The 56,943-nt window shown below is 48.6% G+C and carries 61 protein-coding genes, 3 pseudogenes and 1 riboswitch (1 of these 65 only partly in view); of the genes and pseudogenes, 50 read left to right on the top strand and 14 right to left on the bottom strand.

The window, feature by feature from the left end; all coding sequences use genetic code 11:
• The 6 genes and pseudogenes from DXC51_RS25450 to DXC51_RS30680 all read right to left on the bottom strand — a co-directional run.
• A protein-coding gene (locus DXC51_RS25450) for a Type 1 glutamine amidotransferase-like domain-containing protein (RefSeq protein ID WP_243003275.1) crosses the window boundary here: on the bottom strand, positions 1–264 show its 5' end (the start). Its footprint begins 363 nt before the window's first position; only the first 264 of its 627 coding nucleotides appear in the window; the start codon lies at positions 262–264; its stop codon lies off the left edge, out of view.
• Positions 265–508: 244 nt separating this feature from the next.
• On the bottom strand, positions 509–1,393 hold the full coding sequence (locus DXC51_RS25445; RefSeq protein ID WP_117545676.1) for a hypothetical protein: 885 nt from the start codon (positions 1,391–1,393) through the stop codon (positions 509–511).
• A 62-nt stretch (positions 1,394–1,455) separates the two neighbouring features.
• On the bottom strand, positions 1,456–1,980 hold the full coding sequence (locus DXC51_RS25440) for a hypothetical protein (RefSeq protein WP_117545675.1): 525 nt from the start codon (positions 1,978–1,980) through the stop codon (positions 1,456–1,458).
• 838 nt (positions 1,981–2,818) lie between these two features.
• Positions 2,819–3,838: a S66 family peptidase gene (locus tag DXC51_RS25435; protein WP_117545674.1), complete on the bottom strand. Its 1,020-nt coding sequence runs from the start codon at positions 3,836–3,838 to the stop codon at positions 2,819–2,821.
• Positions 3,839–3,980: 142 nt separating this feature from the next.
• Positions 3,981–4,286 carry a hypothetical protein gene (locus DXC51_RS25430; RefSeq protein WP_117545673.1) on the bottom strand — a complete coding sequence of 102 codons (306 nt, stop codon included), beginning with the start codon at positions 4,284–4,286 and terminating at the stop codon, positions 3,981–3,983.
• Between the two features lie 28 nt (positions 4,287–4,314).
• A pseudogene (locus DXC51_RS30680) lies at positions 4,315–4,516 on the bottom strand (plasmid recombination protein); the annotation flags it as partial.
• Between the two features lie 83 nt (positions 4,517–4,599).
• On the opposite strand from DXC51_RS30680, the gene DXC51_RS25420 reads away from it, so the two are divergent.
• The 22 genes and pseudogenes from DXC51_RS25420 to mobQ all read left to right on the top strand — a co-directional run bounded on the left by DXC51_RS25420 (position 4,600) and on the right by mobQ (position 24,808).
• The gene (locus DXC51_RS25420) at positions 4,600–4,782 is read left to right on the top strand and encodes a hypothetical protein (RefSeq protein ID WP_330413876.1); all 183 of its coding nucleotides are present in this window, start codon (positions 4,600–4,602) and stop codon (positions 4,780–4,782) included.
• Positions 4,783–5,667: 885 nt separating this feature from the next.
• Positions 5,668–6,558, top strand: coding sequence for a DUF6017 domain-containing protein (locus DXC51_RS25415; protein ID WP_330388490.1), 891 nt, complete (start codon positions 5,668–5,670; stop codon positions 6,556–6,558).
• A 15-nt stretch (positions 6,559–6,573) separates the two neighbouring features.
• Entirely contained in the window at positions 6,574–6,786 is a 213-nt protein-coding gene (locus DXC51_RS25410) for a DUF5348 domain-containing protein (RefSeq protein ID WP_003819042.1), read from the top strand.
• A gap of 42 nt (positions 6,787–6,828) precedes the next feature.
• Positions 6,829–7,305, top strand: a complete 477-nt coding sequence (locus DXC51_RS25405) for a PcfB family protein (protein ID WP_117545672.1) — start codon at positions 6,829–6,831, stop codon at positions 7,303–7,305.
• A complete protein-coding gene (locus DXC51_RS25400) occupies positions 7,302–9,107 on the top strand; it encodes a VirD4-like conjugal transfer protein, CD1115 family (RefSeq protein WP_117545671.1) in 1,806 nt (601 codons plus the stop codon). The genes DXC51_RS25405 and DXC51_RS25400 overlap by 4 nt, the downstream gene beginning before the upstream one ends.
• A gap of 28 nt (positions 9,108–9,135) precedes the next feature.
• On the top strand, positions 9,136–9,363 hold the full coding sequence (locus tag DXC51_RS25395) for an antitoxin (protein ID WP_069423972.1): 228 nt from the start codon (positions 9,136–9,138) through the stop codon (positions 9,361–9,363).
• 96 nt (positions 9,364–9,459) lie between these two features.
• Positions 9,460–9,675, top strand: a complete 216-nt coding sequence (locus tag DXC51_RS25390; RefSeq protein WP_002566673.1) for a Maff2 family mobile element protein — start codon at positions 9,460–9,462, stop codon at positions 9,673–9,675.
• Between the two features lie 71 nt (positions 9,676–9,746).
• Complete coding sequence (locus DXC51_RS25385; protein ID WP_005946756.1) at positions 9,747–10,610, top strand: VirB6/TrbL-like conjugal transfer protein, CD1112 family; 864 nt, start codon at positions 9,747–9,749, stop codon at positions 10,608–10,610.
• A gap of 21 nt (positions 10,611–10,631) precedes the next feature.
• Positions 10,632–11,198 carry an MT-A70 family methyltransferase gene (locus DXC51_RS25380; protein ID WP_081337283.1) on the top strand — a complete coding sequence of 189 codons (567 nt, stop codon included), beginning with the start codon at positions 10,632–10,634 and terminating at the stop codon, positions 11,196–11,198.
• 6 nt (positions 11,199–11,204) lie between these two features.
• Complete coding sequence (locus tag DXC51_RS25375) at positions 11,205–11,654, top strand: PrgI family protein (protein ID WP_081337284.1); 450 nt, start codon at positions 11,205–11,207, stop codon at positions 11,652–11,654.
• Positions 11,557–13,962, top strand: coding sequence for a VirB4-like conjugal transfer ATPase, CD1110 family (locus tag DXC51_RS25370; RefSeq protein WP_117545669.1), 2,406 nt, complete (start codon positions 11,557–11,559; stop codon positions 13,960–13,962). Before DXC51_RS25375 ends, DXC51_RS25370 begins: the two co-directional genes overlap by 98 nt.
• A 19-nt stretch (positions 13,963–13,981) precedes the next feature.
• Positions 13,982–15,937, top strand: a complete 1,956-nt coding sequence (locus DXC51_RS25365; RefSeq protein WP_117545668.1) for a C40 family peptidase — start codon at positions 13,982–13,984, stop codon at positions 15,935–15,937.
• A 23-nt stretch (positions 15,938–15,960) separates the two neighbouring features.
• On the top strand, positions 15,961–16,218 hold the full coding sequence (locus DXC51_RS25360; RefSeq protein ID WP_003509287.1) for a DUF4315 family protein: 258 nt from the start codon (positions 15,961–15,963) through the stop codon (positions 16,216–16,218).
• Positions 16,205–16,966: a DUF4366 domain-containing protein gene (locus tag DXC51_RS25355; RefSeq protein ID WP_117545667.1), complete on the top strand. Its 762-nt coding sequence runs from the start codon at positions 16,205–16,207 to the stop codon at positions 16,964–16,966. The genes DXC51_RS25360 and DXC51_RS25355 overlap by 14 nt, the downstream gene beginning before the upstream one ends.
• A pseudogene (locus tag DXC51_RS25350) lies at positions 16,963–18,390 on the top strand (DNA topoisomerase); the annotation flags it as partial. The gene DXC51_RS25355 and the pseudogene DXC51_RS25350, both read left to right, overlap by 4 nt.
• 54 nt (positions 18,391–18,444) lie before the next feature.
• Positions 18,445–20,319, top strand: a complete 1,875-nt coding sequence (locus DXC51_RS25345; protein WP_117545666.1) for a recombinase family protein — start codon at positions 18,445–18,447, stop codon at positions 20,317–20,319.
• Complete coding sequence (locus tag DXC51_RS25340; protein WP_055185910.1) at positions 20,316–20,642, top strand: TnpV protein; 327 nt, start codon at positions 20,316–20,318, stop codon at positions 20,640–20,642. The genes DXC51_RS25345 and DXC51_RS25340 overlap by 4 nt, the downstream gene beginning before the upstream one ends.
• Positions 20,643–20,812: 170 nt before the next feature.
• A complete protein-coding gene (locus tag DXC51_RS25335; RefSeq protein ID WP_055061395.1) occupies positions 20,813–21,127 on the top strand; it encodes a hypothetical protein in 315 nt (104 codons plus the stop codon).
• 84 nt (positions 21,128–21,211) lie between these two features.
• Positions 21,212–21,772: an RNA polymerase sigma factor gene (locus DXC51_RS25330; RefSeq protein WP_117545665.1), complete on the top strand. Its 561-nt coding sequence runs from the start codon at positions 21,212–21,214 to the stop codon at positions 21,770–21,772.
• Positions 21,769–22,617: a hypothetical protein gene (locus tag DXC51_RS25325; RefSeq protein ID WP_117545664.1), complete on the top strand. Its 849-nt coding sequence runs from the start codon at positions 21,769–21,771 to the stop codon at positions 22,615–22,617. Before DXC51_RS25330 ends, DXC51_RS25325 begins: the two co-directional genes overlap by 4 nt.
• Before the next feature lie 152 nt (positions 22,618–22,769).
• Positions 22,770–23,066: a DUF3847 domain-containing protein gene (locus tag DXC51_RS25320; RefSeq protein ID WP_117545663.1), complete on the top strand. Its 297-nt coding sequence runs from the start codon at positions 22,770–22,772 to the stop codon at positions 23,064–23,066.
• Between the two features lie 230 nt (positions 23,067–23,296).
• A complete protein-coding gene (gene mobQ, locus DXC51_RS25315; protein WP_117545678.1) occupies positions 23,297–24,808 on the top strand; it encodes a MobQ family relaxase in 1,512 nt (503 codons plus the stop codon).
• Between the two features lie 77 nt (positions 24,809–24,885).
• Here the strand turns inward: mobQ and DXC51_RS25310 are convergent, their stop codons facing one another.
• Entirely contained in the window at positions 24,886–25,305 is a 420-nt protein-coding gene (locus DXC51_RS25310; protein ID WP_117545677.1) for a nuclear transport factor 2 family protein, read from the bottom strand.
• Positions 25,306–25,394: 89 nt separating this feature from the next.
• On the opposite strand from DXC51_RS25310, the gene DXC51_RS25305 reads away from it, so the two are divergent.
• The 6 genes and pseudogenes from DXC51_RS25305 (at position 25,395) to DXC51_RS25280 (ending at position 33,936) form a co-directional block, all read left to right on the top strand.
• A complete protein-coding gene (locus tag DXC51_RS25305) occupies positions 25,395–27,272 on the top strand; it encodes an AAA family ATPase (protein WP_117545662.1) in 1,878 nt (625 codons plus the stop codon).
• Positions 27,273–27,393: 121 nt separating this feature from the next.
• Entirely contained in the window at positions 27,394–27,615 is a 222-nt protein-coding gene (locus DXC51_RS25300) for a transposon-encoded TnpW family protein (protein ID WP_097777333.1), read from the top strand.
• Positions 27,616–27,625: 10 nt separating this feature from the next.
• A pseudogene (locus DXC51_RS25295) lies at positions 27,626–28,303 on the top strand (DNA topoisomerase); the annotation flags it as partial.
• A 194-nt stretch (positions 28,304–28,497) separates the two neighbouring features.
• A complete protein-coding gene (locus tag DXC51_RS25290) occupies positions 28,498–28,956 on the top strand; it encodes a 2-thiouracil desulfurase family protein (protein WP_069423980.1) in 459 nt (152 codons plus the stop codon).
• 114 nt (positions 28,957–29,070) lie between these two features.
• Positions 29,071–33,732: an LPD25 domain-containing protein gene (locus DXC51_RS25285; protein WP_117545661.1), complete on the top strand. Its 4,662-nt coding sequence runs from the start codon at positions 29,071–29,073 to the stop codon at positions 33,730–33,732.
• Between the two features lie 3 nt (positions 33,733–33,735).
• Positions 33,736–33,936, top strand: coding sequence for a transposon-transfer assisting family protein (locus DXC51_RS25280; RefSeq protein WP_003509281.1), 201 nt, complete (start codon positions 33,736–33,738; stop codon positions 33,934–33,936).
• A 53-nt stretch (positions 33,937–33,989) separates the two neighbouring features.
• Here the strand turns inward: DXC51_RS25280 and DXC51_RS25275 are convergent, their stop codons facing one another.
• Positions 33,990–34,496, bottom strand: a complete 507-nt coding sequence (locus DXC51_RS25275; RefSeq protein WP_069423982.1) for a GNAT family N-acetyltransferase — start codon at positions 34,494–34,496, stop codon at positions 33,990–33,992.
• A 292-nt stretch (positions 34,497–34,788) separates the two neighbouring features.
• Positions 34,789–34,904, top strand: a riboswitch (FMN riboswitch).
• A 117-nt stretch (positions 34,905–35,021) separates the two neighbouring features.
• Between DXC51_RS25275 and DXC51_RS25265 the strand changes: the two genes are divergently transcribed.
• Both DXC51_RS25265 and DXC51_RS25260 read left to right on the top strand, forming a co-directional pair.
• Complete coding sequence (locus DXC51_RS25265) at positions 35,022–35,666, top strand: ECF transporter S component (RefSeq protein ID WP_069423984.1); 645 nt, start codon at positions 35,022–35,024, stop codon at positions 35,664–35,666.
• An 8-nt stretch (positions 35,667–35,674) separates the two neighbouring features.
• Positions 35,675–36,367, top strand: coding sequence for a riboflavin kinase (locus tag DXC51_RS25260; protein ID WP_069423985.1), 693 nt, complete (start codon positions 35,675–35,677; stop codon positions 36,365–36,367).
• Positions 36,368–36,371: 4 nt separating this feature from the next.
• Here the strand turns inward: DXC51_RS25260 and DXC51_RS25255 are convergent, their stop codons facing one another.
• Positions 36,372–36,650: a hypothetical protein gene (locus DXC51_RS25255; protein WP_069423986.1), complete on the bottom strand. Its 279-nt coding sequence runs from the start codon at positions 36,648–36,650 to the stop codon at positions 36,372–36,374.
• A 62-nt stretch (positions 36,651–36,712) separates the two neighbouring features.
• On the opposite strand from DXC51_RS25255, the gene DXC51_RS25250 reads away from it, so the two are divergent.
• From DXC51_RS25250 to DXC51_RS25210, 9 genes are all read left to right on the top strand, one after another.
• Complete coding sequence (locus DXC51_RS25250) at positions 36,713–36,901, top strand: helix-turn-helix domain-containing protein (RefSeq protein ID WP_069423987.1); 189 nt, start codon at positions 36,713–36,715, stop codon at positions 36,899–36,901.
• Complete coding sequence (locus DXC51_RS25245; protein ID WP_069423988.1) at positions 36,894–37,586, top strand: response regulator transcription factor; 693 nt, start codon at positions 36,894–36,896, stop codon at positions 37,584–37,586. The genes DXC51_RS25250 and DXC51_RS25245 overlap by 8 nt, the downstream gene beginning before the upstream one ends.
• A gap of 5 nt (positions 37,587–37,591) precedes the next feature.
• The gene (locus DXC51_RS25240) at positions 37,592–38,509 is read left to right on the top strand and encodes a sensor histidine kinase (protein WP_069423989.1); all 918 of its coding nucleotides are present in this window, start codon (positions 37,592–37,594) and stop codon (positions 38,507–38,509) included.
• 134 nt (positions 38,510–38,643) lie between these two features.
• A complete protein-coding gene (locus DXC51_RS25235; protein WP_069423990.1) occupies positions 38,644–39,570 on the top strand; it encodes an ABC transporter ATP-binding protein in 927 nt (308 codons plus the stop codon).
• Positions 39,563–40,357, top strand: coding sequence for an ABC transporter permease (locus tag DXC51_RS25230; RefSeq protein WP_069423991.1), 795 nt, complete (start codon positions 39,563–39,565; stop codon positions 40,355–40,357). Before DXC51_RS25235 ends, DXC51_RS25230 begins: the two co-directional genes overlap by 8 nt.
• 12 nt (positions 40,358–40,369) lie before the next feature.
• The gene (locus DXC51_RS25225; RefSeq protein ID WP_069423992.1) at positions 40,370–41,185 is read left to right on the top strand and encodes an ABC transporter permease; all 816 of its coding nucleotides are present in this window, start codon (positions 40,370–40,372) and stop codon (positions 41,183–41,185) included.
• Positions 41,186–41,190: 5 nt separating this feature from the next.
• Positions 41,191–41,652: a flagellar hook-associated protein FlgL gene (locus DXC51_RS25220; RefSeq protein ID WP_069424012.1), complete on the top strand. Its 462-nt coding sequence runs from the start codon at positions 41,191–41,193 to the stop codon at positions 41,650–41,652.
• Positions 41,653–42,072: 420 nt separating this feature from the next.
• On the top strand, positions 42,073–42,507 hold the full coding sequence (locus tag DXC51_RS25215; protein WP_069423993.1) for an RNA polymerase sigma factor: 435 nt from the start codon (positions 42,073–42,075) through the stop codon (positions 42,505–42,507).
• A complete protein-coding gene (locus tag DXC51_RS25210; RefSeq protein ID WP_069423994.1) occupies positions 42,504–42,743 on the top strand; it encodes a helix-turn-helix domain-containing protein in 240 nt (79 codons plus the stop codon). Before DXC51_RS25215 ends, DXC51_RS25210 begins: the two co-directional genes overlap by 4 nt.
• Positions 42,744–42,897: 154 nt before the next feature.
• Here the strand turns inward: DXC51_RS25210 and DXC51_RS25200 are convergent, their stop codons facing one another.
• From DXC51_RS25200 to DXC51_RS25185, 4 genes are all read right to left on the bottom strand, one after another.
• Positions 42,898–43,269, bottom strand: a complete 372-nt coding sequence (locus tag DXC51_RS25200) for a cysteine-rich VLP domain-containing protein (protein ID WP_069423995.1) — start codon at positions 43,267–43,269, stop codon at positions 42,898–42,900.
• Positions 43,266–44,600: a relaxase/mobilization nuclease domain-containing protein gene (locus DXC51_RS25195; RefSeq protein WP_069423996.1), complete on the bottom strand. Its 1,335-nt coding sequence runs from the start codon at positions 44,598–44,600 to the stop codon at positions 43,266–43,268. Before DXC51_RS25195 ends, DXC51_RS25200 begins: the two co-directional genes overlap by 4 nt.
• Complete coding sequence (locus DXC51_RS25190; RefSeq protein WP_002566656.1) at positions 44,561–44,890, bottom strand: plasmid mobilization protein; 330 nt, start codon at positions 44,888–44,890, stop codon at positions 44,561–44,563. The genes DXC51_RS25195 and DXC51_RS25190 overlap by 40 nt, the downstream gene beginning before the upstream one ends.
• A 228-nt stretch (positions 44,891–45,118) precedes the next feature.
• Complete coding sequence (locus tag DXC51_RS25185; RefSeq protein WP_004070797.1) at positions 45,119–45,487, bottom strand: helix-turn-helix domain-containing protein; 369 nt, start codon at positions 45,485–45,487, stop codon at positions 45,119–45,121.
• 207 nt (positions 45,488–45,694) lie between these two features.
• On the opposite strand from DXC51_RS25185, the gene DXC51_RS25175 reads away from it, so the two are divergent.
• From DXC51_RS25175 to DXC51_RS25120, 11 genes are all read left to right on the top strand, one after another.
• Positions 45,695–46,366, top strand: a complete 672-nt coding sequence (locus DXC51_RS25175) for a response regulator transcription factor (protein WP_171902324.1) — start codon at positions 45,695–45,697, stop codon at positions 46,364–46,366.
• A 5-nt stretch (positions 46,367–46,371) separates the two neighbouring features.
• Positions 46,372–47,454 (top strand): HAMP domain-containing sensor histidine kinase, encoded by a 1,083-nt coding sequence (locus tag DXC51_RS25170; RefSeq protein WP_069424013.1) that lies wholly within the window; start codon positions 46,372–46,374, stop codon positions 47,452–47,454.
• Between the two features lie 69 nt (positions 47,455–47,523).
• Positions 47,524–48,198, top strand: coding sequence for an ABC transporter ATP-binding protein (locus tag DXC51_RS25165; RefSeq protein ID WP_069423998.1), 675 nt, complete (start codon positions 47,524–47,526; stop codon positions 48,196–48,198).
• Entirely contained in the window at positions 48,195–50,687 is a 2,493-nt protein-coding gene (locus tag DXC51_RS25160; RefSeq protein ID WP_069423999.1) for an ABC transporter permease, read from the top strand. Before DXC51_RS25165 ends, DXC51_RS25160 begins: the two co-directional genes overlap by 4 nt.
• A gap of 93 nt (positions 50,688–50,780) precedes the next feature.
• Complete coding sequence (locus tag DXC51_RS25155) at positions 50,781–51,041, top strand: hypothetical protein (RefSeq protein WP_069424000.1); 261 nt, start codon at positions 50,781–50,783, stop codon at positions 51,039–51,041.
• A gap of 46 nt (positions 51,042–51,087) precedes the next feature.
• Complete coding sequence (locus DXC51_RS25150) at positions 51,088–51,345, top strand: DUF3592 domain-containing protein (RefSeq protein WP_069424001.1); 258 nt, start codon at positions 51,088–51,090, stop codon at positions 51,343–51,345.
• A 101-nt stretch (positions 51,346–51,446) separates the two neighbouring features.
• Positions 51,447–51,638 (top strand): hypothetical protein, encoded by a 192-nt coding sequence (locus DXC51_RS25145; protein ID WP_069424002.1) that lies wholly within the window; start codon positions 51,447–51,449, stop codon positions 51,636–51,638.
• Between the two features lie 536 nt (positions 51,639–52,174).
• On the top strand, positions 52,175–52,606 hold the full coding sequence (locus tag DXC51_RS25140) for a sigma-70 family RNA polymerase sigma factor (protein ID WP_069424003.1): 432 nt from the start codon (positions 52,175–52,177) through the stop codon (positions 52,604–52,606).
• Between the two features lie 6 nt (positions 52,607–52,612).
• A complete protein-coding gene (locus tag DXC51_RS25135) occupies positions 52,613–52,855 on the top strand; it encodes a helix-turn-helix domain-containing protein (protein ID WP_004611627.1) in 243 nt (80 codons plus the stop codon).
• 433 nt (positions 52,856–53,288) lie between these two features.
• Positions 53,289–53,492: an excisionase gene (locus DXC51_RS25125; RefSeq protein WP_069424004.1), complete on the top strand. Its 204-nt coding sequence runs from the start codon at positions 53,289–53,291 to the stop codon at positions 53,490–53,492.
• Between the two features lie 79 nt (positions 53,493–53,571).
• Complete coding sequence (locus tag DXC51_RS25120; RefSeq protein WP_069424005.1) at positions 53,572–54,849, top strand: site-specific integrase; 1,278 nt, start codon at positions 53,572–53,574, stop codon at positions 54,847–54,849.
• Positions 54,850–55,086: 237 nt separating this feature from the next.
• On the opposite strand, the gene DXC51_RS25115 is transcribed toward DXC51_RS25120, so the two are convergent.
• The coding region (locus DXC51_RS25115) for a GmrSD restriction endonuclease domain-containing protein (RefSeq protein WP_117545660.1) at positions 55,087–56,943 on the bottom strand (1,857 nt) is incomplete at its 5' end.

Raw genomic sequence — 56,943 nt, 5'->3', positions numbered from 1 at the left:
CAAAAAGAAAGTATTTCCGCCAGCAACATAAATGTAATCATTGTTCTCTAATTTGTTTACTATCTCAAGATTAGTTGCAGTGGAAATTTCCAGCTCATCAACAATGAGTCCCATTCTAGCTAATAATTCTTTGCTATATTTTATGTGAAAATCCAGTTTATCTGGCAGCGCAGCTATTGGAATAAACGTTACTGTCTTACCTGTAAGATTTTCATTAGCAAAATTTTCAAATATATGAGACACTTCCTTAAATAAAGATGCCAAAAATAGCCTCCGCATATGCCACACCTCCATTTATCCCTCATCATTAAAAAATAGCTCAAAACCCGCTCTTATTGAACACACTAATTATATCATGCTATATACAATTTCCCTGCCAATTTTATGCTTCCATACAAAATTGGAGCAGTTTTCCACTCTAATTCCTACTTTACCTATACTGGACACTCTCCAGAAAAACTACTATTCTAGCGCTCTGTAAATTTGAATTGGTCACTTCGCATAATGCTTATAACGTACGATACTTTTCCGCCAAGAGCACATAAAGTGTTATCCATTTATTGGGTTCACCAACCTTTCCCACATCAAAATATGGATGAGACTTATCAAGAACATATTTACCGTAGCTGTTTTTTTTGCTGTCTAACAATGCCCATGCCTTGTCGCAATTTGGATGATTTGCCACACCAAGAACCGAAAGCCCGTACATTATCATTTGCAGTCCCAGCTTCACATGGTCAAACGGATAGTATGTACCTGCCATTTCTTCAATAATTAACTTTTCAGGATTATTAGGGTGAAATACTACACAGTTGTTTATGTAAAAGTTTGTCAGCTGCTCGAACTGCGGTAAAACAACACCTATTTTTTTAAGCTCTGCTGCAAGTAAAAGATATGTAGTTGTTTGTCTGTAACAACCCATATCTGGCAACTTAGAGTCATTCGTTTTCTTGCCTTTGTCCAGACATCGAAATGTGCCATCTTCCCGTATGCCCGAAAAAGTCAAAAATATTTGTTTTTTTACCCATTCATGTTCATAATAACCAAGTGATACTAAATTTCTCAGAAGAAGTATTTTAGAACACTTCATATATTTAAGATCCATGCTCTTGATAATACGTTCAATATAGTCATCTGTTGAAATATCACTGCGAGTCAGGCCAAATTCAGCAAGTGCAATTAAAGCGGTGACATCCTCCCACTTTTTATTGAGTTTGAATTTATCCATAACCAAACTGACTGTACCTGAGTTTAATAAACTGTTATAAGCCTTTTTAACTTCCGATTTGTCTTTTGGCATATCCAAAAGTTCGATCATTGTGCGGTATTTCACTTCTGGGTTTTCGTCTTCAAGAAGCCAATTGAGTACATCATTCCTAATGATTTTTGACATACAACGTCCTCCCTGTATATTATATAAATAATCTCCGTTACAATTTCCTTGCAAATTGTGGTTTATTGTTTACATGTGATTTTATAATAGTCATGATGCTCTCTGTATTTATCAATAAACTCCCATCCACTACTATTCAACGCCTTTCGGCGTTCCGTTGCACCAGGAATAGCCTTCGTCACAATAACCTCATTGCCAAAAAACTCATAAAAGTTGTCCTTTGCAAACTCAAATATTTCAGACAGACAGGAGGCCTTTTCAAAATCACTGGATATATCTACGCGAAGTACTCCTGTTTCTCCAACAAATCCCTCAATTGTCCCCATTGCCTTATCTGTTGCATTGTCTACTATTGAAAATCTGATAAAATATTGTTTTTCATAAAAATCCAGCCAATACCCTATCGTTTCTAACATCTTTTCCCTTGATTCGACATAAAATCCAAAATCACAGTTGTCATCGTTCATAAGACAAACAGCCCTTTCGTCATTATAGCACTGAAAAAGCGATTCACTGTCTGCCTTTCTGATAAGCCTAATAGTGAAACTTTTTGTCTTTATTGTAGGACATTCTAAATATGCGTTCAAAATTGTATCCTCCTTAAAATTAGTGCTGGATGTATCCGTGGTATTCTTCCTTCTTTTCCGTAAAAGTCCAACAATCGGAGACAGACAGTCCCGGTAACTGGCAGGGATCCAGTTGGGCTTTGGGATCGGCCTGATTTTCCGCTTCATCAAAAAAAAGACATCTGTCCCTCGATTTCAAGGGAGGATGTCTGCTCTGTAGACCTACCATAAAATTTACAGGTCAGGAAAACCGCCTTTTCCTACAGGAGAAGATTTTCTTTTTCCAGTTCTGTAAGGCGGTTTACTAATGCTGAGATCTGTGTTCCTTCGACCATGGAAACCTGTTCCTTTTCGTATTCTGACTGTATTCAGCATAGCATAAAAGTGGCTGAAAAGCCAGTATTTACAAACTTTTCAGCCATTTTAAAGGACATATTTTGAATGCAGTTTCTTCACCACTCTGGGCTGCTCAATGAACAGTCCTTCCAGCACAAATCGTTGCCGCGCACTAAACAAATTTGTTTGAAACATTCATAAATACCAGTTTTTTCCAACCCACTAACTTACTCAAACTCGGCGTGTTCTTCGTTGTTGTTAACTATTTTTATTTAAGTTTTATATAAATACACGCCCACTTTTACTTCAATTACATCATTTATTATGGCTTGCTGATTTTCTGTTGCCAAAATGTTGCCATGCATTTATTATAGCAAATCTCTGTAAATTGATAACCCTTTTTCTCATTAATGACATTATTTACATGGTGCTAGCACCATGTAATTTATATCACTATCGAAAAAGTTGATAAATTTTCTATCCCCACATACAAATCCGATTAGCCACCAAATCATTCCTTTCTCTATTCAACTACTCCCGACTCCATAATCTTAAATGTAACACAACTACAATCAATCTCCGCCATCGCCCCCATCGGAACAACGGTCATTGGTGTTCTATGAACAAAATCAACATTTGATAATACTGGAATATCTTCTCGACGTACTTCATACTTCAAAAACTTAACCAACATGTTTTCTTCTTCCTCGTTTAATTGACCAGTGATTATTCCTGCCGCATGTCTAAACATTCCTGCCGCATCTAATGCTCTAAGTTCATGCAATCCAGCTAAAACACTTCCATACGGTGAGCCGATCTCTAACATGATAATACAATCCTTAAAAAAATCTCGGCTCGGAAAAAATTCAGTTCCCATAATCTGCCGCAATGGTCCTGCACATCCCCCAAAAATTCTTCCTTGTACAACTCCTCTTCCTTGTACTAATCTATAGCCAGTATTGGATACCCACTTAATTTCGTCTTTGCCAACATTTCGCCATTCAATATTTGTGTGTTCTGAACAAGCTGATACATTACCAATCATTTCAGTAGAAAATAAACATTTTGTTATCGCTTCTTTTGTGTAATTATCTAATGACACAGGTTGAGCGATAGGCGATAATAAATTAGGGCCATAGTAAGCTCTTATACCGGCTTTTGCAAAGACCGCCATCCATGAAGTAATATCTGAATATCCCATAAATACCTTTGGATTATTTTTTATTACATTTAAGTCTATGTATGGAAGCACTCTGTAAGAATCATCACCACCCATCATACAAATAATGCCATTTATCTCTTTATCTTGCATTGCCCACATTAAATCTTCAGCTCGTGCCTCTGGATGTTTATATAAAAAATTACTTCCCGCTAATGCGTTCGGTGTTGAAATAACATGAATGCCCCATATTTCCTCCAATCGCCTTTTGCCTACTTCATATCTATAAAGCATATCCTCATCACCTGCTCTACCACCAGAAATAGATATCAAAGCAATCGTATCACCCCTTTTTAATACTTTAGGCACCTCTAATTTATACATAATCCTTCTCCTCCAATATCCGTTTTACTAATATCCAAACCCGAAAAAGTTTTGCATTCCCCTAAATTAGCTTGATTATACCACTTTCCTTTCTCATTTTCCACAAAAACACAGGACACAGCAACGCCACACCACACACTTTTTATCGTTCCAATGGTTTCTCAATCTTCCACTTCTGTCCTTTCAAGTCATTCTGCTTCTCATACAGACTATTTCGCTCTTTGCAAAGTTCTTTCATGCGCTCCAACTGCGTCCGCACTCCATCCCGGCAATCCGGCTCTATCTTCTTATATTCCCCGGTCAGATTGCGGATTGTATTATTGTTTTCCTTTATCTGTTCCGACAAACATACCCAGTCTATCAGATTTTGCACTTCCTTATCCGTTTCGTAAAGGTCTGTTTCTGCCACAATTTTAGCACACAGCCGCACTATGACTTTCTTCTCCATATCCGTCCTCTTCTATCAATCCCCTTTCCTATCGATTCATTTCAAAAGCACGTTTCGGGCGTTTACTTGCCCTTTCTGCCTGTTCTAATGCCTTTGACCGTCCACTATCGACTGTACTCCCTGCCTAAATGACGCTCCAAACGCCCCAAATCAAACACTTTTTTCTACAATCTGTCTATGGTGTCGTTCTGCTCCATAACCTTGTCTGTCAAGCGGCTAATCTGCTTCCTGCCTACGCCTTGACAAGTCAGACTATTCCACTTATACGTCCATGTTCGATATGTTCCACGCATGGCGGAAACAAGCCGCCAAGTTGGAACAGGGCGAGATTACCAAAGAGAAATACGACCAGTGGCGGTACAAGTACCCGGAACTGGACACCTCACAGCATTGGGCGAAAGTTCCCTCACAGGCGGTCAGTGATATGCTTATGGAAGAATTAGCAAAGATAGAAAAAGAGGATAAGAAAACATCTAAAAAGAAAAAGCAGAAATAAGCATAAAAAGACCTTGCCGATATTCAGTTTCCATATCTGAAAATCAGCAAGGTTTTTCTTATGCCTTTGATGTAATTATTTAATGCGTGATGTTATAATTGTTGCCAAATCGTTACCAACGCTTAAACAAATTTGTTTGCAACCCGTATAAACACTAGGTTTCAAAATTCCATTTCATCACTCAAACTCCTCGGCGGATAGGTTGAACTGGCTGTTTTTCCCTGCTTTTTACTGAATTTATTATCTATATTCTTCAAATTTTGTTCTCATATTTGTTCCAGTCAAAATTTTCAGAGCCAAAATAGAGCCATACAGACTCCGCCTTTTAATCATCAATCAGTCTGCACCATACAATGGTTTTGTCAACAAAACTACTTTGTGCATTCTTTTAACTTAACAACTCTGATTATCTCCAAAAAGCCCGGAAATACGGGCATTTCACGGGATATAAGAACTGAATTTACTACCGATTTACTACTTTCGGATTGAGCTTTGACACGCTTCTGCCTCCCGTGAAGCCCACCGCCCAAATAGTGACACATCGAAAATCGAATACGACACCGCAAACGGCGGCGTTCTCTTTTCCCCTTTGGGGAGATCAGGACGCCGCTTTTTTTGCGCCCAAAACCAGAAAGGAGGCGACCGCCTATGTACTTTACTTCCGGCAGCGACCGGGCCTTTGAACAGCTCATGCAGACGAGGCCGGGCGCAGATCATTTTGACAGCGGCGAGGCCGGAGCGCCGGAGGACTGCGGCACCTGCCGTTTCTACCGCCCGCACTGGAAGTACCAGTTTTGTGTGTATGAGGAATGTCCCTACCAGCCGGGCAAGCGCACCGCCCTTGACGGCGCGGTGAAATTTCAAGTGAAAGGAGTGGACGACGAGATGGCAGTTTTTCGAGTGGAGAAAAACCGGGGCTACACGGTGATGTCCAACCACCACCTGCGGAACAAGGACTTGTCCCTGAAAGCCAAGGGGCTGCTGTCGCAAATGCTGTCCTTACCGGAGGATTGGGATTTTACGCTGAAAGGCTTGTCCCTTATCAACCGGGAGCAGATCGACGCGATCCGGGCGGCTGTCCGGGAGCTGGAACAGGCGGGCTATATCGTGCGTTCCCGTGAGCGTGACAGCCAAGGCCGCCTGCGCGGGGCGGATTACATCATTTACGAACAGCCCCAGCCTGTGCCGGATTCACCTACATTGGAAAATCCAACATTGGATAATCCAACGCAGGAAAAGCCTACGCAGGAAAAACCAACGCAATTAAATAAAGATAGATCAAGTAAAGAGAAATCAATTACAGATGGATCAAATACCGATTCCATTCCTATCCTTTCCCCTCCCTCTCCTTTTGGGGAAGAAGCGGCTACGCCGCCGGAACGGAAAGGAACGGGAGCGAAATCACAGAGCGCCGTAGAGATTTATCGGGAGATCATCAAGGACAACATCGAGTATGAACACCTTTGCCAGTACGCCAAGGGGATTGACCGGGATATGCTGGACGAGATCGTGGACTTGCTGGTAGAAACCGTATGCAGCGCCCGAAAGACTATCCGCATTGCCGGGGACGATTACCCCGCCGAGCTGGTGAAATCCAAGCTGATGAAGCTGAACAGCTCTCACATTGAGTTTGTCTTTGACTGTATCAGCAAAAATACCACGGAAATACGGAACATCAAAAAATACCTGCTGGCGGTTCTGTTCAACGCCCCAAGCACCATCAACGGCTATTACACGGCGCTGGTGGCCCATGACATGAATACAGGCAAAATCTGAAAGGAGGACGGCCCTATGAAACAGGGTGCTTTGATTTTTGACGAGCAGACAGACCGCTACGACATCCGCTTTGACCTTGCGGACTATTACGGCGGCCTGCACTGCGGAGAAACTTTTGATGTGATGGTGGGCGGCAGATGGAGGCCGACCCGCATTGAAATGGCCGAGAACTGGTATCTGGTGGGAATCCATGCCGACGACCTCTCCGGCCTGCGGGTGCGGATTTAAGCCATCCGCCTGCCTGCTGACTTTCCAAAGGAGGGATAGCAGTTGCAGGAAGAAGTAGACCAGAAAACCATAGCGTTAGCGGTTAAGACGGGCAAGCTCACCGCCCAAGTGCTGCAAGCGGCCATCCGAAAATATCTGGCCGCCCGGCAGAAAGGGACGGGCAAGACCCATCACGGCCAGCAGAGCTTACGGCAGCTCAAAAAGGACGGTTCCGCCCTGTCCAACATAGAGATCACCGACGCCAACATCGGCCTGTTTAAGCCCTGCGCCAAGAAATACGACATTGATTTTACCCTGCGGAAAGACCGCACTACCCATCCGCCCCGGTATATCGTGATCTTCAAATCCAAGCAGGCGGACAATCTGGAACAGGCGTTTAAGGAGTTTACGGCCAAGAAGCTCAAACAGCAGGAACGCCCCTCCATCCGAAAGACCCTTGCCGTCCTGAAAGAAAAGGCAGCGGCCAGAAGCAGCCAGCAGGCCAAGGAGAAAATCAAGGAAAGGGGGCTGTCACGATGAAGCCGGAAATGAAAAAGCTGATAATCGCCAACCTGCCCTATCTGCTGTTTGTTTACCTGTTCGGCAAGCTGGGACAGACCTACCGGCTGGCGGCTGGGGCGGACTTGTCGGAAAAGCTCTTACACCTTGCGGACGGCTTTTCCCTTGCCTTTGAAAGCGCCGCCCCCAGCTTCCACCTGTTCGATCTGGTAGTGGGCGTGGCCGGTGCGGTGGCACTGCGGCTGATGGTGTACTGCAAAAGCAAGAACGCCAAGAAATACCGCCGGGGCGTCGAGTACGGCAGCGCCCGTTGGGGCGGGCCGAAAGATATAGCCCCGTACATCGACCCGGTGTTTGACAACAACATCCTCCTGACCCAGACGGAACGCCTCACCATGAACAACCGGCCCAAAGACCCCAAGACCGCCCGGAATAAAAATGTGCTGGTGATCGGCGGTTCCGGCAGCGGCAAGACACGGTTCTTTGTGAAGCCCAACCTCATGCAGTGCGTGTCCAAGGACTACCCGACCTCATTCGTGATTACTGACCCGAAAGGAAGTCTGATCGGCGAAGTGGGCCAGCTCCTTGTGCGGTGCGGCTACCGGGTAAAAGTGCTGAATACCATTAACTTTTCCAAGAGTATGCGCTACAACCCGTTTCGCTACATCCATTCGGAAAAGGACATTTTGAAGCTGGTAAACACGCTGATCTGCAACACCAAGGGCGAGGGCGAAAAGAGCGCCGAGGATTTTTGGATCAAATCGGAACGCCTGCTGTATTCGGCCCTCATTGGCTATATCTGGTACGAAGCGCCGGACGATGAAATGAATTTCACTACGCTGCTTGAAATGATAAATGCCAGTGAAGCCCGCGAGGACGACCCGGAATTTCAATCCCCGGTAGACCAGATGTTTGAACGGCTGGAAGAAAAAGACCCGGAACACTTTGCGGTGCGCCAGTACCGTAAATTCCTGCTGTCGGCAGGCAAGACCCGCAGCTCCATCTTGATAAGCTGCGGAGCCAGATTAGCGCCCTTTGACATCCGGGAGGTGCGGGAGCTGATGGAGGACGACGAACTGGAACTTGACACCATCGGGGATAAAAAAACAGCCCTGTTCCTGATTATGTCGGACACGGACACGACCTTTAATTTCATTCTGGCAATGGTGCAAAGCCAGCTCATCAACCTTTTGTGTGACCGGGCCGATGACAAATACGGCGGGCGGCTGCCCGTCCATGTGCGGCTGATTCTGGACGAGTTTGCCAACATCGGCCAGATTCCAAACTTTGATAAGCTGATCGCCACTATCCGAAGCCGGGAAATCTCGGCTTCTATTATTTTGCAGAGCCAGTCGCAGCTAAAGGCTATTTACAAGGACGCGGCGGAAATCATTTCCGACAACTGCGACTGTACGCTGTTCCTTAGTGGCAGGGGCAAGAACGCCAAGGAGATCGCGGAGGTGCTGGGCAAGGAAACCATTGACAGCTACAACCAGAGCGAGAACCGGGGCGCGCAGACCTCCCACGGACTGAACTACCAAAAACTCGGAAAGGAGCTGATGAGCCAAGACGAAATTGCAACGATGGATGGAGGCAAGTGTATTTTGCAGGTGCGCGGCGTGAGGCCGTTTTTCAGTGAGAAATACGACATCACCCGCCACCCCCGCTATAAATACCTCTCGGACGCCGACAAAAAGAATACCTTTGATGTGGACAGCTACCTGTCGTCCCTGCGCCGGAAAAAGCGGCGCGTGATAACAGAGGACGAACCCTTTGACCTCTACGACATTGAGCTGTCGGATGAAGATTTTGCCGCGGAATAAAGCGGCCATAGAGAAAGGAGCGTGACCGATGGGGCACTCGGACGAATGGACATTTGCGGATTATTTCAAGTATGAGCAGGAAATCTACCGGGCGATCATTTCCGCTGCGGTTCTATGCCAGTGGATCGCAGAACATGATACCCCGCCCACGGACGGGGAAGCCGAAGAACTTGCAAGGGAAATAGACCGCAGACTGTGTGAAGCATGGGGCGAGATTTTTTCGCTGGCTGTGCTGGAATGGCGGGACGGCCAGTAACTCCGGGCCGTCTGCGGATTGTGAGGCTGCCGCTATGTACGGCGGCTTTTTTTGCACCCAAACACCATCACAATCTGAATTTATGGAGGTAAATTTATGGAATTTTTCAATAGTGCAGTTGATACTTTGCAGACCATCGTTGTGGGCCTCGGCGGAGCGCTTTGCGTATGGGGCGGCGTCAATCTTTTGGAGGGATACGGGGCGGACAACCCGGCGAGCAAATCACAGGGAATCAAGCAACTTGTCGCCGGAGGCGGCGTTGCCCTCATCGGCATGACCCTTGTTCCGCTGCTGTCCGGGCTGCTGGGATAACCCCATGTGTGTTAGAAAACCCTCCGCGCCCTCTCTGATCTGGGAGGGCGCGGGAAAGGAGGTGTCCCCACATGATCGGTGATTTAATCGGGGAATGGATCAAAGGAATCCTGATCGACGGTATCATGGGCAACCTGTCCGGCCTGTTTAACACGGTCAATACCAAAGTCGGGGAAATCGCGTCGGATGTGGGAAGTACCCCGCAGGACTGGAACGGCGGCATTTTCTCCATGCTGCAAAACCTGTCCGAAACGGTGATTGTCCCCATTGCGGCGGCCATTCTTGCCCTTGTGATGTGCTATGAGCTGATCGACATGATCGTGGAAAAGAACAATATGCACGACTTCGACAGCTCCATGTTCTTCCGCTGGATTTTCAAAAGCGCCTTTGCCATTCTCATTGTGACGAACACATGGAATATCGTCATGGGCGTGTTTGACGCCACCCAGCAAGTCGTCAACCAGAGCGCCGGGGTGATTATCGGAGATACCAGCATTGATTTTGACACGCTGCTCCCTGATCTGGAAAGCCGCCTTGAAGCAATGGACATTGGGCCGCTGCTGGGCCTGTGGTTCCAGACCCTTGTTGTGGGGCTGACGATGAACATTCTTTCCATCTGCATTTTCCTTGTGACCTATGGAAGAATGATTGAAATTTACGCCGTGACCGCATTGGGGCCGATCCCCCTTGCCACGCTGGGCAATGCAGAGTGGCGCGGCATGGGCCAGAACTACTTGAAATCCCTGCTTGCGCTGGGCTTCCAAGCCTTTTTAATCATGGTGGTTGTCGGGATTTATGCGGTGCTGATCCAGCAGATCGGAACGGCCGACGACATATCCGGCGCGATCTGGGGCTGTATGGGCTATACCGTTTTGCTTTGCTTCTGTCTGTTCAAGACCGGCAGCATATCGAAAGCCGTATTTACCGCACATTGACAGACAGGAGGAATACCAACCATCGAAGAAACACAAAAGAAAACCTACAACATCCTTTACGCCGACCCGCCGTGGCGATATGAACAGAAAGCAGTACAGGGTGCAGCAGAAAAGCACTATCCTACCATGAGCATTGACGAGCTGTGCGCCCTGCCGGTGGAAACGCTGGCGGAAAAAGACTGCCTCTTGTTTTTGTGGGCAACTTTCCCACAGCTCCCGGAGGCGCTGCGTCTGATTAAGGCGTGGGGCTTCACCTTTAAGACCGTGGCCTTTGTCTGGCTGAAATTGAACCGCAAAAGCCCCACATGGTTTTACGGACTGGGCTATTGGACGAGAGGAAACGCGGAAATATGCCTGCTTGCCAAGCGGGGCCATCCCAAGCGTTACTCCAAAAGCGTCCATCAGTTTATCATTTCCCCGGTGGAGGAACACAGCAAGAAACCAGACATTACCCGTGAGAAAATCATAGCCCTTGCGGGCGACCTGCCCCGCGCAGAACTGTTTGCCAGACAGAAAATCCCCGGCTGGGATGCGTGGGGCAATGAAGTGGACAGCGATTTTTCCCTGTCCGTACCAGAAACGAGGTGACTTTTTATGGCTTATGTAACTGTCCCCAAGGATTTAACCAAGGTCAAATCCAAGGTAGTATTCGGGCTGACGAAACGCCAGCTCATTTGTTTTGGCGGTGCGCTGCTTATTGGCGTCCCGCTTTTCTTTTTGATCCGGGGCCGCGTCCCGACCAGCGCGGCGGCGCTCATTATGGTGTTCGCCATGCTGCCGGGCTTTCTGCTGGCGCTTTACGAAAAACACGGCCAGCCCCTTGAAGTGGTGGTGCGCCAGATCGCCGAGTGCTGCTTCATCCAGCCCAAGGAACGCCCCTACCAGACCAACAACGCTTATACCGCCCTTGTGCGGCAATCCCAAATGGAAAAGGAGGTCAACGCCATTGTCCAAAAAGCAAAAGAACGAAACGAGCGCAAAAGCGCCGGTCAAGCTCACCCGCGCCGAAAAGAAAGAGATTCAGGCCGTCATCCGAAAGTATAAGGGCGACGGCAAGCCCCATTCGGCACAGGCCAGTATTCCCTATGAGGCCATGTATCAGGACGGCGTATGCCGGGTGACGCCCCGCACCTTTTCCAAGTGCATTGAGTTTACGGACATCAGCTACCAACTGGCGCAGGCGGACACCAAGACCGCCATCTTTGAAAACCTGTGCGACCTCTACAACTATCTGGACGCTTCCATTCATGTGCAGTTTTCCTTTATCAACCGCAAAATCGACCCCAAGCAGTACGCCAAGAGCTTTGAAATCCGGGCGCAGGGGGACGACTTTGACGACATCCGCAGCGAGTATTCCGACATTTTGCAAGACCAGCTTGTGAACGGGAACAACGGCCTGATGAAGCGGAAATTTATGACCTATACCATCGAGGCGGACAGCCTGAAAATGGCCCGCGCCAGACTTCGCCGGATCGAAACCGACCTTTTGGGCTATTTCAAGAGCATGGGGGCCTCCGCGTGGGGACTGGACGCCAAGCAGCGGCTGGAAGTCATGCACAGCATTTTCCACCCGGACGGGGAACCGTTCTCCTTTGAATGGAAGTGGCTTGCCCCGTCGGGGCTTTCTACCAAGGACTTTATCGCCCCGTCCTCGTTCCGCTTCGGCAATGCCCGGATGTTCGGGCTGGGTGGCAAATACGGGGCGGTGAGCTTTCTGCAAATCCTCTCCCCGGAGCTGTCGGATGAAATGCTGGCCGATTTTCTCAACACGGAAAACGGTATTGTGGTGAACCTCCATGTGCAGGCCATCGACCAGAGCGACGCCATTAAGACGGTCAAGCGCAAGATCACCGACCTTGACGCCATGAAGATTCAGGAACAGAAACGGGCTGTCCGCAGCGGTTATGACATGGATATACTTCCCAGCGACCTTGCCACCTACGGGCAGGACGCTAAGGAGCTGCTAAAGACTTTGCAGAGCCGGAATGAAAGGATGTTCCAGCTTACCTTTTTGGTGCTGAACACCGCAGACACCCGGCAAAAGCTGGAAAACGATGTGTTCTGGGCTGCCGGGATTGCCCAGAAGTACAACTGCTCCCTTGTGCGGCTGGACTACCAGCAGGAACAGGGGCTTATGAGCAGCCTGCCGCTGGGGGCCAGCCACATCCAGATTGAACGCTCCCTGACGACTTCCAGCGTGGCCGTGTTCGTCCCTTTTGTGACGCAGGAGCTTTTTCAGGGCGGCGACGCCATGTATTACGGGATCAACGCCAAGACCGGCAACATGATTATGCTCGACCGCAAACGGGCGAGGTGTCCCAACGGGCTAAAGCTGGGGACACCGGGAAGCGGCAAAAGTATGAGCTGTAAATCAGAGATTGTGAGCGTATTCCTCTGCACCCCGGACGATGTGTATATTTGTGATCCAGAGGCCGAGTATTACCCCCTTGTGAAGCGGCTGCATGGGCAGGTGGTGAAGCTGTCGCCTACCAGCAAAAACTATGTGAACCCGCTGGACATCAACCTGAACTACTCCGAGGATGAAAACCCGCTGGCCTTGAAATCCGACTTTGTTCTGTCGTTCTGTGAGCTTGTCATGGGCGGCAAGAACGGGCTGGAAGCCATTGAAAAGACGGTGATCGACCGGGCGGTACAGGTGATCTACCGGCCTTATCTGGCAGACCCCAAGCCGGAAAATATGCCCATCCTTGCAGACCTGCACAAAGCCCTGTTAGACCAGCATATCCCGGAGGCCGACCGGGTGGCGCAGGCCCTTGACCTATATGTGTCCGGCAGCTTAAATGTGTTCAACCACAGAACCAACATCGACATCAAAAACCGCATTGTGGCCTTTGACATCAAGGAGCTGGGCAAGCAGCTAAAGAAAATCGGTATGCTCATTGTCCAAGACCAGATTTGGGGGCGCGTCACCCAAAACCGCAGCAAGGGCAAGGCGACATGGTATTTCTGTGATGAGTTCCACCTGCTTTTGCGTGAGGAACAGACGGCGGCCTTTTCCTGTGAGATTTGGAAGCGTTTTCGTAAGTGGGGCGGGATTCCCACAGGTGCGACGCAGAATGTAAAAGACCTGCTTTCCTCCCCGGAAATTGAGAACATTTTGGAAAACAGCGACTTTATCTGCCTGCTCAATCAGGCCAGCGGCGACCGCAAAATCCTTGCGGAACGGCTGAACATTTCGCCCCAGCAATTACGGTATGTGGACAATTCCGAACCCGGCGAGGGACTTCTCATTTACGAAAATGTGATCCTGCCCTTTAAGAACCCCATCCCGAAAAACACCCAGCTCTACCAGATCATGACGACCCGGTTAGGCGAGGGGGCGACGGTATGAGGCACAAGGAGGTGAAGTCATGGAACCCTTAAAACCCCGCGACAAGGTAACGCAGCACATGACCCGCGACGGCCTGACGCTGGATAACCAGACCACCGGCGAAAGCATCAATGTGTCCAGCCGGGAGGCCGAGCAGGAATACACCGCCCAGCCGGAGGGCGCGGCGGAAAAAATACTGGAACGGGCGGGCGAGCTGCACGACCGCCATAAGGCAAAGAAAGCGGCCAAGGACGCCGGAAAAACCGTGGCGCAGGCCACCGGCCCCGTTTCCCGGTTGCAGTTTACCGCCGAGGAACGGGCCTCCCCGGAGCTGGCCCCGTATATCAGAAAGGCAGAAAAACGGGCGGATAAGCTGGAAGCGGCCAAAGAAGCCCTGCCGAAAAAGCGCGTCGTTACCAAGGAAACCGTCTATGATGAGGCCAAGGGCAAGGCCAAAAGCAAGCTGTATTTTGACAAGGTGGAGAAATCCCCTCCCCAGCTCAAACCAAACCCGGCCAGCCGCCCCATACAGGAAGCCGGGCTTTACCTCCACGGAAAAATCCATGAGGTAGAACACGAAAATGTGGGCGTGGAGGGCGGCCACAAGGGGGAGGAACTGGCGGAACGGCAGGCGGGCCGCATGATCCGCAGCGGCGTCCATCGCCATAAACTCAAACCCTACCGGGCCGCAGCCAAGGCCGAGCGAAAGTCCATCGCCGCCAACGCCGAGTTTGCGTATCAAAAATCCCTGCGGGACAACCCGGAGCTGGCACAGGCGGCCAAGAATCCCGTTTCCCGCTTCTGGCAGAAACAGCACATCAAGCGGGAATATGCCAAGGCAGCAAGGGCGGCGAGCCAGACCGCACAGGGGGCGGCAAGCACCGCCAAGACCACGGCTTCCGCAGCAAAGAAAGCCGCAGAGAAAAGCAGACAGGCCGCGTCCTTTGCCGCCCGGCACTGGAAAGGGGCGCTGATCGTCGGCGGCGTGGGCCTTATGCTCCTGCTGGTGATGGGCGGCCTGCAATCCTGCACCGCCATGTTTGGCAGCACCGGGACGGGCCTTGCCGCCACCTCCTATCTCTCCGAGGACAGCGATATGCTGGGAGCCGAAGCCGCCTATGTCGCGCTGGAAGCAGACTTGCAGCACGAACTTGACAACTACGAAAGCCTGCACCCCGGCTATGACGAATACCGTTTCGATCTGGACGAGATCAAGCATGACCCCTATGTGCTGACCTCCATCCTCTCCGCGCTGCATAACGGCGTGTTCACTTTGGGAGAGGTACAGGGCGACCTTGCCATGCTCTTTGAAAAGCAGTACATCCTGACCCAGACCATCGAAACGGAAACCCGCTACCGCACCGAAACGAGGACGGACAGCGAGGGAAACACCTACACCGTGGAAGTTCCCTACACCTACTATATCTGCAATGTGAAGCTGGAAAACTTTGATTTATCCCACCTGCCCATCTACATTCTCACCGAAGAACAGATGGGCTTTTATGCTGCCTATATGCAGACTTTGGGCAACCGGCCAGACCTGTTCCCTAACGGCAGCTATCCCCACGCCTCCACCCCAAAAGAGCCGACCTACTATGAAATCCCCCCGGAGGCGCTAAAGGACGAAGCCTTTGCCGCCATGATTGCCGAGGCGGAAAAGTATGTGGGCTATCCCTATGTGTGGGGCGGCAGCTCCCCAAGCACCAGCTTTGATTGTTCCGGCTTCATTAGCTGGGTTATCAATCATTCTGGCTGGAATGTGGGACGCCAGACGGCGCAGGGGCTTTACAACATCTGCACCCCCGTTTCCCCGGAGCAGGCCAAGCCCGGCGACCTTGTATTTTTCGTCGGCACTTACGACACTGCCGGAATGTCCCATGTGGGGCTGTATGTGGGAAATTCGGTCATGCTGCACTGCGGCGACCCCATTTCCTACACGAACCTCAATTCAAGCTACTGGCAGCAGCATTTTTATTGTTACGGGCGTTTGCCTTAAACGCCAGAAAGGAGCAAATCACTATGGCAATGAACAAATTGGAACGCATTGAAAAGGATATTGAGAAAACCAAGGGCAAGATCGCGGAGCTGCAAAAGCAGCTTCGGGAGCTGGAAGCGGCCAAGACCGAACAGGAAAACTTGCAGATCGTCCAGCTTGTGCGCGGCCTCAACATGACCCCGCAGGAGTTCGCCGCCTTTGTGCGCGGCGGCGCGTTGCAGGCGGCCCCGGCCCCGATCCCGGACTTTGAACAGGAGGACAGCGCCCATGAAGAAATCTAAACTGTTCCGCACCTTGACGCTGGCTGTGGCCGCTGCGCTTTGCATGGCGACCACGACCGTTACCGCCTACGCCGGGGGCGCTGACCCTGACCCGGTGCCGCTGCCGGAAATCACCGAGGCCCCCGCAGAGGTGCCGGAGGAAACCGAAGAACCTACCACCGGCGGCATGGAGCCGGAGGGCGTACCTGTCACCCCGCAGGGCAACGCTACGCTGGTGGATGATTTTTTCGGGGATAAGCAGCTTATCACCGTTACCACCAAGGCCGGGAATTATTTTTATATCCTGATCGACCGAGCCAACGAGGACAAGGAAACGGCGGTGCATTTCCTCAACCAAGTGGACGACGCCGACCTGCAAGCCTTGTTGGAGGACGGGAAAAAAGAGCCGGAGGTCTGCAACTGTACGGCCAAATGTCAAGCCGGGGCCGTCAATACGGCCTGCCCGGTCTGTAAAAACAACCTGACCGCCTGCAACGGGCCGGAGCCGAAGCCCCAGCCGGAGGAAGAAAAGCCGCAGGAGGAAAAGCCAAGCGGCATGGGCGGCCTTGTGGTGTTCTTTGTGGTGGTGCTGCTGGGCGGCGGCGCAGCCCTCTACTTCCTGAAATTCAAAAAGGAAAAAGCCGACACCACAGGCAATGACGATCTGGCCGAGTATGACTTTGGAGAGGACGAGGACGACGAGGACGAAGCCCCGGAGCCGGACGAGGACATGACAAGTGAAGATGGAAATAAGGAGGACAAAGTATGAGCTATCAGTTAGTAATTGCAGAGAAACCAAGCGTAGCCCGCAGCATTGCGGGTGTGATCGGCGCGGACAAGAAACAGGACGGCTACATGGAGGGGAACGGCTATCTGGTGAGCTGGTGTATCGGCCACCTTGTTTCCCTTGCCGACGCCGGGACTTATGACGAGCGTTTCAAAAAATGGCGCTATGACGACCTGCCGATTCTGCCGCAGGAATGGCAATACATCATTCCCGATGATAAGAAAAAGCAGTTTGACACCCTGCGTTCTTTGATGGAGCGCCCCGATGTCACCGGCCTTGTGTGCGCCACCGACGCCGGGCGCGAGGGGGAATTGATTTTCCGTTTCGTCTACCAGATGGCGGGCTGCAAGAAACCGTTTCAGCGCCTTTGGATTTCCAGCATGGAGGACGCGGCCATTCAAGACGGCTTTGCCCATCTGAAACCGGGGGCCGACTATGACAACCTGTATCAGTCGGCCCTTTGCCGGGCGCAGGCGGATTGGCTGGTGGGGATCAACGCCACCCGGCTGTTCTCCATCCTCTACCACAAGACCCTGACCGTGGGCCGTGTCCAGACGCCGACCCTCAAAATGCTGGTTGACCGGGAGGCCAAGATCAGCAGCTTTCAGAAAGAGAAATACCACATCGTCCAGATCGCGGCGGGCGGCATGGAGGCGGCCAGTGAACGCATAGGAAACGCAGACGACGCCAAGACCCTGAAAGCCGCCTGTGAAACGGCGCAGGCCGTTTGTGTGTCGGTAACACGGGAGAAAAAGACGGAGCAGCCGCCCCGCCTCTATGACCTCACCACCTTGCAGCGGGAGGCAAATCGCCTGTTTGGATTTACCGCCAAGCAGACCCTTGACTATGCCCAGCAGCTTTACGAAAAGAAGCTGCTGACCTATCCCCGCACCGACAGCCAGTATTTGACCGATGATATGCTGCCAACGGCGGAAAGCCTTGTATCCGGCCTGTGGCCGCTGCTTCCCTTTGCGGCGGGGCTTGACCTCTCTCCGCAGTTTGGCCGGGTGCTGAACAGCAAAAAGGTGAGCGACCACCACGCCATTGTCCCGACGATGGAATTTGTGCAGAAAGGCTTTGACGGGCTGGCCGAGGGGGAAAAGAAACTGCTGTCCCTTGTGTGCTGCAAGCTGCTGTGCGCCGTGGCCGCGCCCCATGTGTATGAAGCTGTCACCGCCACATTCACCTGTGCCGGGAACACCTTTACCGCCAAGGGAAAGACCATCCTGACCCCCGGCTGGAAAGAGCTTGACCGCCGCTTTAAGGCGTCGTTCAAAGCAGACGCCGACGACACCGCCCCGGAGCCTGCGCGTGAACTGCCGGAGATCACCGAGGGACAGACCTTTGACAAGGTAACTGCCGCCGTCACCGAACATTTCACAGCACCGCCAAAATCCTACACGGAAGTTATATGCTATGAAAGGGGGATAAGAAATCGCCCATAGAAAGGAGAAATCATAATGAAAGCAAGGAAAACTGATAAAGGCAAGATAACCGCATTATATGAGCGGTTGAGCCGCGACGACGACCTCACAGGCGACAGCAACAGCATAATCAATCAAAAGAAACTGCTTGAAGATTATGCAAGGGAACATGGCTTTACGAATTGCGTCCACTTTACCGATGACGGCTGGTCTGGGGCAAACTTCGAGCGTCCGAACTGGAAACGCATGATTGCGGGAATTGAAAGCGGCGAAATCGGCTATGTACTGGTAAAGGATTTAAGTCGTGTCGGCAGAGATTATCTGCAAGTGGGATTTTACACAGAAGTCATGTTCAAGGAGCGGGGCGTCCGTTTTATTGCCATAGCAAACGGAGTTGACAGCGACAAGCGCGAAAGCAGCGAGTTTGCCCCGTTTTTGAATATTATGAACGAATGGTATGTGCGTGATAGCAGCCGAAAAATAACAAGCGTTCTCCACGCAAGAGGAATGTCCGGCAAGCATACAAACAGCCATTGTATTTATGGCTATAAGAAAGACCCTAATGACAAAGACCACTGGATTATCGACGAGGAAGCCGCCGAGGTAGTACGCCGGATTTACCGCATGGCGTTGGAGAGCAAAGGCCCGTATGAAATTGCCCGTATCCTTGCTTTGGAAAAGGTTGAAAGACCGTCCTATTATCTTGCACAGCGCGGCGTGGGGAAACATCAGTCTAATTTTAACCCCGCTGAACGGTACACATGGCGTGGCGGCACAGTTGCCGATATTCTATCCAAGCCGGAGTATATGGGGCATACAGTAAACTTCCGCACCTATAAAGAAAGCTACAAAGACAAACGCTCCAGAATGACACCCAAAGAGGATTTAGTCATTTTTGAAAATACGCAGGAAGCTATTATTGACAAGGAAACATGGGAGCGCGTCCAGAGCTTGCGGAAAACGATACGCCGGACGGACACCATAGGCGCGGCAAATCCTTTAACGGGCTTGATGTTTTGCGCGGATTGCGGGGCTAAGATGTATAACCACAGGGGCGGGGCTGGACTGGCGCGGGACTGGGCGGGGCGACCCAACGGCAGGAAGCGTCCAGAACGCGACGAGTACAACTGTTCCCGTTATGATTTAGGCAACCAGCACTATAATAGATACTGCACGACGCACCTTATCCGCACAGCCGTTGTAAATGAGCTTCTGCTTGAAGCTATCAAGGAAGTATGCGACTACGCGCTGAACAATGAAGCGGCATTTATGGAGCAGGTCTGCTCTGCTTCCAGCGAGCGGCAGGTGAAAGCGGCAAAGGCAATCCGGCAGAGAAAACAGCGCAGCGAGAAACGAGCCGACGAATTGAGCCGCTTAATCCGCAAGCTCTATGAGGACAATGTAAACGGCAGACTTTCTGACAAGCTCTTTGAACAAATGTTGCATGATTTTGAAGCCGAGTTAGAGGGCTTGACCGATAGTATCACACAAGACCAGCAGGAGCTTGACCGCATAAGCAGGGAAACCGTCAATGCCGAGAAGTTTCTTGCCCTTGTCAAAAAATATACGGATTTTTCCGAACTCACCCCCGCAATGATAAATGAGTTTGTTGAAAAAATCCTTGTTCATCAAGCCGAGGGCAAAGGCGCAAGCCGTACACAGGAAGTCGAGATTTTCTTTAACTTTATCGGCAAGGTAGAAATCCCGCGCAAAGAAATTGAACTAACAGAGGAAGAAAAGGCAGCATTAGCGGAACAGGAACGACGCAGGGCGAAGAAAGCCGAGTATAACCGCCGCTATATGGAGAAGAAGCGCAGACAATGGAAAGAGCAACAGGAACGGGAGAAAGAACAGCAGGAAGCTCTTGAATTACCCGCTGCTTCCACCGAGAAAGGAGAGCGCATAGCATGAGAATACTCATTGACAATGGCAACACCCCCGCCGCCCCGCGCCCGTATATCGGGCATTACGGGCGGTTGCGGAAAGCCTACCTTGAACAGTACCGCCCCGACCTCTACACCGCCCTTGTCGCAAATGAGAAGCTGCATGAGCATTGCGCCGAGATTGACGAAGCCGCCCGGAGCCGGATTGACCTTATCATGCCGCAGCTTGCAAGGAGCGCGGGAGCTACCGAAGCACTCAAAGCTACCGACCCCATGAAATGGGTGGGACTGATGAACGCTTGCAGGGCGCAAGCGGAGGAAATCGCCAAGTTTGAGCTAATCTATGTTTGACGGTCAAGAGCCGGAAAAAACAGAAATCCTGCGATAACAGCCGCCCCGACGATACACTCCCTGTCCGGGCGGTTTCTATTTGAAAATCCTCATTTTCCCCAAGTCAAGAGCCGGGAAAAACACCCGAAAAATGCCCCTATTGCGTAACAGGGGCGCAGAAAGGAGAGTTTATGAGAACAGGGCTTACGAAGCAGGAAAAGACCACCGATATATGGTTTGACGAGAAAGACCCCCTTATCCATATCCGCACACACAACACCGACTTAAAGAAGCGGCTTGCCGCCTACTCCGGACAGTACCCCGACCAGTGCCGCCAGACCGACGCAGACCCCGAAACGGGTTGCATGGAGTTTGAGATTGTAAAGGGGCGTTTCTCTTTCCGTCTGACCGCCCCATACAGCGAAGAACGGAGGAACGCCGCCAGCAAAGCGGCAAAGAAACATTCCGGCAACTTGACACACCCTATTCAAAAAGATGTGCTATAATTTTTTTGAAAAAGTTTCGGATTAGATGTAGTATTTGCCGCTGAAACCGTAGTACATAGGTGAAGCCCGAAAGGAGGCGGTGAGATGATAGACGACGAAAAAATCATAGAAATGTTTTTTGGACGTTCAGAACAAGGCATACGAGAGCTGGATATAAAATACGGAAAGGTCTGCCACAATCTTTCCTACCATATCGTAGGCAGCAGACAAGACGCGGAGGAATGTGTAAACGACGCTTATTTAGGCGCATGGAACGCCATTCCCCCGGCACGACCTAACCCGCTGCTATCTTATCTTGTTAAAATCGTTCGGAACATTTCACTCAAAATCTATTGGAGAAAGGAAGCAGCCAAACGGAGCAGCCATTACACGATTGCTTTGGAAGAAATTGAAGCCTGTATAGCAGCCCCGAATACAGTAGAAGCAGAAATCGAAGCCAAAGAGTTAGCCCGTATCATTGAAGCATTTTTAGACACGCTGACTACCGAAAACCGCGTTATTTTCATGCGCCGCTATTGGTTTTCTGACAGCTACAAGGACATAGCCGAGTTTGTAGGGCTTTCAGAGAAAAACATTTCTGTCCGGCTGACCCGTATCCGCGAGAAGATGAAGCAATATTTGATTGAAAGAGAGGTATTCATATGAACGCAAAGAAGTTTTCCGACGCTATGAGCGAACTTGATACAAAATATGTCGATGAAGCTCTCAACTACAAGAAGAAAGCCAAAAAGCCCATTTGGGTAAAGTGGGGGGCTATTGCAGCTTGCTTGTGCTTGATGATACCATTGACCGCATTTGCCGTTGATATAATTCAATATAATGCAGCGGTTGATTATCTCAATTCTCTCGGCATTGCTGTTGAAGATTTGAGCGACTATTCTCATAAAGAAATAAAAGAAGCTGCAAAAACGATTGACGCAGGAGAAAGTAACCCGTTGACTGAAGAAATCCTTAGTCTAATACCAGAAAACAAAAAACCGCTCGATACACCGACGCAGGTAACATCTGAGCAAATTAAAGAACTAACACCGACCATGACAAGAGAAGATGTTCTTTCTCTTTTAGGTGACACACAAGATGTTGGCTCAGGCATTTATATATATCTTTACGAAGTAGACCAACAATACCTGCTGCGTATTCCTTTTGCAAGCGATGAAGCACAATTAGGTGTAACAGGAGAAGATTTGCTAAAGGCATTGGTTCCCATTTCTGGAGATATTGCTCCTATGGTCTATGTAAATGATACGCTTTATCAAATCGTTGACTCTCAACCCAACTTCGCAGATGAAAAAAGTTCTTTCAATTTGTTAGGAAAAATCGAAAACGCAGTTAGTTCTTCGGAAGAACCAAAAGAAAATTTCCAAGCAAATGATGATATTGTAGGGGCTGCGGTTTATCAGTACGGCGATAACATTGTCGTTGAGTTTGAGGGAAAATACTGGTTATATGAACACTATCATAACACAGACTTTGACGGAAACTCAGACTGATATGCCCCACGCCCAAACAAGCCATACTTCTGATGAAAAAGTATCCGAACAAAACCTTCTTGCAAAGTAAATAAGTTTTCTATTTTACAAGGGCAGCCGAGAAAATCGACTGTCCTTTTTCTATGCTTATGAGCAGAAAGGAGCGACCAACCATGACAAAGCCAAGAGAGAAAACCCGCGAGGAGTTGCAATCCGAGATTGAGGACGGGAAGAAGAAAATCCGGCAGTTTGAGAACCGGGAAAAGATGTTGCGTCAGAAGCTATCCAAAGAGGAACGCAGAACGCGCAGCCACCGCCTTATCGTCCGGGGCGCGGTCTTTGAAAGCATTGTGCCGGAAGCAAAGGGCATGACCGACGAGGAAGCCGCCGCGCTTCTCCGGCTTGCCTTGACGAGTGAGCCAGCGCGGGAATATCTGAAAAAACGAGCCGAAAGCGGGAAAAGCGAATAATCCCTTTGGAACAAAGGGCGCACTTATACACCCTTGCGGGCGTGTGCGCTCTGCCGAGGGCTTATCTCCGCACAGGGGACTTTCCCCGCGCTCCGATATGGCGGCGTTGCCGCAACAAGGGGCTGCACCCCTTGCGCCGCTTCGCGGCTATCCCTGCACACCCACAAAAACAGTACACCCGCCTTTGGCGTCTGTACCATTTTTGCGGGTTTTATTATCCTATCCGGGAGGTGATACCCATAGCCATTTACCATTGGAACATCGGTATTGTGAGCCGAGGAAAAGGCAAATCAGCCGTTGCCGCAGCCGCCTACCGAAGCGGCGAAAGGCTGACAAACGAGTGGGACGGAATGACCCACGACTACACCCGCAAAGGCGGCGTTGTCCATACAGAAATCATGCTGCCGCCCCATGCCCCACCCTCATTCTCTGACCGTTCAACCTTGTGGAACAGCGTGGAGCTTTACGAGAAAGCCGGAAACGCCCAGCTTGCCAGAGAGATTGACGCGGCACTCCCCATAGAATTATCCAGAGAGGAACAGATCCGGCTTGTCCGGGAATACTGTTCCTCTCAATTTGTTTCCAGAGGAATGTGTGTGGATTTTGCCATTCACGACACCGACAAGGGCAATCCCCATTGTCACATCATGCTGACTATGCGACCACTTGACGAGCGCGGCACATGGGCGGCGAAATCCAAAAAGGAATATGACCTTGACGAAAACGGCGAGCGTATCCGCTTGCCAAGCGGCAGATACAAAACCCACAAAGTTGACCTTACAGGCTGGAACGACAAGGACAACACCCTCTTGTGGCGCAAGGCGTGGGCTGACTATACCAACGACTTTTTGGAGAGGAACGGAAGCCCGGAGCGTATCGACCACCGCAGCAACGCCGAGCGCGGCATTGACGAGCTGCCCACCGTCCACATGGGCGTGGCGGCTTGCCAGATGGAGAAGAAAGGTATCGCCACCGAGAAAGGCGAACTGAACCGAAATATCCAAAAGGCAAACCGCCTTATCCGTGAAATCCGGGCGCAGATTGGGAAGCTCAAGGAATGGATTGCCGACCTGTTCAAAGCGCGGGAAACCGCCCCGAAGCAGCCGCCGCAATCTCCCAACCTTGCAAATCTGTTGATGAAGTATTTGAGCGTTCAGAGAGAAAAGAGCCGGAAGTATTCGCAGCGTTGGCAACAACAGCACGCAGCCGATGAACTGAAAACCATAGCGGCGGCGGTCAACTATCTTTCCGAGCATAGTATCTCGACCCTTGACGAGCTGGACGCCTCTCTTTCCTCTGTCAGTGATAAAGTCTATTCAATCCGGGAGGGAATGAAAACCGCCGAGCAGCGCATGAAAGAGCTGCAAAAGCTGATAGAGAACGGCGAGAATTATTTACAGTATAAACCCATTCATGCCGAACTGAAAAAGCTGAAAAACGGCTGGACGAACAAACGGGATAAGTATGAGGAAGCCCACCGCGCCGAGCTGACCCTATGGAACGCAGCAAGCCGCTATCTCCATGCAAATCTGACGGATATAAAGATGCTGCCTATCTCCAAATGGAAACAGGAATACGCCGACCTCAAAGAGCAGAGAGATACCGACTACACCAAACTGAAAGCTACCCGCACCGAGGTTGCCGAGCTTCAAAAAATCCGCAGGTGCGTGGATATTGCACTCCGCGCCGACCAACCGGAGCAGGCACAGACCCGCACCAAGCTGCACGAACAGGAGCGATAAAGAAAAGGACGGGCAAGCTACTTTGCCTGTCCGTCCTAAGTGTTTTCCGATAAAATGGACGCTATTGATTCCTAATATTAAAACCAACTTGCTCTTTCGTCCCTAAATTCGGGCAGGTCACTATGTTCATAAGGATTATAATTATTCAAATTGCAGCCAAACTCTTTCAATGATTTTATTTTATTATCCTTTGTCCATTCAACCAGGGAAATTCCATCAAATTCCTCTATGCTCCCATTGTTCATTTCATTTTTGAAATACCACTCCACAATCGTCTGATTTCCTTTGTGGAAAAATTGTTTGATTTCCCAAACAACGACTTTGCCACGAGTATTCCATTCCTGAAACCAGTGTTTTACGATTTGACGGTTATTATATTTTGGACTCCAACTTTCAGTATAAATTACATCTTCTGCAAAAATATTATCAATACCTAAGTCCTGTTTTGTAAGCCACATTTCAAACCATAAGTGAATAATTCTTTCTCTTTCATTCACAACCCAGCACCTCACTAACTTCCGATTTTTCGGTTTCATTCTACATCAAAACTATGAACAATTCAACCACAGAAAGAGAGGTATCAACCATGTATTACACCCAAGAACAGATAGACCACGCCAACCAAGCCGACCTTGTTTCTTTTCTGCAAGGACAGGGCGAGCAGCTTACCCGCGCCGGAAATGAATACCGCTGGAAGCGGCACGACAGCTTGACCGTCCGGGGAAACAAATGGTACAGGCACAGCCAGAGTAAGGGCGGCGCACCCATTGATTTTGTCATGGAGTTTTTCGGCAAGAGCTTCACCGAAGCCGTTGAACTGCTGACAGGAGAAAAAGGCGCAGCACCGCCGCCGGACAGACCAAGCTCCGCGTCCATTTCTGACTTCCGACTGCCACCCCGCAGCCCCGACAACCGCATAGCGAGGAACTACCTCACAGCCGCCCGCCGCATTGATGAAGATGTGACGGGCTTTTTCTTTTCCACCGGCGATATTTACGAGGAAGCCGCCCACCATAACGCAGTATTCGTCGGCAGAGATGAAAGCGGCATACCGCGATACGCCCACCAGCGCGGCACAGCCGAGAGTTTCCGGCTTGATGTGAAAGGCAGCGACAAAGCTTTTAACTTCTGCTACCGTGGCGAGGGCGAAAGATTGTTTGTTTTTGAAGCCCCGATAGACCTGTTATCTTTCCTCTGCCTGTTCAAAAAGGATTGGCAAAAGCAAAGCTATCTTGCGTTGGGCGGCGTGGGAGAAAAAGCCCTGCTGCGTTTCCTCTCTGACCGTCCGAACATCAAGACCGTATACCTCTGCCTTGACAGCGACCAAGCCGGAAGCGACGCTTGCAGCCGCCTTGCAGAGCTTGTGCCGGAGGGCTTGACCGTCCACCGCCTTGTGCCGCTTTACAAGGACTGGAACGAGGTATTGCAGCACCGGGCAGAAATCGCGGACGGGAAGTATTTGCGGGAAGCGGTCTACGGCTTGAAAGAGCCAACCCAGGAAGAAACCGTTGAGATTATCCGAATGAGTGAGGTTGACACGCAGACCGTTGAATGGCTATGGGAGCCGTATATCCCCTTTGGGAAAGTAACCATTGTGCAGGGAAATCCCGGCGAGGGCAAGACCACCTTTGCCCTACGCCTTGCCGCCGCCTGCACCACCGGGGGAACGCTGCCGGGAATGAAGCCCTTGCCGCCATTCCAAGTAATTTACCAGACCGCCGAGGACGGTTTAGGCGATACCGTCAAGCCCCGTTTGATAGAAGCAGAAGCCGACCTTGACCGCGTGCTTGTGATTGATGAAGCCAAGCGGGAGCTTACCCTCTCCGATGAGCGCATAGAAAAGGCAATCACGCAGAACGGGGCGCGTCTGATTATCCTTGACCCCATACAGGCGTATATGGGCGACAAAGCCGACATGAACAAGGCAAACGAGGTCCGCCCCATTTTTCGCCGCCTTGCCGAAGTTGCGGAGCGTACCGGGTGCGCCGTTATCCTTATCGGACATCTCAACAAAGCTGCCGGAGGACAGAGCGCATACAGGGGCTTAGGTTCTATCGACTTTAGAGCCGCAGCAAGGAGCGTCCTTTTAATCGGGCGCGTGAAGCGTGAGCCGAATGTGCGCGTTATCATTCACGACAAATCTTCCCTTGCGCCGGAGGGAAAGCCCGTTGCCTTTTGCCTTGACCCGGAAACAGGCTTTGAGTGGATAGGCGAATATGATATAACTGCCGACGAGCTGCTGTCCGGCGCGGGCGGCAACAACGCCACAAAAACCGAACAGGCTGAAAAGCTGATACTTGACCTACTGGCAGACGGAAAAGAGCTTGCCAGCGAGGACATAGAGAAAGCCGCAGCCGACGCGGGGATTTCTGCCCGTACTGTCCGGGCGGCAAAGAAAAACCTTGACGGGCGCATTACCTCAAAGCGCATTGGCGCGGCATGGTATCACGCTCTTAAAAAGTGAAACGGCAAAATCCAAGTGGCAAAACCCAGATACCTTGCCACTTTGCCACTTCGCCACTTCAACCTCAAAACCACCGCCCCATGTATGACCGCATGGGGCTTTATCTTTGAAAGGAGAGCCTATGAGCAACGAAACCAACACCCGCACCGCCACCCCTACCGCTTCCCCTCTGACCGCACAAGGTACACAGCAGCCCGTTATGGTAAAGAGGATTGGAAAGACAACCTATCGTGTCAAGCTGCATTTCAGCGAAACGAGCAAGGAAACGATGACCGATAAGATTAAGCGGCTTATTTTGAATGATTGTGCAAAAGAGTTTGAACAAAGCGAAAAAATTTCTTAAACACCCTTGACAAAGCGTATCAGAAGATACCCTGCTTTCCGCTATGGAGCGCGCCGGTGCGGACGATCTGCCAGAGGACGCCGAGCGGCAGGGATTGGGAACCCCGGCCACCCGCGCTTCCATCTTAGAAAAGCTGGTGCAGATGGGCTTTGTGGAGCGCAAAGGCAAACAGCTACTTCCCACCAAGGACGGCCATAACCTTGCCTGTGTGCTGCCGGAGGTGCTGACCTCTCCTCAGCTTACGGCACAGTGGGAAACGGAGCTGACGGCCATTGCCAAGGGGCAGGCCGACCCGGAGGGCTTCATGGCTGGCATTGCAGAAATGACAAGGGGCCTGATCGCAAACTACTCCCAGATCAGCGAGGACGCGCAGAAGTTGTTTCAAGCCGAGCGTGTGGTTATCGGCAAATGTCCGCGCTGCGGGGAAAGCGTCTACGAGGGCAAAAAGAACTACTACTGCGGAAACCGAAGCTGCCAGTTTGTCATGTGGAAGAATGACCGATTTTTTGAGGAACGGGGCAAGGCGTTCACCCCGAAGATCGCCGCCGCGCTCCTTAAAGACGGAAAAGCAAAGGTAAAGGGCTTGCGCTCCATGAAAACCGGCAAAACCTATGACGGAACGGTGCTTTTGGCCGATACCGGCGGCAAGTATGTGAACTACCGCGTGGAACAGAGGGGCAAAAACTAAAAACAGCAAGCATAGGGAGTGTAGCCACACTCCCGGCAAAATCCCTGACCCGGCGCACCTGCCGGGCCGGGGATTTTCTCTTTGGGGAAGCCCCAAACCCCTTGTATCCAGCAAATTTACAATTCATCTATTCCAAGATACACCATGTCATAGTATAATAAAGCCAACGATAATATCCGTTTGAGGTGATAAGTGTGAAAATATTAGTTAGTGCTTGTATTATGGGAGTGGATTGTAAATACAATGGAAAAAATAACAAAAATCTGGCAGCTATCAACTACTTAAAAGATAAAGAAATTATTTGCATTTGTCCAGAGCAATTAGCAGGTATGACTACTCCCAGACCTTGTGCAGAGATTGTGAATGGTGTAGTAACAGACGAAAACGGAAATGATGTCGATTTGGAATATAAGCGAGCAGTATCAATGGCATTATCCCAAATTCAACATGAAGATATTGAGTTAGCTATACTACAATCCAGAAGTCCTACCTGCGGAGTAAACCAAATATATGATGGTAGCTTTACCGGAAAGCTGATTTCTGGAATGGGATTGTTTGCAAAGGCATTAAAAGAACGAGGCATCAAAGTTATTGATGTTGAAGAAGTAGAAAGCTTTAATTTGTTAGACTGTCCCCAGCTTCAATCAATCTAACCCAAACTTTCAAAATTGAATATCAGCCGCTTATTATCGGCCCACCCAGCAGGAAATTTTTCAAAGGTTTCCTGCTTTTCTTATGCCATTTTTCAGAAAGGATGTGAACCCCAAATGTCTTACAGCTCTTATGACCATGACGATTTAGAACTGGCCAGCACCATGCGGATCGAGCGCCGGATTTACTTTGAAAGCGGCAAGGCCGATCTTTCCGAAATGGTAAAGCTGCCCCTTGCGGAGCTTCTTTCCCTGCGGGCGGAAAGCGCCGCCGCAGAACAGGAAGTGTTTGACCGCCTGAAAGAGCAGGCCGCCGCATGGGAGGAACAGGCCGGAAAAACCCTGTTTCTGGACAAAGCCCTTGAATATGCCCGGACGCTTCCCGTCACCCACACTGCAAACCAGTGGGAGGCCCCGGACGAATACCGCCATATCCGCAGCAACATGGTTTACCAGATGGATTATTCCATTTCCGAGAATACCCGGTATGACAGCACCGCAAAAAAATCCGTTCCCTACTCGTGGACGCTCCGCTGGGGCCTTTATACCAACGCGCCCCACGGAAACCAACGGGAAAAGATCGCCGGACAGGATCGGAAAGTCTTTGCCAACCGGGAAGAACTGGACAGATACCTGAATGGCCGGATCAAAGCCCACGACCATTACTTTACCGAAATTTCCCCGGCCATCCCCAAGGAATACGCCGACTGTTTCAAGGTCAACGGCTGCCTGCTCCCCGGCTACACCATCGAGGGGGAGGAACCGGCAAAGACCGCAGAGCTTCCCACACAGGAGGAAGCCGCACAGCCGCAGACCGCAGCCACCCCGGAAAGGAGGGAACCCGTGAACGAAATATTTTCCATTTTTCTTGATAACCGCGCCGAAGCGCAGACCGGCGGGCCGCATGGGTACTGGCTTTCCCTGCCGACTTCCGCCGAACAGGTGCAGGAAGCCCTAAAGGAAATCCATATCACCGCCAACAACCAGCAGGACTTGTTCATTGGCGGCTTTTCTGCCCCGGAGGGAAAACCGCTGGAACTGCCGGAGGATTTGATAAAAGCCGCCAGTGTGGATGAACTGAACTTCCTTGCCGCCCAGCTTCAAAAGCTGGACGTCGTGGAGCTTGCGGAGCTGAACGCCGCCATGCAGTCCCCGGCAAAAATGCAGACCATCGGGCAGCTTTTGGACTACGCCGAAAACACCGATTGTTTTGTCTTAATCAACGCCAAGGACAACCGCAGTCTGGGGGAATATTATCTGAATGATTCCGGGCTGTTTGTCGTCCCCGACCCGTGGAAACCGGCCATTGACACCGACCGGCTGGGAAGTTTTATTGCCAACGAGGAACAGGGAACCTTTACCGATTACGGCTATATCCTGCGAACCAGCGACGAATGGCAACGCGTCCATGAGGGCCAGCCAGTGCCGGAGGAATACCGGGTGATGGCCTATCCCGCGCCGGAAATTCTGCGGGATGAAAGCAAGGTGCAGCCGGAGGCGGCAGCGCCTACAAAGGCCCCGCAGCCTGTCACCCCCATTCTCTTAAACGGCCAGAACAGCGCCGAGCGCATGAAAGAGATCACCGACCGGCTGGAAACCGGCATACAGGAGCTTTTCGAGAGTGAGCGCTACAAAGCCTATCTCACCACCATGTCCAAGTTCCACAGTTACAGCTTCAACAACACCCTCCTGATCGCCATGCAGGGCGGACAGCTTGTGGCGGGCTACAACAAGTGGCGGGACGATTTTCACCGCAATGTGAAGAAAGGCGAAAAGGCCATCAAGATACTGGCCCCGGCCCCGTTCAAGGCAAAAAAGGAAGTGCAAAAGCTGGACGCACAGGGCAGGCCGGTGATGGGAAAGGACGGAAAGCCTGTTACCGAAGTACAGGAAATACAGGTTCCGGCCTTTAAGATCGTTTCCGTCTTTGATGTGAGCCAGACCGAGGGGGAACCGCTGCCCTCCATCGGCGTGGAAGAACTGACCGGCAGCGTGGAACGCTACGGGGAATTTTTCAAGGCGCTGGAACAGACCTCCCCGGTTCCCATTGGTTTTGAGGACATTCCGGGCGGTTCCCACGGCTACTACCATCTGACGGAAAAGCGGATCGCCATTCAGGAGGGCATGAGCGAATTACAGACCCTAAAGACGGCCATCCATGAGATCGCCCATTCCAAGCTCCACGCCATCGACCCGGAAGCCCCGGCCATAGATCAGGCCGACCGCCCCGACAGCCGCACCCGCGAAGTGCAGGCCGAAAGCGTGGCCTATGCCGTCTGCCAGCACTACGGGCTGGACACCTCCGACTATTCCTTTGGCTATGTGGCCGGTTGGAGTTCCGGCAAGGACTTGAAAGAGCTGAAAGCCTCCCTTGAAACCATCCGGGCCACCGCCCATGAGCTGATTACCACCATTGACGGCCACCTTGCCCAGCTTCAGCAACAGCGGCAGACCCAGCAGGAGCAGCCGCAGGCCGCACCGCTGGAACGGGCCGCCGAGCAGCCAGACCCGGACAGCGTATTTTCCAAGCTGTCCCCGGAGCAACAGCAGGAAATGACCGACAGCGTAAAAGCTATGCTGCAAACCTTGATTGAAGCGGATTTGAAATCCACCGGCGAAGTGTCGCAGGGAACCAAGGAGGCGGCACAGGCGCAGGGCTTTACCATTGCCGGGGATGGAACGCTGGAACAGGCAGAAGCCCCGCAGGAGGCCGCCTACCGTCTGGAAAGTGGCGATTATCTGTATATCCAGACATCGGAAACCGGCTATGATTACACACTGTACGGCCCCGACTACAAGGAACTGGACGGAGGTCAGCTTGACAATCCCGACCTGTCCCTTGTGGAAGCCGGAAAAGAAATCCTTGCCATCCATGAGCTACCGGCTGGGGCAATGGAACCCCTGACCGGCGACAGGCTGGACGGTTTTCTGGAAGCAACCGAACAGGCCAACGCCATTCCCCAGCCGCAGGCATGGAACGGGATCGACGGCCTTTTGAATGGGAAACCGTTCATGCCGGAGGCGTCCCCGGCTGACCGGGCCGCCGCCCTGATCGAGCTGGCAGAGAAAAACGCCCCGCGTCTGGGCAGCGAGGAACGACAGTTGATCGTGGCCTATGCCGAGGCCGTGGGCGATACTGACAAGGTGATCGGGCTTATCAACCGCCTGTGTGAACAGGGCTATGAGCTGCAAAACGGCCAGATGGATTCCTTTGTGAAAAGTGAGATCGAAAGTGAGATTGCCGTTGCCAACGCCCAGCGGCAGATCGCGCAGAATCCGGCGGCGGAGCCGGTTGTCACGATCCTTTGGAGTGAAAGTCCCCATCTGAAAGACGGCCAGCAAATGCCGCTGCATGAAGCCGAGGCCGTTTTCAAGGAGCTGGACAGTGCCAGACGCCATGAACGGGAGCAGCCGGGCTATACGGGCCATTGGTACGACAAGACCAAGTTCCGCATTGACTTTACCATGCAGGGCCAGCCGGACAGCTACGAGGGACGGCAGGACTTTGGCGACGGGGACGGTTCCCTGATCCAGCATATCCGGGGCTACCACGAATACTACGCACAGGATGAAAGCTGGAAAAACCATGTGCTGCACCATGAGGGGCCGGAGGCATGGGAGGCGGACAAAGCCCAGCGGGATATGCTGCTGCATGAGTTTGTTCCGTATATGGAGCTGCATTGCAATCTGGCCGCTATGGAGCAGGAGGCCCGGCGTCCCCTGCGATCCGGGGAAACCCTGACGCCGGAACAGACCGCTTATTTCAACGCGGTTTTGGACTATGTAAAGGAGTGCCGCCCGCTTCTCAATCAGAGCCAGTACCACTTGCCGGAGCCGCCGCAGCTTTCCGACTTCGGCCAGAGCTTGCAGGACTACAAAAAACAGATCGAGGCAGAGCTGGAACAGGAGGCCGCCGCTGCCGGGCTGACGGTGGAGGAATATGTTGCCTCTGACTATGAGGCCCCGGCGCAGCCCAACTTTTCCATCTACCAAGTGCCGCCCGGCCCGGAGGGACGCGACTTCCGCTACCGTTCCTATGAGGACTTGCAGGCAGATGGGCTTTCGGTGGACAGGAAGAATTACCAGCTTGTCTACACCGCGCCGCTGGACAAGGACACCACACTGGACGAGATTTACCGCCGCTTCAACATAGAACATCCCGCCGATTACAAGGGACATTCCCTCTCTACGGGGGATATTGTGGTGTTCCGGCAGGATGGAAAACAGACCGCCTACTATGTGGACGAGGGGGCCGACTACCGGCAGGTGCCGGAGTTCTTCGCCCAGCCGGAAAAGCAGCTCACGCCAGACGAGTGCATGACCGGCGAACAAATCCAGACACCGAGAGGCCGTTTCTATCTGACCGACAGGAGCCGGGAACAGATGGAGGCCGCCGGGTATGGATTCCACCACCAGTCGGAGGACGGCAGGTATCTTATTATGGCAAACGGCACAAGGGCCTTTGCCATCCCCGCCCAGCAGGAAAGCCATATCAAGACGGCGGAAATGTCCACCGAGCAGAACTACAACATGATCGACGGCATGATGAACAATGCCCCGTCTATGGAGGAACTGGAAGCAAGGGCAAAAGCCGGGGAACAGATTTCCCTTTTGGATGTGGCCGAGGCAGCCAAGGCGGAGGCCAAAAAGCCCAAGCAGACCCGAAAGACGACGCAGAAACAAAAGAAACCGTCCATCCGGGCGCAACTTGCCGCCGCCAAGGAGGAACAGAAAAAGAAGCCCCCGGCGCGGGAAAAATCAAAAGAAATGGAGGTATGAGGAATGTATTTCACCGTGGAAGAAGAAAACCTGATCTGTCTGTACCACAACGCCGACCGCCGCAGGACGGCGGCAAATCTCCGGGCAGCTTTGCCGGACATGGACAAGGAAATGGCGGCGCTGGCCTGCCAGACCGCCGATAAGCTGGACGCCATGAGCGACGCCGACTTTGCGGCGCAGCGGTTCCACTTCACAGACGAATAAGAAAAACGCCGGGCGCGGGGGCTGTCAAAGCCTCTGCGTCCGGCATTTCTTTTTCACAAAATTTTTGCCATATAAAATTCATCAACAAAGGAGCCGTTGACGAACATGGATTTCTCCCTTGTTCCCTCAATCTTAAAACCACTTTTTTCATACAAGTGTCTTGCTGTTTCATTGCAACATTCAACAGTAAGTTCCAGTCTCTTAATTCCATTTTCCTTTGCCCAACAATTCAGCATTTCAAAAAAAGATGTACCGATTCCTTTACCTCTATAATCTTTCAAAATGCCTACTACAATATATGCTGTATGAAGAATCCGATTAAACTTTCCCCGTTCTGCCCGAATATAGCCAACCATTTTTTGATTTTCCATTGCCACTTGTAAAAAATCACTTCCACAAATCACATTATTTTCAATATCATTTTTTAATTTTTGAACATTTGTGGTCTGGGTTCTCTCATTTGGTTCATACATCATATAATCTGTTTCAGCGTCCAAAGTGTTTAATAACTTCCAAAAATCTTCTATTTGGTTTAATTCCAGAGTTCTATAATAAAGCATAAGTACACCTCAATTCAAATTTACTCAATTATAGCATTGCACAAAATCAGTGTCCATGCCAAAATCATTCAGCCGGGACAAAGACCTAAAAAGCTGTCTTTGTCCCGGCACTTCTTTTTTGTCCATTTTCCCGCATTTAGAACCCTGTTTTTGGGGGAACAGGATAACTTTATCCACCTGCCTGCCGACCATGCGGAAAAACCCTTGATTTCCGAAATGCTTCCGAACTTTCTTCAATTCATTGCTTCCAAAAATAGTTGATGTTATAATTGCAGGGAAAACAACTGAATAAAAGTGTCTTCGGGGCAGGGTGAAATTCCCGATTGGCGGTAAAGTCCGCGAGCGTAAAACGCACGATTTGGTGTAATTCCAAAACCAACAGTATAGTCTGGATGGAAGAAGATATGGTTAGATTTCCGCAGATTTTGAGAGGGTTACTTTCTTTTCTGTGGCCTAATTATAATGCTAACACCTGAAAGACATTTTCTTTTGGGTGTTAATTTTTTGCCACGGAGGAAAGCAATTATGAACAGTAAAACAAAAAGAATCACAGTTATTGGTATGCTATGTGCGATTACTTATGTCACTATGGTTGTTGGCAGGATTCCTATTATTCTATTCTTAAAGTATGATCCATCCGATGTTATTGTAACTTTGGGCGGCTTTATTTGGGGGCCGATGACTTCCTGCATTGTATCTGTTATTGTAGCAACCCTTGAAATGATTACAGTAAGCGATACCGGAATATTAGGTTGTATTATGAATATCGTACAAACACTATCTTTTGCGTGTACGGCATCTGTCATTTACAAAAAAAAGCACACTTTATCTGGTGCAGTGATTGGTCTGGCATCGGGATGGCTAATAACGGTTATCGTTATGCTGTTGTGGAACTATTTGGTAACGCCGCTTTATATGGGGTATCCAAGAGAAGCAGTTGTAGAATTGTTACTTCCTGCCTTTCTTCCATTTAACTTATTGAAAGGTGGGTTAAATGCGTCCATTACATTTTTACTGTATAAGCCCATAGTTACCGCTTTGAGAAAAAGCGGATATGTTGCTACTTTGGAAAATGAAGCAAGACAAAAGCATACTGGTCTGCTTATGCTGGCAAGTTTTATTATAGTAACTTGTGTTTTGATTATCCTGTCAATGAATGGGATTATATGAGGATTGAAATGAAAGAAAAAATAAATGAACCTATTTACACACTAACAGGGATCGTTATACATGGCCGAGGTATTGGAAAGCATGTGGGGACACCTACCGCAAACATAGAAATAGCAAAAAATACATTTTTGCCAAAGACAGGGGTGTATGTGGCAGATATTCTTTTAAGTGACAAGATATATTATGGTGTTACCCATATTGGGACGCGCCCTACACTTGATAATGATAGCTTTGTTTCAATCGAAACACATATTTTTGATTTTGATAAGGATATATATGGGTGTACGATAACTGTCAACCTATATAAGAAATTGAGGGAAGTTAGAAAATTTAATGAATTATCCTTGCTGCTTGAACAAATTGCGAATGACCGGACAATGGCACAAGAATTTTGGGGATTAAAGCAAACAAATCACACCTTACACATTGATGTTAACCGGCATTGTGTAATATTAGAACAGCAGGAAGTTTATTTATCAACAAACGAATTTGAAGTCCTTTATTTGTTACTGCAATCTCCTCAAACCACATTCACAAAAGAACAGATTTATGAACAAATTTGGCATGAACCCACAAATAACCATTTGCACGCAGTAGAAAACACAATTTTTCAAATACGAAAAAGGTTAAAACCATATTGCAAGGGACATGAGTATATAAAAACAGTAATTGGCTATGGTTATAAATTTAATTCCGAGTAAGATGTTATTTAAGTATTCTTATCAAAAATGCCGGGCGCGGAGGTGTTAAAGCCTCTGCGTCCGGCGCTTCTTTTTTGTCCATTTTCCCGCATTTAGAACCCTGTTTTTGGGGGAACAGGATAACTTTATCCACCTGCCTGCCGACCATGCGGAAAAACCCTTGATTTCCGTGGACTTTTACCGCCCTAAATGCGTAGACAGGAGGTATCTTTTCCGCTGGCGTTCCGCCTCTTTCTTCCGGCGCATGGCTTCTTCTGGATATGACTTGCACTTTATTATTCATATTTCCTGCCTTGTATTCTTCGAGCAAAAGAAATATAATAAACCGTATTGGAGGGAAAAAGTATGGATTATATGACGCTGAAAGAAGCAAGTGAAAAATGGGGTGTTACACCAAGGCAGATCAATTATTTGTGTGCTGCTGGGCGTATCCCCGGCGCTGTAAAGATGGCTGGTGTTTGGCTGATCCCAAAGAACGCAGAAAAGCCGATTGACGGAAGGACAAAACAAGGGAAGGGGTTGCACCATGAATAAAATCCTGATTATAGATGATGACAGAGAACTGTGCGCTTTGATTAAACGTAGCGTACAAGCAGAAAACATAGAAGCTGATTTTTGTAATACCGGAAAAGAGGGCTTACAAAAATTAAGAGAGCAGGAGTATCAGCTTGTGGTGCTGGATGTGATGATGCCCGGTATGGATGGCTTTGAAACGCTGGAAGAAATCCGCAAAGAGAACAGTCTGCCGATTTTGATGTTCACATCTAAAAATGACAGCATTTCTAAAGTACGGGGCTTACGAGCCGGGGCGGACGATTATCTGACAAAACCGTTTGATATGGACGAACTGATTGCCCGTATTGCGTCCCTCATTCGCCGCTACACCCGTTTTAATCATCAAGCCGGAGCTGTGCAAAAACTGGATTTTGACGGATTACAAATTGACCTTGAAAATCGTTCTGTTACGACGGAAAATGGCACTTTTGAACTTCCACCAAAGGAATTTGATCTGCTCCTGTACTGTGCAAAGCATCAAGGAAAAATTTTGACAAAACAGCAGATTTATGAGGAAGTTTGGGGCGAAGAATATTTCTATGACGACAGTAACATTATGGCGATCATCAGTCGGCTTCGTAAAAAATTAGAAGTCAATCCTTCAAGCCCAAAGTATATACAAACGGTCAAAGGGATTGGCTACCGGTTTAATAAGGAGGTGTAGCCAGCATGGAAATCATTGTTTTCTTGTCCATTGTGATTGCTGTTGTGGCTGTATTGACTTCCATCGTTCTCGTTCGGCGCGTAAAAAAACAAATAGCAGAAATGACCGATGTGCTGGTTGATGTGAGAAACGGAAATGGCAACCGGCGTATTCTGTCTGCAACAAATGAACTGACAGCACCTCTTGCCTATGAAATCAATGAGATCGTTGTGTCCTATGAAAGCAGACTTTCAACTGTACGGCAGACAGAAGAAACCAACCGCCAGCTTATGACGAGCCTTTCCCATGATGTTCGGACGCCCCTTACCACTCTGATTGGGTATCTTGACGCTGCACACAAAGGACTGGTCACAGGAAAAGACCGGGATGATTATATCGAAATCGCCCGCCGGAAAGCCCATGATTTGAAAGAATATATTGATGTACTCTTTGACTGGTTCAAGTTAAATTCCAACGAGTTTGCTTTGGAAATCCAGAGCGTTGAGGCCGCAGAGCTGACAAGAAATATCCTGATTGACTGGATACCGATTTTTGAGGATAAACAGGTTGATTATGACATTGATATTCCCGAACAGCCTGTCCGGGTAAAATTGGATATGGACAGCTATATGAGAATCATCAATAATCTCATTCAAAATGTAATCGCTCACAGCCATGCGAATAAAATCAAAATCGCCTTGTCAAAGAAGGAAAATAACATGGAACTGCTGTTGGCGGATAATGGAGTGGGAATCGAGAAAGAAGATTTGAAACACATTTTTGAACGGCTTTATAAGTGTGATAAAGGTCGGTCTGAAAAAGGCAGCGGTCTTGGTCTTTCTATTGTCCATCAGCTTGTAGAAAAGATGGGTGGAAGTATAACAGTTGAAAGTTTGCCGGGAAAAGGAACTGAATTTATGTTGCTTTTTCCTTTGGAGATTTAAGTGGGTTCCCGTCCTTATGACGGGAACCTTTGTCATTTTGCCGGATTTCAAATTGCAAGGTTAATGCAAGGTTGCGGCAAGGTTAATGCAAGGTTGGTGTGATAGAATACCTTACAGAACAGGAGGTTTTGAATATGGATACCAATTACATCATTGAAACAAAAAATCTGACGAAGCAATACGGCTCACAAAAGAGTGTGGCTGACTTAAATATCCATGTGAAGCGTGGGAGAATTTATGGTCTGCTTGGCAGAAACGGAGCCGGAAAAACCACTACCATGAAAATGCTGTTGGGCTTAACGAAGCCGACTTCCGGAGAGGTCAAAATCTGGGGAAAGTCTTTACAGGGGAATGAAAAGAAGTTGCTGCCCCGTATTGGCAGTCTGATCGAGTCCCCCGGCTTTTATCCCAATCTGACTGGCACAGAAAACCTGCGTATCTTTGCCACCCTACGGGGTGTACCAAACAATCATGCCGTCAAAGACGCTCTGGATCTGGTAGGACTGCCCTACAAAGATAAGAAGCTCTTTTCACAGTATTCCCTTGGCATGAAGCAACGGCTTGCCATCGCCCTTGCCGTGATGCACGATCCGGAGCTTTTAATTTTGGATGAGCCGATCAACGGTCTCGATCCCATCGGTATTGCAGAAGTACGCTCCTTTATTCGGGAGCTCTGCGATGCAAGAGGAAAAACGATTCTGATTTCCAGTCACATTCTTTCGGAGATTTCTCTGCTGGCTGACGATATTGGAATTATCGACCACGGCGCGTTGCTGGAAGAAGAAAGCCTTGCTGAGCTGGAGCAAAAAAGCAGTAAGCATATCCGTTTTACACTCTCTGATACTGCACAGGCGGCAAGAATTTTGGAACGCAATTTCCATGAAAACCATTTCTCCATACAGGATGACCATAATTTGCGCCTGCACAACTTGGAGCTGCCCGTAGGGAAAATTGTAACAGCCTTTGTAGAAAACGGATTGGAGGTATCGGAGGCGCATACTTGTGAAGAAAGTCTTGAAGATTACTTCAAGCGTGTGACAGGGGGCGAAGGAATTGCTTAAACTAATCAAATGCGAATTTTTGAAATTAAAACGGAAGCCATTGGTATTTATTTCTCTGCTGCTTTCTGTTTTCATGCCATTGGCTTATGCTTTCTTTCTGGCAGATGTAAACACTGATGTGGATGCTGTAAATGGAGTGATGTCCAGCCTGTTCCAGCTCAGTGCCTATTTGCTTTTGATGCCGCTCCTTGTGATACTGGCTTCCAATCTGCTGTTTGAGGAGCTGGACAATGACACACTAAAAAACCTTGTTACCATACCGATAAATAGAACCAAGTTGGTGCTGTCCAAGATGCTGGTTTTACTATTGTTTGCCGTTGGCTTTATGGCAGTTGGAGGATTGGTAAATCTTGCGGTTTTGCTGTTTCAGGGCTGGGAGCCGGTTGGGTTTTGGACCTTGTTTGGCGTTGGGATAGAAGAAGGGCTGATTATGTGGGTAGGCGCACTTCCATGTATCCTGCTCGTTGTTCTTCTTAATAAAAACTATATCGTGTCTGTCGTGATTACCTTTTTCTATACGATTGCGAATTATATCCTTTCCATGAACGATATGTTTCTCACACAGCCTTTTGGTTTGAACATCGGAACCCTGTTTCCGGGGCCGCTGGCCTTCCGCTGGACATTCCAATTTTATGACCAAAGCCAGACCAGTGCGGAGTTAGCAGATTTGTTGGAACGGGTCAGTCCGTATTTTCTGAATGGTGTTCAGGTATTCGGTGTGATTATTGTGGAAGCCATTGTATTTCTTGCGCTGATTGCATTTGTTTACCGGCGACAGGAAATCTAAGGGGGTGTGACTATGTGGAACTTATTAAAATCGGAATTACTGAAACTGCGCCGGTGCCAGATCCTTTTGGTAGGGCTGGTGGCGCTTGCACTCTGTCCTTTGGTTCAGTATGGAAGTCAGTTGATTGTGGAGGCAGAGTACCGAAATCCAAATTATGATTTTTCCGCGCTGTTTGAGAATGTCATCTGGGGAAACACTCAGATATTCCTTCCAATTTCATTGGTAATGATTGGAGGATGGTTCATTGACAGAGAATCCACTCATGATACACTGAAAAACATTATGACAATTCCTGTTTCTATGCCAAAAATGTTGGGAGCTAAGTTACTTTTAGTCAGTATGCTTGCAGTTCTGCTGGGAATATACAGCGTTGGCATTACCTTGATTACTGGATTGACGGTTGGATTATCGGGACTGACAGCGGAAGTGTTTTTTCATGGAGGTACGCAGATCGTGTTAGCGGCTCTGACGACCTATTTGGTCTGTATGCCGCTGATCCTGATTTTTGGGCAGATCCGAGGGGCATATCTGGGCGGTTCCATTCTGGCGTTCTTCCTTGGATACAGCATGTTGTTTTTCAAAGGTGGTATCCTTGCCAGCATCTATCCGTTCTCTGCTGCGCTGATTTTAGTGGGATTTGACATGAGTGAATATGCCGGAACAACCACATCCTCAAACCCTTTGTTGGCGGTCATTGGGGTTGGCATCATGGTTCTCTGGGCGGTGCTGTTGTTACTGATGTCCAGTAACAAAAAAGAAATGAAATCCCGTAAACAGGCAAATGCCAAGGGAAAAGGAAAGCGTGCTGTACGCAGGAAAGGAAGGTGATAGCTGTGAAGAAAATAGTTTTATCATTATGCCTGATACTATTGGGTGCTTCTGTGCTTTCAGGTTGTACAAAAGATGAATTTCTCGATCAGTATAACAATATTGTTCAGTCTGCTGGTTCCATAGCGCTTACCGGAAATTCATCCTTACAAGGTACGAAAGAAAAAGGAATTGATGATTATACAGGAAGCTATACAGCCAACTATGAGGATTTTTCAGATACAGAGTATTTGTTCGGCGGAACTTCCATAAAGCGTGAAGCTGGTAAGGATCTGTCTATTGACTGCGCGCTGGAGGTTACGGAGGGAACTGCAAAAGTATTTTGGATTTCTGGAGCTGATGAAGCAGTCACTTTGCTTGAAACAACCGGAACATATAGTGATACAATTACACTCCCTGAAGGTGGAAACTATATCGGCATTGAATGTGAGAATTTCACTGGAAGCATTGAATTGAATATTGAGTAACATTCTGCCGGACGACGGCAAAAGAAAAAAGCCGTCGTAAAGCAGACACATTTCCACGCGCCTATGAAGCGGCGGCTTTGATTTTCAGAGCCGCCGCTTTTCTTTGCTCGGCGCAGGACCGGCGGCCTACGGAGGGAGCCGCCATGACACAAACAGCATTTCGACATAATACACCGGGTTACACACCATCAAAAAAAGTCCGTCCCCGAATACGGGGACAAGCGGCTATAAGTATGTACTATACCATATAAGTCAAACACATAACACTTCTTTCGCCCGGTGGGTCTATGACCTGCCGGGCGAATTTTGTTATTTCCTGCGGTTCTTCGGTGCGGGCTGGAGCCGCCGCATTGTTACCGATGAAAGGAGTGGTGAAAACAGCTTTATCTTCTCATTCTTCCGCAGATTGGGGGTGAGAAGATGAAAGAATATACCCCTGATTATGTGAAATGTTGTCAGTTCGACCGTTACTGCAAGCTGGTTCTATACCATGAAGCGATTGACTACCTGCGGGAAATGCAGAGATACCGCAAGTACCAAATATCCTTAGAGGATATTTCCCCGGCTCAATGGGACAAGTTCTCCACACGGGACGAGTACCCCTGCGACAGCTTTGTGTTCTCGGCCTTTGGCTATGCCCTACATATCCGGGATGAGCTGGTGGCCGGAGCCTTTGTCAAGTTGCCGGAGCAGGAGCAGCAAATTTTAATTCTGCATTATGTCGCAACTATGGCAGACACCAACATTGGCCGTCTTATGGGAATGTCCCGCAGCGCCGTTCAGCGGCACCGTACCAAAGCCCTGAATGAATTGCGGAAACGATTGGAGGACGACGGAGGGAGGAAAGCGAAATGAAGCAGCCAACTTTCTACGGGCGGGAACTGTTGCCCTTGTCTGTGATCGAGGCGGCTCGCGCCGGTGATCCGCTGGCCGTGGAAAGTGTCTTGCGATATTATGACGGTTACATGAATAAACTGTGTACCCGGACACTCTACGATCTGGACGGTTTGCCTCATGTGAGGGTAGATGAATACATGAAAGACCGCCTGCAAAACAAGCTGATCCAAACTATTCTAAAGAGCAGCCTATGAGAAAACGCCGGGCGCGGAGGTGTTAAAGCCTCTGCGTCCGGCGCTTCTTTTTTGTCCATTTTCCCGCATTTAGAACCCTGTTTTGAGGGGAACAGGATAACTTTATCCACCTGCCTGCCGACCATGCGGAAAAACCCTTGATTTCCGTGGACTTTTACCTCCCTAAATGCGTAGACAGGAGGTATCTTTTCCGCTGGCGCTCCGCCTCTTTCTTCCGGCGTACCTGCACCACACAATCCGGGCAGTATTTAGCCCGGTTGGAGTTGGGCGTAAACGCCGCCCCGCAGACGGCGCAGCGTTTGATTTCGTCCCGACCTTTGGTGATCTCGGCGCACAGGGCCGCGTCCAGCGGCAGGACGGCCACCTTGAACCACCGGCACAGCAGCGAATAGGAAATACTCTGCACACAAACACATTCCTCCCCATCGTCCAGCAGGAGGCAGTTCCCGTTACAGTAGTTGCAGCACTCATGGGCGAGCCTGCGGGCCTTGCGGTATTGGGGGTAACTCATTCTCGGTATGTTCATCGTTCCTGCGTATGCTCCTTTCCCGGCGCTGTCCGCAAAATGCTGTCTACATTCTGTTTGACAATGCCGTATTCTTTCAATTTCTGTTTCGCTTCGCTGTACTGTGCGGACAGCCGTTCCCGTTCTGCGTCCAGCTTTTTATACTCGGTTTTGAGGGCGTACAGGTTGGGGAGCTTTGTGATCCCGGCCTCTTTGAGCGCCTTTGCCGCCGCCTCATACAAAATCAGTTGGCTTTCATGCTGCCGCCGGAACGCGGCCTTGTCTTTGGCGTTTCGCAGTTCCAGCGCCACAGGCCGGAGCTGCTTGTAGGCGGAGAGGTTTTTTATCAGCAGCGCCATATCCCCAAGGCGGCGTTCTGCGTCTTTCAGGGCGGAGGCCGCCGCGTCGTTTGCCGCGCTGATCTCGGCCAGCCTGCTTTCCAAGCCCTCGTAGCTGTCGATCTGGTGTTCTGTGATGAAGTTTAAGGAATTGGCGGCCTGCTTCAAGTTGTGCAGCTTCGCCCACCGCGCATAGCCCGCCGACTGCTGGGCCTTGATACTGTCCTCCAAGGCGATCCGCAGGGAGATTTCCCCGGCACTTCTTCTGCGCGGCCCCCGGTCAATGGCAATGCCCTTGATCCGCTGGGTGATCCGTTCCTCGGTGTAATCCTCCCCCAAGGTCTTGCAGCGGGTGAAGCATTCCTGTCCGGGGGCGCGGAATGAAATAAACTTGCCCTGTTTGACTTCATAGCCCTGCGCCTCCATGAGCCGCAAAAAGCCGTCAAAGCCTTTGGCCTGCGGAATGGCCGCGTCGATGGCAAGTTTCAGTTTTGCTTTCCAACTCTTGCCCTTTTTCTGTGCGTCCCACTCGGCGTAGGTCTTGCCCTTGTCTTTGCCGGGCTTTACCACAGACAGGCCGTGTTCCTTGCACAGCCGGTCACTGGTGCGCCGGATAAAGGCGTAACTTTGGCGGTTGGAAATGTACTTGCGCTGGTTTGCCATATCCACGGCGCAGAAAATGATGTGGTTATGCAGATGGCCCTTGTCAATGTGGGTAGTAATCACATAGGGGTATTTTCCTTGCAGCACTTCATCGGCAAGCTGCCGCCCGATCTCGTGGGCCTGCTCCGCCGTGGTTTCCCCCGGTTCAAAGGCTTGTATCAGGTGGTGGGCCAGATTGTTGCCTTTTTGGTACGCCTGATCTAACAGCATTTGAAATTCAATATCCGCCGTTTCATAGGAACAGCCATAGGAAGAAACAAACAGCTTTTCATCGGTCTTGTCCGGGTTCTCGATGTAGTCCAGCGCCTTTTTCAGCGTTGACTTGATAGGATGGATCTTTGTAACTGCCATATCTGTGCCAGCGCCCCCTTGATGTCCTCCAAGTCCTGCGCATACACAGTCCCGGTACTGTTAATACGCCTTGCAATCTGGTTGATGTTGACGCCGATCTTTTGCAGCTCTGCGGTCTGCGCCCGGACAGGGCCGGTGTCGATATGGACGATATAGCCGTCAATCAGCATTTTCCGGGCGTAGGCAGAAAAGTTTTTTGTGCCAAGCTGGGCCATCTTTTGCTGGATCAGCGCCCGTTCCTCCGGCGTCACCGGGACGCGCAGCACAAACTTCCGTTTTCGGTTTGCCACTTTCTCACCTCCATTCATTCAGGGGTTTGGGGACTTCCCCAAGATACAAACGGGAAGCCGTTTGCCGGGAGTGTGGCTACACTCCCTATGCTTGCTGTCTTTGTTCTTCTTCCCCTAAAAAGCGTTCTGACCCCAAGGAAATACCCGCAAAATCCCGGTTTTTCCGAAAACCGTACAAAAAAAGAGAGGGCGCAGCTTGCGTCCTCCCAAAAACAAAACAGAGGGTTGTCATGCACCCTCCGTTTCGTCATTCTTCTGTTGAATTTGAATGGCCCCGTCAATCGCGCCCTCGATGATTGGCAGAAATTCTTCCGGGCAGAGTTTCAGCTTGTGGCTGACCCGCTGCCGCTGTGCGCTTTCCTCCCGCATGATCTCCGGGTTAAAATACCGTTCCACGGGAAGCCCGCAGATTTTGATAAGCTGTATGATAACCGGCAGGCTGGGAATCGTGCCGTCATTTTCGATGTTGGCAAGATAGCGCCAGTCGATATTGACCTGTTCCGCCAGCGTCTTACGCGATAACTGCTTGACTTTCCGCGCCTCTTTTACATCCGCGCCGAAAGTTTCAAAGCCGGGACAATCTTTGATATTTGCCATATAGCACCACCCATCTACATTGTATATTTCATATTTTCTCAATGGAATGTTGCTATATGCAGGAATATTAAACTTTATAATTCATATTTTGTGCCTTGTACGGAAAAGCGATGTGTTCTATAATAAAATGAATAGCGTTTATTGGGTAAAATTTGAGAGATTTTTGAGATTTACCATATATCATATAAAGAACGGAGGTGCATAATTTTGAATCCTAAATTACTGATCGTTGATGATGAACGCGGTATTGTTGATATGATACAGAGTTATTTTCAAACACAATATGATATTCTGACTGCTTATAGCGGACAAGAAGCGCTCAAAAAAGTAGCTTGCAAACCAGATTTAATTTTATTGGACATCAATATGCCGGGAATGGATGGTCTGACTGTATGCCAAAAGATACGGGAACACATAGCCTGTCCCATTCTTTTTTTAACCGCTCGTATGGAATCCAGCGATAAGATCATTGGCTTTCAGGCCGGGGCGGATGATTATATCGTCAAGCCCTTTGATTTGGATGAATTGGGGGCGCGTATTGCCGCACATCTGCGCCGGGAGCAGCGACGCCAAAATAATTCGGCAGTACGCTTCTTTGGTGAATTGATACTGGATTATTCTGCCCGAACAGTTACAATCAATAATCTGAACATCCCGCTATCTAAGAGGGAGTTTGAGATTGTAGAACTTTTATCCCTCAATGCAGGACAGGTTTTTGACCGCGAGCGAATTTATGAGCTTGTGTGGGGCTTGGATGGGGACGGAAACAGCGATACAATTATGGAGCACATTCGGAAAATACGCGCTAAATTTGCAGCACATACATTGCACAATTACATTGAAACGGTTTGGGGGTGTGGTTATCGGTGGAACGCCTAAAAAATATGGGACTAAAGAAATCTTTCCTGCTATTATCCCTCTCCTGTTTGGCAGTGGCATTTCTCCTGCTTGGGGCAGTTATCTTCCTTTGCCGAGGCATTGAAAACCATTATCCTTTAGGCGGTGTAGAAATCTTGTCGGATGGCTCTGTTGTACCTCTGCCGTCTCCTACGGTGTCACAACAGCGTATTTTAGCTACCCTAAACATTGTGCAGACGGTTTCCTGTATTCTTTTTCCAGTAGGCGGATTGATTGTTTCAGTCTTTCTTTTTTATTATCTCAAATTGAAACAGCCTATTTCCTGCCTGCAAAATGGCATTATGCGGATTCAGAATAATGATCTGGATTTTTCGCTGCCGATTTTGTCTAACGATGAAATGGGACAACTATGTGCTGCCTTTGAAGAAATGCGGAGTGATCTTCTGAAATCGAATCGGCTGTTGTGGCAACAGGCCGAGGAACGCAAACGGCTCAATGCCGCATTTTCCCATGATCTGCGTAACCCGATTACGGTATTAAAAGGAAGTGTAAAACTTTTGCGGCAAGGTATTCAGGACGAACAAACCATAGACCGGCTGGAAAGTTACACTTTACGGATTGAGCAGTATGTAGAAGCTATGAGCAGTGTTCAAAAGTTGGAACAACTCTCTGTTAAGCCAAAAGAAATCCGACTATCAGTTTTGCAGAGTGAATTGCAGGAAACAGCACGACTGTTAGCGCTATCCCAAAAAGTTTCTGTTTTAGTACCATCAGGTGGAACAGTTTGTATAGATCACGGGCTATTTCTTACCGTAGCGGAAAATCTGATTGGAAATGCGGCGCGATTTGCAGAAAAAGCAATCTCTATTCAAATAACGCTGCAAAATGATTCTATGACCTTGAATATAGAAGATGATGGTGCTGGTTATCCGCTGTCTCTCGTGCAGAATGGGCCAAACCCTTTTGAAACGACAAGTAGTAATTCCTCACATTTCGGAATGGGGCTTTACAGCAGCAGAATTTTATGTGAAAAACATGGTGGCCGATTGATTTTGGAAAATAGGGTTGGGGGCGGTGCATCCGCAACTGCTATTTTTCATTTTGTGTAATCCTTGAGCGATTTTTGAGATTTATCATTTACACTCTCCTTATACTACAAATAAAGAGAGTGTTTTTTTATGAATATTGAGGCAAAGAATTTATCAAAGATTTATGGTGACGGTGAAAACCGAGTAGTGGCTTTGGATCATGCGAATCTCGAAATTGTATCCAGCGATTTTATTTCTATTATGGGACCATCTGGAAGCGGAAAAAGCACCTTGCTTCATTTGCTTTCCGGCTTGGATAAGCCATCTTCCGGCTCGCTGACCTACGATGGTAAAGATATTTACAGTTACAGCGATAAGGAGTTGTCGGCATTTCGCCGGAAACGGATTGGATTTATTTTTCAGCAATTTAATCTGCTTCCGGTTCTGACGGCGAAAGAAAATATTATCATGCCTCTTTTGCTGGATAAACAAAAACCGGATGAAGCATACCTGAAACAGCTTACAGAACTGCTTGGCATTCAGGGCCGCTTGGAACATCTGCCCCATGAGTTATCCGGCGGCCAGCAGCAGCGTGTAGCTATCGCCCGCGCTTTGATTGCAAAGCCGGATGTAATTTTTGCTGATGAGCCTACGGGAAATCTGGACAGCAAAAGCGGCGGCGAAGTCATGGAACTGCTTCAAAATGTATGGAAAAAGATGGGGAAAGCTCTCGTTGTCATTACCCATGACAGCCGTATTGCACGAATGGCAGACCGGCAGTTTCAGATTGTAGATGGTGTGCTTACGGAGGTGACAGCGAAATGAAATCTTATCGTACATTAGCATTGAAAGAACTACTGTCCCAAAAAGTCACTTCTATTCTTATTTTGATTGCCGTTGTGCTGTCTACTATGATGACAACCATTGTAGGACAATCCATTGGCGTACTTAGTGCAATGCGGGAACAGCAGGCCATCGCTATCGGAGGAAACCGATATGCCACTTTTTTGCAGATGAATGCAGATCAGCTTCACGCACTGGAACAGGATGAGCGTCTTTCCTATGTAGGGAAATCTATTTATATGGGAAGTTTAGAACTCTCCCCATCTCTTACCCTTGGTTTGATGGAATATTTGGATGACAATGCCGCTATCTATCCGTCCAGTACCAGTGTAGAAGGAGGTCGTCTGCCGGAAGCCCCGATGGAAATAGCGCTTTCGGAAGATATTCTGAAATATCTTGGCTTTGAGGGCAGTATTGGAGATAAGATTACACTTTCACTGCAAAAAAATCTTCGCCACAACATTGCGGACTGCTATTCCTATACAGCGGAATTTGTTCTTACAGGGATATTGAAAAATAACTACTTAGGATATACAAGCGGCACTGTTACGGGAGTTGTAGGGGAAGGAACTGCCGAACAACTTTTACCGGAATCTTATATTTATTACAATGTGGATATTCGGACTGCCGATAAAAAGAATTTTCAAGCAGTTGTCGATGACATCAATAAGGAATTGAACATCCATGAGCTTGATACCAGCTACAATATTGTATATTTGAACGCCTTGGGAATTTCCTATACTGCAAATTCCGAGGGTGCTAATGATAAGGGATTCTCTTTTATGACAGTCGCAGGGATATTAGTGGGTACTTTGATTTTGCTGGCTGCTGGTCTTGTGATTTACAACATTCTGAAAATATCTGTATCAAAACGGATAAAGGGATATGGAACACTTCGGGCTATTGGAGGCGAAAAAGGACAGCTTTATCAGATCATTGTAATTGAAGTAATCCTATTGTGCCTGATTGGGATTCCTATTGGTATGCTTCTTGGCTTCTTGAGTGCCAGAGGAATTTTAGAGGCAGCTACCGGCTTGGTTTCCCCTGAATTGTTCTTGGTTCAGGATGCTTCTGAATTGAAAACTCTAATAGCAGAGAACAGTTCTTTGAATGGAACCTTACTGGTTTTAAGCGGAGCAATCACTTTGGCGTTTGCGCTGTTTGCAGCATTGCCAGCAGCCAGATCAGCCGCAAGGGTATCCCCCATTATGGCGATGTCTGGAACAAATCTGAAAATTCGCCGCAGAAAGCGTAAAACAAAGAAAATCCATAATTTTGAAGCATACTATGCCCGTCTGAACTTAAAGAGAAATAAAGGCCGTACTGCAATTACAATTTTGTCCCTTGTTATGAGTATCACGGTTTTTATAGCGCTGCAAGGGTTTTCCTCTCTCCTGAACGCTGCAAGCGCACTGCAAGATAACCATTTAGGAGATTATCAGATCACAAATGAAAGTGTTGGATTTACCACAGATGATCTGAACACTTTGCGGAAAAATGAAGCTGTGCAAAGTGTAGCCGCCATACAATTTTCGCTTTACGAACAAAATGAAAATGGGCTGCTCGATGAAATCAGTCTTGAATTTCAACTGAAACCCGGTGAAACTTTTCAGGTTGTCGGATTGAACGATGAATATTGGGATTATTTTATGGGGGATCAATTACCAGAAGAACAGCTTGGACAACTGAAATCAGGGAACGCCTGTATAGTAAGGAATCCTATTCCCATGAGCTACGGCGAAGATGTTCTTGAATTTACAAATATAGAGGCCGGAGAAAACATCTGTGTTGCGGGAATGGAGCTGAATGTTTTGAAAACCTTGGATGGCTATGACGGTTATCTTGGTATTGGAAATGGCGGTTTCACAAATGGTGTTCAGGTGATCGTTGATGATGCTATCTATGAACGCCTGACGGGAAAAGATACCTATTCAGAGTTTTTGCCTACGCTGAACGAGGGCGCAGACAGGGAAATTTTTGATACATTTATCGAGGCATTTTGTGATAGGACGCCGGGGACAACATTCTTGTCGTATGAAGAAAGCGACCAGCAACTGAAAGAGAGCTTTGCACAGATTCAAATGCTGGCATGGGGGCTGATCCTTTTCGTTGGCCTGATCGGTATTCTTAATATCATCAATACCGTTTACACAAATATTCACACCAGAGTAACAGAAATCGGTATGCAGCGGGCCATTGGAATGAGCTCCGGTAGCCTTTATAAAACTTTTCTTTGGGAAGGTGCATATTACGGAGTCATTGCCTCTGTGATCGGAAGCGTACTGGGATATGTTTGTACGATCTTCATTGAGGCGGCCACGAGCGACACTATCCAGCTTGTTGCAATCCCTGTCATGCCCATTCTTGAAGCAACCCTCTTGGCAGTAGGAGCTTGCTTGCTGGCAACAGCAATTCCACTACGGAAAATTTCAAAAATGAGTATTGTGGATTCGATTGAAACGGTTGAGTAGAATACTATTTTTTGAAATATCCGAAAATTGTAACATTTCGCGGACATTTGGGTTTTACAATGATCTTATCAACAAAAGTGAGGAGGCGACGCAATGGAAATGACCCCGACCTTGATTTTGAATCTGGCGCTGCTGATCGTCCCGCCCGTTGCCCTTGTGCTGGTGTTCCGGCAATGGCTGACCCAGCACATCCGCTGGTCGGTTGCCTTGACTGCCCTCTGTGATGTTCTCCTGTTTTGGGATGAACTGTTCTATTATGAGAACTTTGGCCTGTTCGCTGTGCTGATTCTGGTACAGTTGGCGGCCACCGGCGCGGCAGCGTTCCGCATTTACAACAAACAAGAAAAAGGTTGAATAGAAAATAGGTATCATCAATCAAAAATATCATTGGAGGTAACTTATGGAAAAAGAAACAATGGGAACTGTAATTTCAGTTACAAAACAATGGTGGTTAAAAGTGAATCGTAAACCTGTCCGCGCTCATGCTATGGATGGCGCAGCCTTTCCGCATACTATTAAGGTCAAATATACGATAGACGGAAAAGATTACATCTGCCGAAAATGGATTGGCGCAGGAAACAAAGTTCCTGACAAGGGAACAACGATTAAAGTTACCTATTATGAAGATAAGCCATCGAAAGCAAGAATTGAGCTGTAATCATCGGAAGAATTGATGTATAGAAGTAGCAAAATTTGTGATTTGGATTTTCTATTGTCAAAATATTATTGATACTTAATACCGTGGAAAGGAGATTTTTTATGAGTAAATCTGAAAATAATCACGATAATAGTGATTTTCAAATGTTGAAGGAGGAAGTTTCCGAAAGCGAATATCAAAATGCCCAATATGAAGCTGAAAAGAAAAAGCATATGTCTTATTGGGTAATGATTATTGCGCCATTCATTATGATACTTGTAATATTTATATTTTATTATTGCTTTTATCGGTAGAATTTATTTTTCACATTATGGTAGAACTGAATCAATCTAAACATCTGCCTCCACAGCGGGGAAAAGAAAAAAACCGCTGACGGGCAGAGGATTTCGTGCGCTTTCCTGCATCACTGACGGAAACGGCGGTTTTGAGTAGATCAAGGCCGCCGTTTCTGTTTGCTTCGACGACCCCTGTACCGTGTATCTGGCATGGCGGCTTTAGGAGGAAGCCACCATGCAACGAAAACTACTTCGACAAAATCCGACAGAGATTAGCCTGTCAAAAAAAGCCGTCCCCCGGCAGCGGGGACAAGCGGCTGCGAGTATGTACTATACCATGTAGGAAAAGAACATATTGCTTTTTGTTTCGCCCAGCGGGTCTTTGACCTGCCGGGCGAATTTTGTTATTTCCTGCGGTCTGTTTCCCGGCGCAAAAAGAAATTTCAAAAAAGTGAAAAAAGGAGGCGTTTAGCGGGCAGCCAGAGAGATTCCATTCGCTCTATTGGCGGAAAGGGAGAGAACCACCACATCCCCCACAGAAAGGGGGTGAGAAGATGGAAGCGATCCCCCGCAAATACGGTGAATGGGGCCAGTTTGACCGCTACTGCAAGCTGGTTCTGTACCATGAGGCGATAGATTATCTGCGGGAAATGAAGTGCCGCCGCGACCGTGAAGTGTCGCTGGACGCTCTTTCCCCGGATGATTGGGACAAGCTCTCGACCGTAGATCGGTATTCCTGCGACAGCTTTACATTCAGTTCGCATGGCTATGACCTACATATCGACAACGAGCTTGTGGCCGAGGCGTTTGCCAGCCTGCCAAAAGACGAGCAGAGTATTTTGATTCTCCGCTTTGTTCTGGATTTGACTGACGAAGAAATTGGCCGCCTGATGGGAATGTCCCGCAGCGCAGTACAGCGCCACAGGACAAGCACCCTGAAAGACCTGCGTATAAAATTGATGGCGTTCATGCCGGAGGGAGGTTAAACGCGGATGAAGCAATCCAGTTACAAGGGCAAAAGCCCTCTGCCTGATTTTGTGATCGACGCGGCCTGCGCCGGTAACGCCGAAGCCGTGGAGCGTGTCTTGCAGCATTATGACGGCTATATCAATAAGCTGTGTACCCGGACGCTCTATGACGGCAGCGGCCAGCCTCATATCTGCATTGACGAGTATATGAAGCGCCGATTGCAAATCAAGCTGATCCATTCCATCGTTAGTCCCATTGGCGACTGACGGTTAAGGCCCCGGCCATAGACAGGCGGCTTTCCCTTTCCCCGCCTGCCTGTTTCCCGGCGGCCCCCTTGCTCCTTGACAAATACGCCCGCAGGACAATGGCGGCGCGTCATAGGGCAGACGGATACATTCTGTCTGTGCCGAGCCGGGCGGCAGGTGCGCCAAGAGGCTTTCCCTCATTGGGATAAGCGGAGCGATTTTACCGGGCCGTAAAGCAGGTGTGGCAGCCTGCGGGCGACGACGCGCAGGCAGGACAATGATACGCCCTTGTCGTCGTAGTCCGAGCGTTTGAAGCGTCGCAGGCAACGAGCATGGCCGCGTGAGAACCACGCGGGGGTGAGATTCCCGTGGAGCTGTGCCAGCAGCCGTCCGTTATTTTCTGCCCACTTTCACAAAAAACAACCTTTGTTTTGAAAAGAAAGGGGGCCATGTTATGAGTAATAACGATGTGCCTATTTGGGAAAAATACACGCTCACCATTGAGGAAGCGTCCAAATATTTTCGGATCGGGGAAAACAAACTGCGTCGGCTTGCCGAGGAAACCCCCACCGCTGGCTGGGTGATCTTAAACGGCAACCGCATCCAGATCAAGCGGAAGCAGTTTGAAAAAATCATTGATTCCCTTGACACAATATAGTGAAAAAGGGCCTTGCGCGTGTTATAATAGGTTATAAGCGTGTCAAGGCTCTTTCCGTCATGGAAAGGAGCATGACGAAATGCCAAGAAAAGAACGAGATGAAAAAAGACGGGACAACAAAGGCCGCCTTTTGAAGTCTGGAGAGAGCCAGCGATCAGATGGAAGATACGCTTACAAATACATTGACACCTTTGGAGAACCCCAGTTTGTTTACTCATGGAAGTTAGTACCTACCGACAAAGTACCTGCCGGGAAACGGCCCTGTCTTTCCCTGCGCGAGAAGATCAGGCAGATACAGAAAGACCTTGACGACGGGATAGACACCATCGGCAAGAAAATGACCGTGTGCCAGCTTTATGAAAAGTACACCCGGCAGCGCGGGAATGTGCGGAAAGGAACCCAAAAGAGCCGCCAGCAGTTGATGAAACTTCTGTCCGAAGATAAGCTGGGCGCGGCCAGCATTGACAGCGTGAAGCTGTCCGACGCGAAAGAATGGGCCTTGCGTATGCAGGAAAAGGGCGTTGCCTACAATACCATCTGCAACAGCAAGCGTTCCTTAAAAGCCATCTTTTATATGGCCGTACAGGACGATTGCCTCCGCAAGAATCCCTTTGACTTCCAGATCAATGAGGTTATCAACGACGATACCGTACCAAAGGTGCCGCTTACCCCTACACAGGAAAACGAGCTTTTGGACTTCATGCAGAACGATCCCGTCTATGCCAAGTATTATGACGAGGTGGTGATCCTGCTGGAAACCGGGCTTCGTATTTCCGAACTCTGCGGCCTGACGCCCGCTGACCTGAATTTTGAAAAGCGCTTTGTGAATGTAGACCACCAGCTTTTGAGAAGCACCGAGGACGGCTACTATATCGAAGCGCCAAAAACAGAAAGTGGATTCCGTCAAGTGCCTATGAGCGCAGCCGCCTATGAAGCGTTTGAGCGCGTGTTGAAGAAGCGCAGGGACGGCAGGTGCATTGAGGTTGATGGTTATAAGGACTTCCTGTTCCTGAACCGGGACGGTCTGCCCAAAACCGCCGTCAACTATGACGCCATGTTCAAGTGCCTTGCCAAGAAGTACAACAAGTGCCACAAGGAGCCGCTGCCCGATGTGATGACGCCGCACACCATGCGGCATACATTCTGTACCAGAATGGCAAACGCGGGCATGAACCCCAAGGCATTGCAGTACATCATGGGACACGCCAACATTGTAATGACGCTGAACTATTACGCCCACGCTACTTTCCATTCCGCACAGGAGGAAATGGAACGGCTGCAAGCCAAGGCAAAAACCACCGCAGAGGCCAAGCCGGAAGCTGCGGCGGAAAGCGCCGAGGAAACCAAGGCGGCATAAGTAGTACGCAGAATTTACTACTGCTTTTACTACTTTTGAGAGTGAAAACATGAGGGGTAATAAAAAGATTTGTGAGGTTCTTCCGATATGAAAAGTGCCGGAAAAGCCCGAAGTAACGGGCTATACCGGCATATAAGAACATCTAAAGAGATAATTAGAAATCTATTAAATGATTCCTTTAATTAATCAAACGAATTACTACACATATTTTATTTGAAACCTCAATTTATACAAAGGTTATTTTGCGTAAAATTTTGCAAAAAATTTCGGCATTTCTTCAGCCGATACAGCAATAGGATCATTATTAGCACCTATACGTGTATAATACGCCTTGTCATACATTACTGCACCATCATCAGAAATAAGTTTTAAAATAATGACTGATTTATTATAATAATTAACCATTCTAATCTTGCTCCCTAATTGTCTACGGTAATGTTCTGTAATGGGTTCATTTTGCAATTTATTTTTTATCATTGCAAAATATTTATCATAATTTCCTCCGTAATACCTTTTCACCTCTCCGTCAATACCAGTTACATAAAACGTTCCTACTCTTACATATTCTTCTCCATATTTATCTTTTATTTTCTCTGCATCTTCAAACTTATCGGCAACTCCAATAATAACATATCCAACCGCTTTATTATCTGTATTCGCCATTGCTGTTAATGTTTTAAAAACTTTACTTATAAGACCATCATTCAAGACCCCTTTTCTTAAATCATATAACCCCTGTTTAAAATCATATTGACTATTTTCTGTTTTAGATTGCTTTAATAAAGTTTCCAATTCTGTTGTATAAGAATAGTACATTGGATCATCCGTACATCTATCCACAAGGCAAGACTCCAAAACCGATGAAGTAGCTTGTATTAATTCATTTTTTTCTTTACTTGCCCACCAACCACCGCCACCAGCTATATTCATTGTTCTACTACTAATATTTAATAATTTATCATATACTAAATCGTAATCTTCTATCTTCTTTTCCTCTTTAATAAGCAACTTATACAAAGATAAAAATAGTAACTGAAAATATCTAGGACCTCTATAAAGTCTGGGACCCACCATCTGTCCAATAATGGTTTTATTTCTATTATAGAAAATTCTCTTTATTTCATCAAATACATATAAAAATTGACTCTCTAATACTTCTGGCGTAATAGCAGAAATAGCCTCTTCAATTTTTTTGCTTCTTGTTTCCGAATCCGAAGTTTTAAATCCATAATACTCGTCTAATACACTCACATTTGAAGGTGGAATAGGAGATAGTACCATGGCGGCAAGAATGTCTGCAATCTGTTCTTCATCTAGGGACATCCTCAAATCTTCTTTGTTCATTATATTTTCTCTAACCCAGAAAACCGTATCAGGATCAATTCCCTCTGAGTCCTTACTTATACTGATTTTTTTCATTTGCGATAATAACAATATATCTTCATGTGATACATCCCCTCTAATCTTTGTCGAAATATCCCTTACAAGTTCTGCAAAATTACTTGTGGCACCAGCTTGCCTGATTTCCTGCCTGGACAAATGTTGTCCATTAGAATTAATTCTTCTAAAAACTTCATCTATAATATCAGGATCTTTTTCCTCATATATAGAGAATGGCAATTCATAGCTTACTATTTTAACACATATAGTTCTATCTAATATTGGAAATTTCTGCTGTACAAAGCCTTTATCTAATAAATCCTTTGTAAGTGCAGTTGAAGCCAAATCAAAAAACTCCCCATTTCCGAGAGCATAACTGTTCTCAATAAAACTAAAGACAGCATTTAATCTTTGCAAGCCATCTATGATTTCAAATCTTTCAAAATCCTTATAATCATTTTTGGCAAATAGAAATAACGGTACGGGATATCCGTTCGCCAAGGAATCAATAAAAGCTCTTTTCTCCTCAACATCCCAAACAAGTTTTCTTTGATATCTTCTATTTACTAAAAATAGTTCACTACGGTAATCTTCATAAGCTCTTTCTACTACTTTCCCATTAATAATTGGTTGTTTTGCCATATTGATCCTCCTCATATTATTATAGTCTCTCGGAATCTCTAAGCCAGTAAAATCAAGGCTTTCAGATTCTCT

The organism is Eisenbergiella massiliensis (assembly GCF_003435485.1).
Note: the sequence above shows the minus strand (reverse complement) of the source record. Positions and strands in the feature narration are given on the sequence as shown.

What these genes read in the sequence shown, in the direction of transcription:
- DXC51_RS25185 (WP_004070797.1), bottom strand. Translation starts at nt 45,487, where the DNA reads ATGGCAAATATCAAAGATTGTCCCGGCTTTGAAACTTTCGGCGCGGAT.
- DXC51_RS25245 (WP_069423988.1), top strand. Translation starts at nt 36,894, where the DNA reads ATGAATAAAATCCTGATTATAGATGATGACAGAGAACTGTGCGCTTTG.
- DXC51_RS25280 (WP_003509281.1), top strand. Translation starts at nt 33,736, where the DNA reads ATGTATTTCACCGTGGAAGAAGAAAACCTGATCTGTCTGTACCACAAC.
- DXC51_RS25225 (WP_069423992.1), top strand. Translation starts at nt 40,370, where the DNA reads ATGTGGAACTTATTAAAATCGGAATTACTGAAACTGCGCCGGTGCCAG.
- DXC51_RS25355 (WP_117545667.1), top strand. Translation starts at nt 16,205, where the DNA reads ATGAAGAAATCTAAACTGTTCCGCACCTTGACGCTGGCTGTGGCCGCT.
- DXC51_RS25415 (WP_330388490.1), top strand. Translation starts at nt 5,668, where the DNA reads ATGGCAGTTTTTCGAGTGGAGAAAAACCGGGGCTACACGGTGATGTCC.
- DXC51_RS25395 (WP_069423972.1), top strand. Translation starts at nt 9,136, where the DNA reads ATGGGGCACTCGGACGAATGGACATTTGCGGATTATTTCAAGTATGAG.
- DXC51_RS25340 (WP_055185910.1), top strand. Translation starts at nt 20,316, where the DNA reads ATGAGAATACTCATTGACAATGGCAACACCCCCGCCGCCCCGCGCCCG.
- DXC51_RS25345 (WP_117545666.1), top strand. Translation starts at nt 18,445, where the DNA reads ATGAAAGCAAGGAAAACTGATAAAGGCAAGATAACCGCATTATATGAG.
- DXC51_RS25365 (WP_117545668.1), top strand. Translation starts at nt 13,982, where the DNA reads ATGGAACCCTTAAAACCCCGCGACAAGGTAACGCAGCACATGACCCGC.
- DXC51_RS25160 (WP_069423999.1), top strand. Translation starts at nt 48,195, where the DNA reads ATGAAATCTTATCGTACATTAGCATTGAAAGAACTACTGTCCCAAAAA.
- DXC51_RS25335 (WP_055061395.1), top strand. Translation starts at nt 20,813, where the DNA reads ATGAGAACAGGGCTTACGAAGCAGGAAAAGACCACCGATATATGGTTT.
- DXC51_RS25120 (WP_069424005.1), top strand. Translation starts at nt 53,572, where the DNA reads ATGCCAAGAAAAGAACGAGATGAAAAAAGACGGGACAACAAAGGCCGC.
- DXC51_RS25375 (WP_081337284.1), top strand. Translation starts at nt 11,205, where the DNA reads ATGGCTTATGTAACTGTCCCCAAGGATTTAACCAAGGTCAAATCCAAG.
- DXC51_RS25170 (WP_069424013.1), top strand. Translation starts at nt 46,372, where the DNA reads ATGGGACTAAAGAAATCTTTCCTGCTATTATCCCTCTCCTGTTTGGCA.
- DXC51_RS25400 (WP_117545671.1), top strand. Translation starts at nt 7,302, where the DNA reads ATGAAGCCGGAAATGAAAAAGCTGATAATCGCCAACCTGCCCTATCTG.
- DXC51_RS25165 (WP_069423998.1), top strand. Translation starts at nt 47,524, where the DNA reads ATGAATATTGAGGCAAAGAATTTATCAAAGATTTATGGTGACGGTGAA.
- DXC51_RS25200 (WP_069423995.1), bottom strand. Translation starts at nt 43,269, where the DNA reads ATGAACATACCGAGAATGAGTTACCCCCAATACCGCAAGGCCCGCAGG.
- DXC51_RS25435 (WP_117545674.1), bottom strand. Translation starts at nt 3,838, where the DNA reads ATGTATAAATTAGAGGTGCCTAAAGTATTAAAAAGGGGTGATACGATT.
- DXC51_RS25305 (WP_117545662.1), top strand. Translation starts at nt 25,395, where the DNA reads ATGTATTACACCCAAGAACAGATAGACCACGCCAACCAAGCCGACCTT.
- DXC51_RS25215 (WP_069423993.1), top strand. Translation starts at nt 42,073, where the DNA reads ATGAAAGAATATACCCCTGATTATGTGAAATGTTGTCAGTTCGACCGT.
- DXC51_RS25235 (WP_069423990.1), top strand. Translation starts at nt 38,644, where the DNA reads ATGGATACCAATTACATCATTGAAACAAAAAATCTGACGAAGCAATAC.
- DXC51_RS25135 (WP_004611627.1), top strand. Translation starts at nt 52,613, where the DNA reads ATGAAGCAATCCAGTTACAAGGGCAAAAGCCCTCTGCCTGATTTTGTG.
- DXC51_RS25430 (WP_117545673.1), bottom strand. Translation starts at nt 4,286, where the DNA reads ATGGAGAAGAAAGTCATAGTGCGGCTGTGTGCTAAAATTGTGGCAGAA.
- DXC51_RS25330 (WP_117545665.1), top strand. Translation starts at nt 21,212, where the DNA reads ATGATAGACGACGAAAAAATCATAGAAATGTTTTTTGGACGTTCAGAA.
- DXC51_RS25325 (WP_117545664.1), top strand. Translation starts at nt 21,769, where the DNA reads ATGAACGCAAAGAAGTTTTCCGACGCTATGAGCGAACTTGATACAAAA.
- DXC51_RS25195 (WP_069423996.1), bottom strand. Translation starts at nt 44,600, where the DNA reads ATGGCAGTTACAAAGATCCATCCTATCAAGTCAACGCTGAAAAAGGCG.
- DXC51_RS25140 (WP_069424003.1), top strand. Translation starts at nt 52,175, where the DNA reads ATGGAAGCGATCCCCCGCAAATACGGTGAATGGGGCCAGTTTGACCGC.
- DXC51_RS25265 (WP_069423984.1), top strand. Translation starts at nt 35,022, where the DNA reads ATGAACAGTAAAACAAAAAGAATCACAGTTATTGGTATGCTATGTGCG.
- DXC51_RS25285 (WP_117545661.1), top strand. Translation starts at nt 29,071, where the DNA reads ATGTCTTACAGCTCTTATGACCATGACGATTTAGAACTGGCCAGCACC.
- DXC51_RS25360 (WP_003509287.1), top strand. Translation starts at nt 15,961, where the DNA reads ATGGCAATGAACAAATTGGAACGCATTGAAAAGGATATTGAGAAAACC.
- DXC51_RS25320 (WP_117545663.1), top strand. Translation starts at nt 22,770, where the DNA reads ATGACAAAGCCAAGAGAGAAAACCCGCGAGGAGTTGCAATCCGAGATT.
- DXC51_RS25255 (WP_069423986.1), bottom strand. Translation starts at nt 36,650, where the DNA reads ATGAATAATAAAGTGCAAGTCATATCCAGAAGAAGCCATGCGCCGGAA.
- DXC51_RS25260 (WP_069423985.1), top strand. Translation starts at nt 35,675, where the DNA reads ATGAAAGAAAAAATAAATGAACCTATTTACACACTAACAGGGATCGTT.
- DXC51_RS25390 (WP_002566673.1), top strand. Translation starts at nt 9,460, where the DNA reads ATGGAATTTTTCAATAGTGCAGTTGATACTTTGCAGACCATCGTTGTG.
- DXC51_RS25385 (WP_005946756.1), top strand. Translation starts at nt 9,747, where the DNA reads ATGATCGGTGATTTAATCGGGGAATGGATCAAAGGAATCCTGATCGAC.
- DXC51_RS25155 (WP_069424000.1), top strand. Translation starts at nt 50,781, where the DNA reads ATGGAAATGACCCCGACCTTGATTTTGAATCTGGCGCTGCTGATCGTC.
- DXC51_RS25410 (WP_003819042.1), top strand. Translation starts at nt 6,574, where the DNA reads ATGAAACAGGGTGCTTTGATTTTTGACGAGCAGACAGACCGCTACGAC.
- DXC51_RS25125 (WP_069424004.1), top strand. Translation starts at nt 53,289, where the DNA reads ATGAGTAATAACGATGTGCCTATTTGGGAAAAATACACGCTCACCATT.
- DXC51_RS25250 (WP_069423987.1), top strand. Translation starts at nt 36,713, where the DNA reads ATGGATTATATGACGCTGAAAGAAGCAAGTGAAAAATGGGGTGTTACA.
- DXC51_RS25275 (WP_069423982.1), bottom strand. Translation starts at nt 34,496, where the DNA reads ATGCTTTATTATAGAACTCTGGAATTAAACCAAATAGAAGATTTTTGG.
- DXC51_RS25150 (WP_069424001.1), top strand. Translation starts at nt 51,088, where the DNA reads ATGGAAAAAGAAACAATGGGAACTGTAATTTCAGTTACAAAACAATGG.
- DXC51_RS25240 (WP_069423989.1), top strand. Translation starts at nt 37,592, where the DNA reads ATGGAAATCATTGTTTTCTTGTCCATTGTGATTGCTGTTGTGGCTGTA.
- DXC51_RS25145 (WP_069424002.1), top strand. Translation starts at nt 51,447, where the DNA reads ATGAGTAAATCTGAAAATAATCACGATAATAGTGATTTTCAAATGTTG.
- DXC51_RS25445 (WP_117545676.1), bottom strand. Translation starts at nt 1,393, where the DNA reads ATGTCAAAAATCATTAGGAATGATGTACTCAATTGGCTTCTTGAAGAC.
- DXC51_RS25300 (WP_097777333.1), top strand. Translation starts at nt 27,394, where the DNA reads ATGAGCAACGAAACCAACACCCGCACCGCCACCCCTACCGCTTCCCCT.
- DXC51_RS25210 (WP_069423994.1), top strand. Translation starts at nt 42,504, where the DNA reads ATGAAGCAGCCAACTTTCTACGGGCGGGAACTGTTGCCCTTGTCTGTG.